Raw genomic sequence first — 56,966 nt, 5'->3', positions numbered from 1 at the left:
TCCACCGCGCTAGGCCGCTTTACAAAACGGGAGCCCCAGCGGCTCCCATTTTTTTTCCTCACCACCCCCACCTGTGGGAGCGAGCCTGCTCGCGAAGACGGCGTGTCAGCCACATCCATGTTGAATGACACAGCGCATTCGCGAGCAGGCGAAGGCCTGCAGGGTTTTGTGCAGCACCAAATGGCGCGTTGCCATTAGCGCCGTCTACACTCAAATCCACCATCGGAGGTAGCGCTCGGCAACGCGCCGGCAAAGGAGTGCGCCATGTCGCCTCGTACGCAGTTCAACGACCCGGCCCGGCAACGCGGGGCGATCGGCTTGATGGCGGCTGCCACCCTCAGTCTGGCGCTGGTGTTGATGCTGTTGGTGGTCGACACCGGTCGGCTATACATGGAGCACCGCAAGTTGCAGCGAGTAGTCGACAGTGCGGCGCTGGAAGCGGTCAGTCGCGGCGGCAATTGTCAGTCCGGTCTGAGCGCTGCCACGTATGCCGGGCAAAGCGCGGTGCGCAATGGCTACATCGTCGATAGCAACAACACCCTCGCGACTACCTGCGGCAGTGTGCAGACCGCGGCCAGCGGCCTGCGTGCGTTCACCGTCGATGCAACCCGCTCGAGCGCAATCAAAGTGGACGCCAGTCGTACGGTGACCACCAGTTTTGCCGGTGGCGTGCAGGCCTTGTTCAGCGGTTCGGCGGTCAGCCTGAACACCACGCTCAACGCCTCGGCCGTCGCTGCGCAACCGACCCCGACGGTTGCGCAACTGAACATCCGCAGTACGCTGGCGAGCATCAACACTGCGCAGTCGAACATTCTCAATCCGCTGTTTTCCGGGCTGCTCGGCGGCAACGTCAACCTCACGGCACTGGGTTGGGATGGTCTGCTCAACACCGACATCAACCTGCTCAGCTACCTCAATCAACTGGCGATCAACCTCAACGTCGCTGCTGGCAACTACACGCAACTGCTCAACACCCAGGCCACGGTCACCCAGCTGATTCAGGCGGCCGCGACGGTGGTGCAGCTCAATGGCGCGACCGCCACGGTGATTACTGCGTTGGGTCAGCTGCAGGTTGCGGCGATCAATGCTGCGCCGGTCAAACTCGGCGACATCCTGCAGTTACAGACCGGCACCACCGCCGCCGGGCTGGATGCAAACCTGCAACTGCTGCAACTGATTCAGGGCGTGGTGCAACTGGCCAACAGCAAAAGCGCGGTGGCCGCGACACTGCCGATCAGCGTGCTGGGGCTGGCGAACGTCACGGTGCGGGTCAAGGTGATTGAGCCGCCGCAGTTCTCGGCGATTGGTGATCCGGCGCGGGCCAAGGCCAACCCATTGGGGCCGGACCGGATTTATGTGCGCACGGCGCAGATCCGCACGATGCTCTCGGTGAATTTGCCGGTGTTGTCTGGAGGGGCTGCGCTGGTCAATGCGGTGTTGGGGCTGGTCGGCACATTGACTCCGACCCTCAACGCGCTGCTGAGTCTGAATCTGGTGGCGACGCTCAATTCAGTCGGTTGTCTGCTCGGTGCCGGTTGCCAACAGCTTGATCCGCAATTGCTGCCGTCGCCGGAAATCGACATTGCCCTGGATGCCGGTGGCGCTATCAGCTACGTCACCGATTACAGCTGTCCGATCGGCCCGGGAACCTCGGGCACCAAAAGCCTGACCGCCCACACCATCACCTCGATCGCTGATCTCAAGGTCGGCGAGATTGACCCGACCAATGCTTTTTCCTCGCTCGCCGAACCGACGGTCACACCGTTGCCACTGGTCGATCTTGGCACGGTGACTTGTCACAAGATCCTCGGCATCGGCAGTTGCGACGAGAGCACCCACGTCCAGTACGGGGCGGGCGGGATCGCGATCATGGTCAATACCAGCGTCGCGCAAAACTCTCAGGATTTGCTGTATTCCAGCAGTACGCCATTCGCCACACCGGCCAACCTCAAACTGCCGCCGAGCGTGATTTCAGCGGCGCCGTCGAGCAACATCGTCAGCAGCCTGGCGAACACTTTGGCAGGGATCAATCTGATCGTGTACAAGCCCCAGGGCAGCAACCCGCTAGGGGCCATTGTCACTGGCGTGGCCAGTCTGATCAGCGATGTCACGGCCATTCTGCAACCGCTGATCACCAACCTGCTCAGCCCATTGCTCGACCCGCTGCTGAACAACTTGCTCAAAGCTCTGGGCATCAACCTGATGGACGTCGACGTCGGCGCCAACATGACCTGCGGCCAGACCGGCAAGGCCTATCTGGTGATCTAGGCGTCCGGGGCAATCGGCAATTCGATGCAGAAACGTGCGCCCTCCACCGAGTTGCGCACGCTCAAATGACCACCCATGTTTTCGATGATGCCGTAGCTCACCGACAGCCCCAGCCCGGTGCCGACGCCCACCGGTTTGGTAGTGAAGAACGGTTCGAAAATCCGCTCCAGCAAGCGCGGGTCGATGCCGCCGCCGTTGTCCTCGACCCACAGTCGCACCTTGTGCTCATCGCGCTCGGCATAAATCGAGATCCATGGCTTGAACGATGAGTCTTTCTCGCGTTTGCCGAGCAGCGCATCGCGGGCGTTGACCATCAGGTTGATCAGCACCTGTTCCAGCTGATCGACATAACCGCGCACCTGCACGCTGAAAACGGTTTCGCTGATCCGCAGGTCGACGCCTTTGCCGCGCATGCCTTCGGCCAGCAACGACAGCGTGCCTTCAATGGCCGAGGCCGGGTTGAACAGTTGTTGCTCGATCTCCGAGCGGCGGCCGAACACGCGCATGTGATCGACCACTTTCGCGGCGCGCTGCACCTGGGCGTCGATGCGATTGAGTTTGTCGGTCAGATAGTCGATCTGCACATCACCGTTGCCCAGACGCTTGAGCACGTTGACGATGGCCATGCGCATCACGTTCAGCGGCTGGTTGATTTCATGGGCCAGACCGGTGGCCATTTCGCCGAGGGTGGCCATTTTTGCGCTTTGCGTGAGTTGCTGCTGCGAGCGCCGCACCTCGGTGTTGTCGCGGCCCACGGCCTGCACTTCAAGCAAGCGCCCGTGTTCATCGAACACCCCGCGATCGGACCATACCCACCACGCATGTTCGCGCCCGGGTAATTGCAGACTGATTTCGGCGGTGCTCACCGGCAACTCCGGGGTCAGCAGTGCCAGACGCTGGACGAAGGCGGCGCGCTGTTCGTCGGACATCCAGCTGCCCAGATCGACCCCCGGCAATTGCTCCGGCGTGCATTCCAGATAAGTCGCCAGCGGCCGGTTGCCGAAGGTCAGGGTCAGGTCGGGGCGATAACGGCAGATCATCGCCGGCGAATCTTCCACCAGAATCCGGTAGCGCTCTTCGCTGTGTCTGACTTGTTCGGCGGCGAGGGTCGCTTCGGTGACGTCCAGCCACAGGCCGACGGCTTCGACCGGCAGGCCAAGGTCGTTGCGCAGCAGCTTGGCTTCGTCGAGCAGCCAGTGGTATTCGCCATGCGCGTCGCGCAAGCGAAAACGCGCGCGCACCGAGCCTTCGCGCAACAGTTGCCGGGTGCGGGCGAAATACAGCTCGCGGTCTTCGGGGTGAATCAGTTGCACCCAGTCGGCGGCGCAGCCCTCGGCCGGCGTCCAGCCCAGCAGTGGCTGCAGGCTGGCGCTGAAAAAGTCCGCAAGCAGCGCACCCTCGACGTAGCGCTGCACATAAATCACTGCCGGCGAACTGGCGATCAGATTATCCAGCCGCGCATGGGCGGCTTCGGCGCGTTGCTGCTGGTTGCGCGTGTCGCTGATGTCGAGCATGAACCCCACCAGCCGCCGCTGTTCACCGGTGCCGGCGACCTGGCCCTGAACGCGATACCACTGGGGCGTTTGTCCGGGGCCGCTGCGGTGCAGGCGAACGCACAGGGTCAGCGCATCACCGTGCGATTGCAGGGCGTGCAGACCGCTGCGCAGTTCTTCGCGATCGGCCGGATGAATCAGTGCCAGCCAGTCTTGCACCGGCATGCGCGCACTGTCCGCCGACAATACGTCGAGCAACGACGGGGACACCAACATCTCGTTGCCGAGCATTTCCCACCAGCCGGTGCCAAGCAGGGTCTGCAGCGATTCGAGGCGTTCGGTGTAGTGATGATGTTGCTGTTCTCGCAGGCGGCTGAGCAGGGGCGCGGCCAGTGCGCTGGTCAGGGCCATCCAGTCGCGGTCGTTCAGGTGCGGTGCGGCAACGTCCACGGAGTAGAAGCCGCAGAGCAGCCACGCGACCACCCCACGATCATCGCTGTAGGGCACGGCGAACCCGTCGGCGTTGCCGAACGTGGCCTCCACCCGCGCGTGTTCGTACAAGCGATGATGGGCGCCAAGGCGCTGCGGCGCGCTGCCGTTGAGGCTGTCGAGCGGCGTGCCCAGACGCTGGCCGTCCTGCCACAGCAGCGGCGCGTCGTGGGCGCGATACTGCTCGTAGATTTGCCAGCCCTGTGCCTGTTCATCGAGCAGCGCGATGGCCAGGCACGGGATATGCCAGCGCTGGGCGATGGCCTGCAATTGTTCGCTGACCACCCTCGGTAAACGCATCAGGCTGCAGAAGCGCAGGTGTTCGCTGATCTGCCCGGCGAGGGTCTGGCAGGCTTCGCGGTGGCGCGATTGCTGGCGCTCCAGCAGCAGGTCGGCGATGTCCATCAGTTGCAGCACCCAGCCCTCGGCCGAAGGCTGCACCCAACCGCGCAGGTGCAGGGTCTGATCGCTGAGGCCGGGGAAATCCAGGTCGAGCATTTGCCTTTGCCAGTCTTGCGGGGGGCCTTCAATCGCCAGCGTACTGTGCGCGAGTAAATAAGCCGACAACGGCAGCGGTGAGTCGTGGGGCGGCTGTTGCGCCAACAGATGACGCAACGGCCCGGCGATCTGCAGCACGCAGCCGTCATGGTCCAGTTGCAGGTGCAGGCCCAGCGGCGGCGAGCCGAGATGATCGGGCAGTTCGTTGGCCGGCGGTGGCGCGCGCTTGAGCAGGCGCCCGAACAGATTGTCGCCGGCGGTCAAAATTTCAGGCTCGAGGAGGCGGTGAGGTTGGCGGGCAGGCTGGGCACGGCGCCCACCCCCGGCAGCACCAGAAACGGCATGATCTGATTGAGCTTGCTGGTGGGGTAATTGACGCTGACCGTCAACGTGCCCTGAGCGGCGTCATACACGGCCGAGGTATCGACACCGACCACCAGGTTCAGTGTGGAGGTCCACTGCAACTGATCGGCCAACACGGCGTTGGCGGTACTCACCACCACCGAGGCATAACCGGGGGTATTCGGATCCACCGCGACGCTGCGGCGCACGGCTTCCGACGTCGCCTCGTTGAAGCTCTGCATCAATAAAAAAGGCAGGCTGTAACTGACCAATGCGTAGAACACGGCGAAAAAAATCACGAATACCAAGGCGAATTCGATCGCCACTGCGCCTGCCTGTGATTTTGCGAAGCCGGTTTTCATGACTGCGTCTACCCTGACGTTCACTGCGTAGTATCAGCATAGAATCAATCAGCAAAATCGGACGGATTTAACCGGATGCAGAGTTTAGTTCTCCTGATCTGGCTGGCCCTGTGCGCCGCCCAGGATGCCCGGCAACGACGTATCGCCAATGTGCTGACGTTCGGTGCGGGAGCGCTAGCGCTGATCCACTTGTTGGCGACCGGCACGACCTGGTTCGGGGCCGATGCGCAGCAGGGATGGTGGGCCGCCGCGATCGCTCTGGGGTTGACCGTTCCGGGGTATTTCATGGGTCGGATGGGCGCAGGCGATGTGAAATTAATGACAGCCATGGGCCTTGCGACGAACGGTTTATTCATTCTTTGCGCGTTTATCGGCGCTGGCGTCGCCAGTCTGCTCTGGCTGCTGATCGCGCCAAGAGTCTGGCTTCATATGAGTCAACGACTTAGAGAACATCTTCGATATATGGAGCCGGGAACGTCAAAGAAGCTGCCATTTGCACCGTTCGTGCTGGTGGGGGTACTGGCTTCGATTCATTGGATCCATTAGTCGCCAGATGCCACTAGTTCTATGTACATAGTCGGAAAGTGCGTCTACTTTCAAATGAAGTCGTTACATCGCCAAAGTGCAGAAAAAGTCAGCTTTGGCCCGAGCAATGGAGTGGTTCGTGAACAAGCTTACGTCGGCGGTAAAAGTGCTCGTGGTCGATGATCAACCGTTGATTGTCGAAGAGTTGTGCGAGTTTCTCGAAAGCAGCGGTTACCGCTGTGTGCCGTGTGAATCCAGCACGCAGGCGATCGAGCGTTTCAGCGAAGACGCGGAAATCGGCCTGGTGCTGAGCGATCTGCACATGCCGGACATGGATGGCATTCAGTTGGTGCAGGAGCTGCAACGCATCAGCGGCAAACACCGGGTGTTCGAAGCGATCATGCTCACCGGTCGCGCTGACAAACAGGATGTGATCAAGGCGCTGCGCGCGGGGATTGCCGACTATTACCAGAAGCCGATTCAGCTGGATGAACTGCTCGAAGGCGTGAAGCGTCAGGAAGCGGCGCTGCAAGAGCGGCACAAGAATGTCCAGTTGGGACACCTGAACCAGAAGCTGCAGTTTCTCTCGGAATCCATCGACGATCTCTATCAGGACCTGGATAAGGTCCGGCGCAATCCGGCGGCGGTCGTCAAAGACATGATCGGCGGCGACAGCGCCGAGGCAGAGCAGGAGATTCCGGCGATCTTCAATCAGCTGTCGCCGCGGCAACTGGATGTGGCGCGGCTGGTGGGCAAAGGGCAAACCAACTATCAGATCGCCTGCGAGTTGGGCATCACCGAAAACACCGTGAAACTGTATGTCTCGCAGGTGTTGCGCCTTACCCACATGCACAACCGTACCCAGTTGGCATTGGCGCTGTCGCCCAGTGCGTCGGCCGCCCGTCAGCGTGTGACCGCACACTGATCGCGATTGCCTGTTCGTCGCGGACAGGCAGTCAATTCTGCCAAAAAATCCTCGCCTGAATTACCCGCCCTGCATTTACGGTTTGGGGAACAGATTGTCCAGGGTTTCCAGCAGGCGCACGTGGTAGATCGGCTTGCGAAACAGATCCAGCACCTGCAGGCGCAGCATGTCGCTGACGTCTTCCATGTCGGCATGTCCGGAGGTCACGATCACTGGAAGATGCTGGCGTGAAGTGTGCTCGCGCAGGCGTTTGATCAGCGACATGCCGGACTCCTCCGGCATGCGCAGATCGGTGATCACCAGGGCGATATCCGGATGGCGGGTAAGGTGATGCAGGGCGAGTTTCACCGAGGTGGCGGTGTGGCAGACAAAACCCTCGCCCTCCAGTAACTCGGCCAGCTCAAGCAGCGCGTCCTCTTCGTCGTCAACCAGAAGCAACTGTTGGCGGGGGAGCGAGGAGGCAGTCATGGGCAGTCCCTGAAAAGCTGGAAGTGAGATCGAGTGTAGCGCGACATTCGCCGGACGCGACTCACATCAGGGGGTTTGTACCGGAGCGGTTTGTGCAGTGCCGCCGAGGGATACCAGCACGCTGTTGAAAATCGCCAGCACCTGGGCGCCTACCGGCGTCACGAATACCACGACCACTACCGCCACCATGGCCACCACAATCGCATACTCGATGGCCGAAGCGCCTTCCGTGTTTGCCAGAAACGCCCGCGCACGCATCAACAGATATTCAAGCACCATGAGTATTCTCCTCTGCGTCAGCCCTTGGCCGCACGCTGGAAATTCACTGGCCTCGTCAACGCCCGGGCGCACGATTGCTCACCCGCGCGCGGGCATTGAAAGGGGACGAGCGGGGGGATCAAGGCGTAGGTCGGACCTGTGCCGTTCCGCCGAGACTGGTCAGGACTGTGTTGAAAATCGACAGCACCTTGTTGCCGACAGGTGTCACGAACACCACGACAACCACGGCCACCATGGCCACCACGATTGCGTACTCGATTGCCGACGCCCCTTCCTCGCTTTTGAGAAACAGGCGGGCCCTGGCCAGCAGATATTCGAGAATCATACGTCTACTCCTTCGCGCCTCTGGCGCCGATCCAACGCTACAGCGGCATGCTTTCACCGTGCTATCAGAGCATTGTCAACAAACTCCCGGTCAACAACTGTAAGAACGGATTAATCACAAAGGATTAACCAGAACGTTAGTTGAGCCAAACCCTACAGTTAATTGGCCAGGGCTCATACTTTAGTGAGTTATTTTGCTGTCATTAATGGCGTTTTGTGTCGGATCAGCTAGCTTGGAAATAGCGAAATCGTTACATGTTCATAGCTGCCTGATCGCGAAAAATTCTCTCGGCAGGAAGTACAGGCTGTCGGTGCAGCAGGAAAGGGAGAGCCGTCATGAACAGTCGCGTCACCATGGGTCTTGCAGCGGTTCTGCTGCTGGGGGCAATCGTCGTCGGTTACTGGGGCCTGATGCTCAGTCGGCACCCGGTTCCCGTCGCCCAGGTGCCTGCCGCCCCGGCAGTCGCCCTGGAAAAAACCGTTGCCGCCGCCGAAGATCAGACGCGCCAGCCAGTGGTCGTGCTGTTGCACGATGTCCCGCCGTTCACGCCGCTCACGGCTGCCGATGTGGCGGTGGAGAAACTGCGCAGTGCGCCAGCCGGCAGCCTTTCCAGTGTCGAGCAAGCGGTGGGTCGCACACCCTGGCGGCACCTGAGCGCAGGCACCTGGCTCAACGATGAAAGCTTTCAGGCCGGTGGCTCACTGGCGCGGATGATCCGCAGTGATGAACGTGCGCTCACCGTGGCCGTGGACGAAGTGATCGGTGCCGCCGGGCAACTGATTCCCGGCGATTACGTTGATGTGCTGCTCTACCTGCGTCAGGACGCGAGCAATCTGCAGCAGTCGGCGCAGATCGTGGTGCCGGCGATGCGCGTGCTCGGTGTCGGTGAGCAATACGGCCTGACCAATGACGGCCAACCCGCCAACCCGGCCTTGAGCGCCGACGACAAACTCAAACAGGATCAACGCCGGATTGCCGCGCGCACCGTAGTGCTGGCGGTGCCCGAACAATTGCTCAGCCGGATGATGCTCGCCACTCAGGTCGGCACGTTGCGCCTGGCCGTGCGCAGCAGCGAAGAACAGCGTCTGGCCAAGTACTGGGCCGGTGAATCCCAGTCACTGGCGCACGTGGACAACGCCAACAGCCAACTCTTCCAGTTCACGCAACTGGCGCTCGGTGCCGCCCCGAAAGCGCCGGCCGCTGGCGGTCATGGCGCTGCGCGGCCGATGGAAGTGATCCGCGGCAATCAGCTTTCCCAACAAGCCCCATGACTGAGCAAGGATCCACGTGCATGCAGAGTCGATTCAGGCCGCTATTAAAACCTGTAGTCCGGGCCTTGATACTGATGGGACTGTCGATGAACGCCGCCGTCGCGGCCACCGGCAATTGCTCGGCACTCGGTCGTATGCCACCGGTGATCGAGATCGGCGAGGGCTTCCAGCAGGACATCCAGTCGCCGGTGGCGATCACCCGCGTGGCCATCGGCGACCCGAAGATCGCCGACGTGCATGATACCGGCAGCGCCTCGTTTTTACTCACCGGCGTGGCCCCCGGCGCCACCAGCCTGATGGTCTGGACTTCGTGCTCCAGTGAACCGCGCCAGAGCATGGTGTTCGTCAAGGGCAGTGCCACCGCCGCACTGACCAGCGCCAGCAGACTGCCTTCCGATGATCCGACGCTGCCCTCGCAAGTGCAGACCGACATTCGTTTCGTCGAAGTCAGCCGCACCAAACTCAAGGAAGCCACCGCTTCGTTGATCGGCACTCGGGGTAATTTCCTCTTCGGTTCGCCCGGTACGTTGCCACCCATCGACGGCGTGCCGACACCGAGACTGCCGGTGGATAACGGCCTGTTCAATTTCTCGTGGGTCGGCGGCAAGACCATGGCGATCATCAACGCGCTGGAAACCAGCGGTTTCGCCTACACCCTTGCGCGCCCCAGCCTGGTGGCGCTGAGCGGGCAGAGCGCAAGCTTTCTGGCCGGCGGTGAAATCCCGATTCCGGTGCCCAGCGCCGGCAGCGACACGGTGACTATCGAGTACAAGGAGTTCGGTATCCGCCTGACCCTGACTCCGACCGTGATCGACCGCAATCGCGTGGCACTGAAGGTCGCGCCGGAAGTCAGTGAACTGGATTACGCCAACGCCATCAGTATCGCCGGCACCCCGGTGCCGGCCCTTACCGTGCGCCGTACCGACACCAGCATCTCGCTGGCCGACGGCGAAAGCTTCGTCATCAGCGGCTTGATCAGCACCAGCAACACCTCGCAAGTGAACAAGTTTCCGGGGCTGGGTGATATCCCGGTACTCGGCGCCTTTTTCAAAGGCTCGCAGATCAGACGCGAAGAGCGCGAACTGCTGATGATTGTCACCCCGCACCTGGTGCAGCCACTGGCGGCGGACGCGCAACTGCCGTCGCTGCCGGGGGAAAAACTGCGCAACTACGACCCGAATTTCTACCGCATGTTCTTCCTCGAAAACGGCAATTTCGACAAGCGCAGTGGGTTGTCCCAATGAACCAGAACCTGAGTCAGACCTTTCTTGCGATCACCCGTAACAGCACCGACCTGGAGTGGCTGCAAGGCGCACTCGCGCCGCTGGGCCAGGTGGTGAGCGCCGGGGCCGGGAGCCTGGACGAGTTGCTGGCGCTGGTCGACGTCACCTTCGCCAGCCTGGTGTTCGTCGGCCTCGATCGCGACCATGTGGTCGCGCAAAGTGCGTTGATCGAAGGCGCGCTGGAAGCCAAACCGATGCTCGCCATCGTCGCGCTCGGCGATGGTATGGACAATCAACTGGTGCTCAATGCCATGCGTGCCGGCGCCCGGGATTTCGTCGCCTACGGTTCGCGCGCCAGTGAAGTCGCCGGGCTGGTGAGGCGCCTGAACAAGCGCCTGCCACCGGTGGCGGCCAACACGCAGCTTGGCGGCCTTACGGTGTTGTACGGCACGCAGAGCTATAGCGATGGCGCGCTGCTGGCCAACCATATGGCGCAGGTGGTGCAAAAGAGCGGACAGCAGACGTTGCTGCTGGATCTGGGCCTACCGCGCGGCGACAGCCTGGCGTTGCTCGGACTCGAAAGTTCGTTTCACTTCGGCGATGCCTTGCGTCACTTGCGCAGACTCGACGCGACCCTGATCGACAGTGCCTTCACCAGCGCTGAAGCGGGGCTGCGGATTCTGGCGTATGCCAGCAGCGACGAGCCACTGGAAAACACCAGTGCCGCCGAGCTGTACATGTTGCTCAGCGCCTTGCGCCAACACTTCCAGCACATCGTCGTGAATCTCACCGGGCAGTCCGACAGTGAAGCCTTGCGCACCTTTGTCAGCCACTGCGACAAGCTGATCTGGTACACCGATCAGAACGTGCTCAACTGCCGCCGCAACCTGGCCGTGCTCAATCTGTGGCGCGAGAAAGGCATGAAACTCGACCACGCGCGGTTGCTGGTGGACGGCTATCTGGGCAGCGTTGCCCCGGATGCTGAAACCCTGGGCAAAACCTTCAACCTCGAAGTGATCGCGGTATTGGCCGCCAATGCCGAAGTGCGCCTCAACGCCAAGAACCAGGGTGTCAGCCTGTTCGAGCTGGCCCCGCGGGAAAAACTCACGCAAAGCCTGCGGGCTCTCGGCGAGCGTCTGGCCAAACGCTCCGAAGGTCTGGTCAAACCCAAGGCCATCAGCTGGTTCGACCGCTTGCGAGGCACCTCATGAGCGCGGAAAAACTGTTCGGCGCGGTGCAGCATGGCGCGGTCGGCAATACCGATCACGAAGGCCTGAAGCTGGTGCTGCATCGCTACATCATCGACGCCATCGAAGAGTCGGGGAAAAACCTGCTGGAGGGCTCGCGCCAGTTGCTGGCGCAGTTTGTCACCGACAAGGTTGCCGAATATATCGCCCGCCTGCACCTGGCGATTTCCCGTTACGAGATGGAGCGGCTGGCCGAGGAAATCGTCGACGAACTCACTGGGTTCGGCCCGCTGGAAGTGCTGCTGCGCGATCCGTCGGTGACCGAGATTCTGGTCAATGGCCCGCACCGGGTGTTCATCGAACGCGATGGCGTGCTGCACCAGAGTGACCTGCGCTTTATCGATTCGCACCACGTCGAACGGGTCATGCAACGGATTCTCGCACCACTCGGGCGACGCCTCGACGAGTCCTCGCCGATGGTCGATGCGCGTCTGCCGGACGGTAGCCGGGTCAACGCGATCATCCCGCCGATCGCTCTCGACGGCCCCTGCCTGTCGATTCGAAAGTTTCGCAAGGACATGCTCAAGAGCAGCGACCTGATGGCGATGCAGACCATCGATCTGGCGATTTTCGAGTTCCTCCAGGAGGCGGTCGGCAAGCGTTGCAACGTGTTGATCAGCGGCGGTACCGGCACTGGCAAGACCACGCTGCTGAACATCCTCAGCCAATTGATCAACCCCCACGAACGTCTGGTGACCATCGAAGACGTCGCCGAATTGCAGCTCGGCCACCCGCACGTCGTGCGCTTGGAAACCCGCCCGCCGAACGCCGAGGGCCACGGCGAAGTCAAGGCCAGCGACCTGATCCGCAACGCCCTGCGCATGCGTCCCGACCGGATCATCCTCGGCGAGATTCGTGGGGTCGAAGTGGTCGATGTGCTGACCGCGATGAACACCGGCCACGACGGCTCGATGAGCACCGTGCACGCCAACAATGCGCAGGATGCGTTGCTGCGTCTGGAGACGCTGGTGGGGCTGACCGGTCGCTCGATCGCCGAGCGCACCTTGCGCCAGATGATCTGCGCTGCCCTCGATGTGATCATCCAGCTGACCCGCATGCCCGACGGCCGCCGCTGTGTCAGCGAGGTGGTGGAAGTGGTCGGCATCCGCGAAGACGTCTACGTCACCAACACCTTGTTTCGCCTTGATCGACGTACCGGTTTCGGCTTCCTGCGCGAAGCGGTCAATCCGGCGGGCGACAAGTTGCGCCACGAGGCCCACCTGGGCTGACCGCATGGAACTGGCATCATGATCGGACCGGCCATTCTCATCTTCCTGTGTCTGATCCTGCTCGGTCTGTCGATCTGGTTGTTCGTGCATGGCATCCACAAGACCAGCAACGAACGGGTGCTCAATCGCCTCGCGGCGGGGCAGCCGCAACTGGCCGCGCAGAAGCCGACCTGGGTTGGACTTGAACGGATGTTTTTGCGCGCCGGGCTTGGCCGTCCCAGCGAACGTTTCGGGCTGTGGATGAGCCTGTGGGGCGTGGCGATTGTCCTTGGTTATCTATTGGCGGACTGGATCGGTTTGCTGGCGATGCTGCTGGCGCCCCCCCTGATCTTGCGCCTGTACATTTCCTGGCTGTACCAACGGCGGATCAAACGCATGATCGAGCAGTTGCCGCAGTTGCTCGACTACACCGTACGCAGTCTCAAGTCCGGGCGCACTTTGAGCGACGCCGTCATGGGCGGTATCGAATCGAGCGAGGATCCCCTGAAAAAAGCCATGGGCCGGGTGCAGCGCAACGTGCAGCTGGGGGTCAATCTGCCGGATGCGGTCAGCGATTTCGCCGAACTCTACGAACAGGACGAACTGCGCATGTTTGCCCTCGGCCTCAAGGTCAACCATCGCTACGGCGGCAATGCCAGCGAGCTGCTGGAGAACCTGATCAAGCTGATCCGCGAGCGTGACCAGGGCGCCCGGCAACTGCGCGCACTCACTGGCGAAACACGCATGACCGCGTGGGTGCTGGGTTCGCTGCCGGTAATCCTGGTGAGCTACTTCATGCTGACCAACCCCGGCTACATGCTTGGCATGTGGCACGACTCCGGTGGTCGGACCATGTTGATTATCGCTGTGATGTTGCAAGTGACCGGTTGTCTGGCGCTGTGGCGCATGTTGCGGAGTATTTGAAATGGTTTATCTCGCCGCTCTGATGCTGCTGCTCGGCGCGCTGTTGCTGGTGGTCAATCACCTGCTGACCGAGCGCCGCCGGGTGCGCCAGGTCAACCAGCGGTTGCAGGGGCATCTGGTGCGCGAGAACCGTCTGGGTAACTGGCTGCGTGCTCTGGGCAACAGCAGGTTCGGCCAGCGCTCAGTGAGCATCGACAGCGAAACCCAGACTCTGCTCAGTCGCCTGGGCTGGCGCCGCGCCAGTGAGCGCTCGCTGTTCGCTGCCTGCCAGATCGGCACGCCGCTGCTGGCTTTGGGGTTGGCGATCTTTCTGCAGGAAGTTTTTTTTCCGCACGCCGCCAACCGCTGGATCGTGCCGATGCTCGCCACCGGTGCCGGTTACCTGCTGCCCAAGCGGCTGCTGGCCTACGCCGCCGGACGCCGGCAGAAAACCATCGCGGTGGAAATCTCCACGTTCATCCCGCTGCTGCGCATCCTCTTCGAGTCAGGCATGGCGGTCGAACAAGCCTTGCGTGTGCTCAGCACCGAAGGGCAGAAACTGCTGCCGGAACTGACCCGCGAACTGCGCCTGATTCTGGCCCGGGTCGACTCGGGACTGGAGTTGGGGCAGGAACTGAACAAGGCCTCGGTGATGCTCGCGGTCGATGAGTTCACCGACACCTGCGTGATCCTGCAGCAACTGATCCAGCAAGGCGGCGGGGCGATGAAATCACTGCTCGCGCTCAAGCAATTGCTCGATGACCGCCGCCTGACCCGACTGCAGGAATACATCTCGAAGATGTCGGCGAAGATGTCGGTGGTGATGATGCTCTTTCTGTTTCCTGCCTTGCTGATCGTACTGGCCGGCCCGGGGTTCACCGCGATTACCCGGGCGTTCGCAAACTGACGTTGGCTCATGGAGAGCGTTTGATGAAAGCACTGATTGTCTTGGCAAGTGTGTTGTTGCTCGGTGGTTGCGCCACCGACGGTCAGGCGCCGTGGTCGGCGATGCTCGCACCGACCAGTTGCAGCAAACTCGATTCCGAACAGGAACTGGCGCTGAACCTGGCGGACGATCTGGCCAACGACGGCAAGCTGCACGCCAGCCTGGCCAACCTGCAAAGCCTGCCCGACAAACTGGTCGAGGTACGCCTGCGCAAGGCCAGGGTTTACCGCTTGCTCGGGCGCAGTGAAGCCGAGCCGCTGTATCGCGGTTTGCTCGGCACCTGCCTGACGGCGGACGCCGAGCATGGCCTGGGCCAGATCTATGCCGCCCGTGGCGACAACGGTCAGGCTCAGGCGCACTTGCAGCGCGCGGTGCGCCTGGCGCCGACCAATGAAAAGATCCGCAATGACCTGGGCGTGGTTTACCTCAACCAGTTGCGTCTTGAGGACGCGCGATTCGAATTCCTGACCGCTATTGAACTCAAGCAGAACGATCAACTGGCCACGCTGAATCTGGTGAGCTTGCTGCTGTACCAGAACAACTGGCAGCAAGCCGCCGAAATCGTCAGCCACGCGCACCTGACGCCGGAGCAGTTCGCCGATGCCCAGGCCCGCGCGGAAAAACTCAAAGTGCCGGCCAAGGCTTCGACCGCGGCCGGTAATCAAGTGGCGGTGGTGGCTGACCCACAACCGTTGACGCTCAAGTGACACTCCGGGAGATGACCATGAACACCTTGCACAGTGTTTGCTGTCTGGCCCTGCTCAGCCTGCCGTTCGCCGCCCAGGCGATCGACGCCGGCCCTGCCTCGGCGCAGCAACAGGAAACCGAAGGCTGGCTGGTGCTGCAAAGTCGCAACCACGCCGCTTCGCCCAAACCGCAAACCGCCACCGCGACAGAGCGGGAGCTGGCGCTGCAGCGCTGGTTGAAGAAATACAGCTACGAGATTCCGGACTTATACGATCCGGATGCGGGCGGCAAGATCGAGACCAAGAACTAGGTTGATGGCGTGGCTCGAGCCAGTCCGCCAGCGCCGACACGCCGGCGATGACGGACTGGCTGAAGGCCTACAATTGATAGCTGAAACTGATGCTGTAACGCGCCCGACGATTGAACGTATCCAGCGCTTCATCGGACATAGGCTTGGCGGCTTCCAGCGCAATGTTGTAGTACTTGGCATCGCCAAAACGCAGGCCTACTGCTGCCGATGACAGGTCGTTGCTCTGTACAGCGAGTTTGTTGAACCAGGTTTTCGAACGGTCCAGCACCACGTACGGTTGCAGGATGCGCACCCAGTTGCCGTCGCGGTTGAAGCTGTAGTTGACCTCGTAAGCCGCGCCCCAGCCCTTGTCGCCCGATGCCTGATCGTCAGGGTAACCACGGCCGAAATTCTGCCCGCCGAACACCGTACGCTCGCTGTCGGGCAGGGTGTCATCACTCCAGTACAGCGCGGCCGACAGCACGCCTTGCCAGTTGTCGAAAAACTTGTCGCTCTGCACGCCGGAGAGACGCAGGCGCAGGAAGTTCAGGTCCAGCGCCGGGTTGTTGGAATGCGCGCCCATGCTGTCCAGACCTTGATACACGCCGCCGCTGAGAATCCGCAATTGCCGCGCATCGCTCTTGCGCCAGTCACCTTCGAATGCAAGGGCACGCACGTTGGTGCGCTCTTCGATGCTGATCGGGTAGCCGACCACGTCGTAGCGGTTCTTGTTATCCACTGCATATAGCCGCGCTCCCGCGTTAAGCAGCTCGTTGGACGCGGCAATGAACGGGTGGCTGATGCCGATGGAGTAACGATCGTCTTCCTTGTGTGGCTTGAGTTCGAAGCCGTCGCTGGTGAGCACATTGGTGCCCGGGTCAGCCCGGTAGCGTGAGGCGAACAGACTCAGTTGCGTGCCTTCACTGTTGAGAAACTGGTTGTAGTCCACACGGTAGTAGCGCTCATGATCGTCGCCCGGTGGAAACAGACCGCTCAGGGTCAGTTGCTCGCCCATCGCCGTCTGCGAATTACTGCTGACCCCCAGCAAAGCCTGTGTACCGTTGCGGTTGTCTTCAGTGGTGCTCATGGTGCTGGTGAACGATTTGCGGCTGGCCTGGGCCACCAGCGTTGTTGCACCGTCGGTGGTGCCGGGCGGCGGCACTTGCGCCTGGATGGTCACCCCGGGGATGCGGGTCATCAGGGTGGTGTAGCGTTCGAAGGTCTTGCGCGTCAGCGGGCGTTCGGCCTGGATTTTTGCCGCCAGTTCGTCGAGCAGGCCTTTGACCCGGCCGACATCGCCTTGCACCTGCACATCGCGCACATAACCTTCCACCAGTACCACCCGGGCCACGCCATCGTCGAAACGCTGCTGCGGCAGGAACGCATAGGACAGCAGATAGCCGTCCTTCTGGTAGCGCCGGGTGATGTCGCGCGTGGCTTCGATCAGGTCGGCCAGGCTGCTCTGGTGGCCGATCAGGGGTTTGTAGACTTCGGCCAGTTCGTTGAGCGGGTAGAGCGTGCCGCCTTCGATCTGCACGGTTTTCAGGTTGATCTTGGTGTCCATCAACAGTGGCTGCGCCGTGGCCGCGCCGGGGTCGGGTACTTGCAGGGGCGTGGCGGCGGGGCGATAGGCATCAGCCGGCAGGTTCGGTACGGGCAGGTTACGTGTGGTTTCGTTGCTGTTGAGAAAGCTTGGCAGGGTGTCGGCGAGGGCGGCGGAACTGATACTGAGGAACAACAGGGATGCCATTACGCGCATAGGACACTCCATGGTCAGATCACAGCGCAGGGTTGAATTTTTCCTAAGAAAAAAGCGGAAGACTCGTGGGAATCTTCCGCCCTCAACCAAGCGTAGGCGCTGTAGGTGAGGCCGTCGAATCGGCCAGGTGCAATTTAGCGTTGGTTGCCTCCAAGAGCGCCGGTCAGGCCACCGAGCACGCCGCCCAGACCTCCGGTTGCGGTGCCGCCGGTACTGGTGCCGCCGTTGAGCAGGCCGCCGACCGCACCCACGGTAGCGCCGACGTTGCTGACCACACCACCGACGGCGGTAGTGACCGGGTTGTTGGTGGATGCGATGGTGGCGCCAACCGTGCTGACGGCGCCGCCAACCTGGCCGGTGAGACCGGCGACCGGCGCGCCCAGACCTGTCGCGGCGCCGACTTGTTGAGTGACGCTGGTGACCGCACTGGTGACCGGGTTAAGCCCGGCACCGACGGTGGCGCCGACGGTGGCCAGTGGCGAGGTGGTGGCGGTGATCGGCGTGCCCGAGCCACCGAGTACGGTGTTGAGCGAGGCGATGGTATTGCCCAGTCCGCCAGCCGTGACGCCGCCGGCACTGACCACGCCGTTGGTGCTGCCGGCATTCAGGCCGGAACCGACATTGACCACGGCACCGCCAACGGTTTGCAGCAGACCGGTACCGCCCAGGCCGCCGCCGAGACCACCACCCAATCCGCCACCGGTACTGCTGCCGTTATCCACCAGCCCGCCGGCTTTGCCGACGGTGGTGCCGACGTTGGTCAAGGCGCCGCCAAGCGTGTTAGTCACAGCATTGCCGCTGCCGGCACCCGTGACTTGGCCGCCCAGATTTTTGACGGCGCCGCCAACCTGGCCGATCACGCCATTGAGCGGAGCGCCGAGGCCGGTCGCATCGCCTACTTTGTCGGTCGTGCTTTCAACCATCGCAATCACTGGCACCAGACCGTTGCCGACACTCTTGGTCACTGAGCCGAGTGGGCCGGTGGTAGTGGCAAGGCTCAGTGTGTCGCCGAGCATGGTGACTTTTTCACCGACGCCGTCGAGTACCGGGGCGACTTTGGTGACCACGCCGCCGACAACCGGAACGCTGCCGGTGGCGGTCGCCAGTTTGCCGCTCAGATCCGAGACGCCAGTACCGACATCTGAAACCACGCCGCCGACCGAGGCGGCGGTGACGCCCAGACCATTGTCGACCGTGCCCAGTTTGCCGATGCCGTTGGCCACGCCATCACCGAGGGTGCTGACCACATTGCCAGCGGTGTTGGCCGCGCTTTGCACGACGCCACCGACGACCGGTACGGTGCTCAGCGAATCGCCGATCTGGCCGACCCCATCACCGACGCCTGCGACGGTGTTGCCGACATCCTGCACCAAGGTGGTGGTCACCAGCGGAGTGGTGGTCGGGTTGGTCGGGTTGGTTGGATCCGTAGGGTCGGTCGGATTGGTTGGGTTGGTCGGATCGGTCGGGTTGGTTGTACCGGTACCGCCAGTACCGCCGGTGCCTCCGGTACCACCTGTGCCTGCGGTATCGGTGCCGCCAGTGCCACTGCTGCCTCCAGTGCCACTAGTGCCGCCAGTGCCCGATGTCGCACTGTCTGGCGAAGAGCTGCCGGAGCTGCTGTGATGGCCGCCACCGCCGCTGCTGCAGCCAGCGAGGCCAAGGGAGAGGATCAATGCCAGAGCTGTTGCCGATTTGCACCACACTTGAGTTTTCATGATTGAGATTCCTTGCACCTGTAACAACATTCGTCGTTTTCGATGGCTCACCGATCTGTTGCCGGTGATGCCTCGTCCGTGGTGTCAATCTCAATCGCGCCGCAGGTTTCGACCATTCTCAAGTTGGTATTAACGCCTTTATATATAAGGCGCCGCGCCGTGCCTAAGGACTAATACCCAGGATATAGGCGCGCAAAAAAAGGCCTTGAAAATCAAGGCCAGGAGTTCTTCAGAGTGTTGCGTCGAGCGCGGAATAACTTAAGTGATATATACACAATTTACAGGCTTGCCCGGGGGGGAGGGTCAGGCAACCGGTTGCCACAGCCCGACCATGTGCTCCAGATCGCCGGCGCCGATCAGGCGCAACTCGCCGCTGGACCCCGGCGCACTCGCCAGCAATGAAACCTCACTGGGCAAGCGCACCGGTTTGCGAAAGTGCACGGCGATTTCAAGGTTGGCCTTGGGTAGATGATCAGCCAGTGCCGCGAGGGTTCGTGCCTTGTTCCACAAGCCGTGAGCAATCGCCGTGGGAAAACCGAACAGCTTGGCACTGGTGGCGCTCAGGTGAATCGGGTTGTAGTCGCCCGAGACTTTGGCGTATTGCCGACCGATATCGGCCGGCGCTTTCCATTGCGCAATTTGCATCAACACCTGAGACGGTTCCCAGTGTTGCTCTACGGGTTCGCCATCGAGTTTCACTCCGCGACAGAGCATCTGGCTTTCGGCTTCCCACAGCGGCCCGAGTTGATCATCGAGGGTGGTCAACACATCGAAGGTCGCGCCTTTGGGATGCGGCTGCAGGTTGTGCACGCGAACACTGACTTGCGCGCGACTGATCCCGCCCATTGGCCGCAACACGCGTATGCGGTTGCTCAGATGAATCAGTCCCAGCAGCGGGAACGGAAATTCCTTGGCCGTGAGCAATTGCATCTGCAGGGCGAACGCGAGGATATGTGGATAAGTCGGCGGCAGCAGGCCGTCATCGGCAAAGCCGCAGACCTTGCGATAGGCCGCCAGCTTCTGGCCGTCGACATCGACCCAGCAGCGCAAACCGCTGTCGGGCAATCGGGTGCCAGTAATCTTGCGCCGGGTCGCGGCCCGGGCATACAGGCCGGGCAGACTCGGTTCGCGGTCGAAGGTGTGCCATTCAATGCTCATGCCTATGCCCCCAGAACACTTTGGCCACAAACCCGCAGCGCCTGGCCGGTGAACGCGCCAGTGCCCGGTTGCGCCAGCCACGCGACGGCTTCGGCGACGTCTTGCGGCAAACCGCCCTGGCCCAGCGAACTCATGCGCCGCCCGGCTTCACGCAGGCCGAACGGGATGTGCGCGGTCATTTGGGTTTCGATGAAGCCCGGGGCCACGGCGTTGATGCTGATGCCGCGTTCGTGCAGTGTCGGCGCCCAGGCCTGGGCCAGGCCGATCAGCCCGGCCTTGCTTGCGGCGTAGTTGGTCTGTCCGCGATTGCCGGCGATGCCGCTGATCGAGGCCAGCAGAATCACCCGCGCATTGTCGTGCAGGGTGCCGCTGTCGAGCAGCGCCTTGGTCAGCACTTGCGGGGCATTGAGGTTGACCGCCAGCACCGCGTCCCAGAATTCCGGGGTCATGTTGGCGAGGGTTTTGTCGCGAGTGATCCCGGCGTTGTGCACCAGAATGTCGAGGCCGTCCGGCAGCTGTTCGATCAGTTGCGCAGCGGCGTCTTCGGCGCAGATGTCGAGGGTGATGGCCCGGCCGCCGAGCCGCGCGGCGAGGGCTTCCAGATCAGTCTTGGCCGGTGCTACGTCGAGCAGAATCACTTCCGCTCCGTCGCGGGCCAGGGTCTCGGCAATCGAGGCGCCGATCCCGCGTGCCGCGCCGGTAACCAGCGCCTTGCGTCCGGCCAATGGCCGGGTCCAGTCGGTGACGGGTGTAGCGCACGCGGTCAGGCGAATCACCTGCCCGGAGACAAAGGCACTTTTTGGTGAGAGGAAAAACCGCAGCGGCCCCTCAAGCTGATCTTCAGCGCCCTCACCGACATAGATCAGTTGCAGCGTGCCGCCGCTGCGCAACTCCTTGGCCAGCGAACGCGAAAAGCCTTCGAGCGCCCGCTGTGCACTGGATGCGATGGGCTCGCGCAGGGTTTCCGGGGCACGGCCGAGAATCACCAGGTGCGCGCTGCTGTCGAGGTTTTTCATCAACGGCTGGAAGAACTCGCGCAGCTGTTTGAGCTGGTCGGTGTGCTGCAGGTCGCTGGCGTCGAACACCACGGCCTTGAGTTTCGGCCCGTGCCCGGGAATCCATGCAGTGGCCAGCGACGGTTCACTGCCGTAGCTATAAATCGCGTCGGTCAGGCGGTTGGCGAACGCAGTGACCCGCTCGGCCAGCGGCCCGCCGCCGATCAGCAGCGCACCGTCCACCGGCCGCAGGCGTCCGGCCTGCCAGCGTTCCAGCCGCACCGGCGACGGCAGGCCCAAAGCCCCGACCAGACGGTGTCCGATGGATGAGTTGGCGAAGTCGATATAGCGGTCTGACATGGAACGCTCTCCAAAAGTTGGGGTTCAAAGTGTGGACTACCAACGGCAATCAATCGTTCGATCCACGCAATAAGGCCTACGCTAGAACAGCAGAGTAGTTGGCCGCAGAGGGTTGTGTGGCCAAACACAAATTCAGAAACAACGTTGAACCTTGTAGGAGTGAGCCTGCTCGCGATAGGGATTTGTCAGATACAGACGTTTCGACTGACACGATGCCATCGCGAGCAGGCTCACTCCTACAAAGGATTCAGGTGAATTCGACCATTTGGGAAAGGAGCTTTTCATGAGTCAGCTGCGCCGCGTCGCCATCATCGGTGGTAACCGTATTCCCTTCGCCCGCTCCAACGGGCCGTACGCCACTGCCAGCAATCAGGTGATGCTCACCGCCGCGCTTGAAGGCCTGATCGAACGCTACAACCTGCACGGCCTGCGCATCGGCGAAGTGGTGGCGGGGGCGGTGCTTAAATTGTCACGGGATATGAGTCTGACTCGGGAATGTGTGCTCGGCTCACGGCTGTCACCGGCCACCCCGGCCTATGACATCCAGCAAGCCTGCGGCACCGGGCTGGAAGCGGCGCTGCTGGTGGCGAACAAAATCGCCCTCGGCCAGATCGATTGCGGTATTGCCGGTGGCGTCGACACCACCTCGGACGCGCCGATCAGCGTCAGCGAAGGGCTGCGCAAAATCCTTCTGCAGGCCAACCGCGCCAAGACCACCGGCGACAAGTTGAAAACTTTTCTGCAACTGCGCCCGCGGCACTTGATCCCGGAATTTCCTGGCATCGGCGAGCCGCGCACCGGTCTGTCGATGGGGCAGCACTGTGAGTTGATGGCACAGACCTGGAATATCCCTCGCGAAGAGCAGGATCAACTGGCCCTCGAAAGTCATCACAAACTCGCCGCGTCCTACAGCGAAGGCTGGCACAACGACCTGATGACGCCGTTCCTCGGCCTGACCCGCGACAACAATCTGCGCCCGGACCTGACCCTGGAAAAACTCGCCACGCTCAAACCCGCTTTCGAAAAAAGCGCCAAGGGCACGCTGACGGCGGGCAACTCCACGCCACTCACCGACGGCGCCTCGGTGGTGCTGCTGGGCAGCGAGGAATGGGCGAAAGAACGTGGGCTGCCGATCCTCGCCTATCTGCGCGATGGCGAGGCGGCGGCGGTGGATTTCGTCAATGGCGCCGAAGGTCTGTTGATGGCGCCGGTGTATGCAGTGCCGCGCCTGCTGGCGCGTAATGGGCTGACCCTGCAAGACTTCGATTACTACGAAATTCACGAAGCGTTCGCCGCGCAGGTGCTGTGCACGCTCAAGGCCTGGGAAGACCCCGAATACTGCAAGACGCGTTTGGGGCTGGACGCACCGCTGGGCTCGATCGACCGCAGCCGGTTGAACGTGAAAGGCAGCTCGCTGGCGGCGGGACATCCGTTTGCCGCAACCGGTGGGCGGATTGTCGCCAACCTGGCGAAACTGCTGGATGCGGCGGGCAAGGGCAGGGGGCTGATCTCGATCTGCGCCGCTGGGGGGCAGGGTGTCACCGCAATCATCGAACGCTGAAATATCGCAGCTTTCGGCGCCAGTCTCTTGTAGGTGCTGCCGCAGGCTGCGATCTTTTGACCTTGAATCCTTTCATCACCGCCGCATGTCAGATTCTGTCGCAAATGCCCTCGACGGCCGATAACTACAAGCAAGGTCGGCTCGGCTATGATCGGCAAAGCTCGATTATTTCGGCACAGTGTGTGCATCCATAGGGTTCACAGGTCGGCAACCCCTCCCCGTAGCGCGAGGATTGCCGTATAACGAGTGACATTCGCGTGTTTGGTAATAAAGGACCCACAATAAAAGCTGATGAAGACTCCAAAACGCATTGAACCCCTGATCGAAGACGGTCTGGTCGACGAAGTGCTGCGCCCACTCATGAGTGGTAAAGAAGCAGCTGTTTATGTGGTGCGCTGCGGTAACCAGTTACGTTGCGCGAAGGTCTACAAGGAGGCGAACAAACGCAGTTTCCGCCAGGCAGCCGAGTATCAGGAAGGCCGCAAGGTGCGTAACAGCCGGCAGGCCCGGGCGATGGCCAAGGGTTCGAAATTCGGTCGCAAAGAGACCGAAGACGCCTGGCAGAACGCCGAAGTCGCGGCGCTGTTCCGTCTGGCCGGTGCCGGTGTGCGAGTGCCCAAGCCGTACGACTTTCTGGATGGCGTGCTGCTGATGGAGTTGGTGGCCGATGAGTATGGCGATGCCGCACCGCGTCTGAACGACGTGGTGCTGGAGCCGGATCAGGCCCGCGAATATCACGCGTTCCTGATCTCGCAGATCGTGCTGATGTTGTGTACTGGTCTGGTGCACGGTGACCTCTCGGAGTTCAACGTGCTGCTGACCCCGACCGGCCCGGTGATCATCGACCTGCCGCAGGCGGTGGATGCCGCCGGCAACAACCACGCGTTCAGCATGCTCGAGCGCGATGTGGGCAACATGGCTTCGTACTTCGGGCGTTTCGCCCCGGAGCTGAAGCAGACCCGCTACGCCAAAGAAATGTGGGCGTTGTACGAAGCCGGCACCTTGCACCCCAACAGCGTGCTGACCGGTGAGTTCGACGATCCGCAAGATCTGGCCGACGTTGGTGGTGTATTGCGTGAGATCGAAGCGGCGCGGCTCGACGAAGAGCGCAAGCAGGCGATCCGTGCGGCGGATGATGAGCCCAAAGGCAAGTCCGACGAACCGCCCCCGCCACCGTGGATGCAGTAAGCGCTTGAACAGAAACCCGGCCTCGGCCGGGTTTTTTGTACACGGTACGCATGGACACCTTGTAGGAGTTGCCGAAGGCTGCGATCTTTTGCCCTGGATTTTGAACGGCCAGATCAACAGATCGCAGCCTTCGGCAGCTCCTACAAGGAATGTATGTGAACGCCTCGCACAATGCCCGCCTCATCATCACCGCCCGGCTGATCTCCGATTTCGGCGCTTTCCTCAACATGGTCGCGCTGGCGACTTACGTCTACCTGCTGAGCAACAGCGCCACGAGTGTCGGGATCTTCCTCGCCAGTCGGGTTGGCGGGGGGATTTTCGCCAGTTTGATCGGTACACGCTTCTACCGGCGCTGGAATGGTCGGGTGCCGCTGATTGCCTTCGATCTGCTGCGCGCGGCGCTGCTCGGTCTGCTGTTGATCCTGCCGGTGAGCCAGCAGGCGTTGCTGTTGCCGGTGATCGCTTTCGGCCTGGGCTTTGGCAACTCAATGTTCGCCATCGGTCTCAATAGCCAGTTGCCGAGGTTGATCGAGCCGGTGCAGCTACTGAAAACCAATGCCTGGATCACCTCGGCGTCATCGGCAGCGATGGTTGGCGGCAGCCTGGTGTCCGGTTTGCTGGTGGCGGCATTCGGTTTCGAAACGGTATTCGCGCTCAACGCACTGACCTATGTGCTGGCGGCGCTGTTGATTGCACCGTTGCGCTTCGCCGCTGCAGAAGTCAGCGAACAATCGACCAACGAACGCGGCGAATGGTCAGCCCTGAAACAAGGCCTGCGCAGCGCTCCGGTGATTGCGGCGATGCTCGCCGTGACCATGGCCGACACCTTGGGCAGTGCCGCGCACAACGTCGGGTTTCCGATCATCTCCAAACTGCTGACACCCGATTCGGCCAGCACCACGCTGGGCCTGATGCTGGCGGTGTGGGCCAGCGGCAAACTGCTCGGGGCACGGATTGCCAGTCGCCTCAAAGGCACGGATAACATTGATTTGGAACGACGGTATTTCTTCGGCGTGGCGTTGATGTCCTGCGGTTTCATCCTGATGTTCCAGCAGCACAGCCTTTTCGGTCTGCTGCTGTTTTCCCTGCCGGCGGGGCTGGGTGACGGTATTTCTGAAGTCGGCCTGATGTCGCGCCTGCAACGTGAACCGGAGCATTTGCGGCTGCCGATTTTCAGTTTTCTGACCTTGCTGCAAATGACCGGGTTTGGCGTCGGTATGCTGATCGCCGCGCCGTTCTATGGCTGGTGGGCGCCGGGTGCCGTGGTGCTGCTGTTCCACGGCATTCCGCTCGGCACCTTGTTGACCGTAAAGCTGCTGGCGCTCAGGCGCGGGCGGGTTGCGCGCAGCAGCCCGACGCCAGTTCCTTGAGGATCGGGCAGTCGGGGCGATGGTCGCCATTACAGTGCTCGACCAGGTCCTGCAGGGTGTCGCGCAACTCGCCGAGTTCGCGGATCTTCTGATTCAGCTCGTCGATGTGCTGACGCGCCAGGGCCTTCACATCGGCGCTGGCGCGCTGGCGATCCTGCCACAGGGTCAACAGCTTGCCGACTTCTTCCAGAGAAAACCCCAGGTCCCGCGAGCGCTTGATGAACGCCAGGGTGTGCAGGTCATCGTCGCTGTAGATCCGGTAGCCGCTGTCAGTGCGATGGGCAGCCTTGAGCAGGCCGATCGACTCGTAATAGCGGATCATCTTTGCGCTCAGGCCACTGTGCCGGGCCGCTTGGCCGATGTTCATCGGTGCTCCTCCAGATCCTTCGGTTTCCAGGTTTTCAACAGTAGCGCATTGCTCACCACGCTGACGCTCGACAGCGCCATCGCCGCACCTGCCAGCACCGGATTGAGGAAGCCGAACGCCGCCAGCGGAATGCCGATCAGGTTGTAGACGAAGGCCCAAAACAGGTTCTGACGGATCTTCGCGTACGTCTTGCGGCTGATCTCCAGTGCCGCCGGTACCAGCCGTGGATCGCCGCGCATCAGGGTAATGCCGGCAGCATGCATCGCCACATCGGTGCCACCGCCCATGGCGATACCGATGTCCGCTGCGGCCAAGGCCGGGGCGTCGTTGATGCCGTCGCCGACCATTGCCACCACGCCGGTTTTCTTCAGTTCGGCGACGGTCGCGGCTTTTTCGGCGGGGAGTACTTCGGCGTGAACGCTTTCAATGCCCAGCGCCTCGGCCACCACGCGCGCACTGCCACGGTTGTCGCCGGTCAGCAGATGGCTGTGGATACCTCGTGCGGCCAGTTGCCGTACGGCTTGCAGTGCGCCGGGCTTGAGCGTGTCGCCGAAGGCAAACAAACCGAGCACTTGCGGTTCGGGGCTCTGCTCGATCAGCCACGACAAGGTCCGGCCCTGGCTTTCCCAGGTTCTGGCGGACTCGGCGAGGTGACCGGCGCTCAAGCCGCTCTCTTCCAGCAAGCGCCGATTGCCCAGCGCCAGGCGCCGACCGTCAAGCGTGCCGGCGATGCCGCGGCCGGTCAGGGACTGGCTGTCGCTGACATCCGGCACCGGCAGACCGCGCTCGGCGGCAGCGTCCAGCACGGCTTTGGCCAGCGGGTGTTCACTGCCGCGTTGCAGGGCACCGGCCAGGGTCAGCAGAGTATTTTCATCGCCATCCACTGCACTGAAATGGGCGATGCGCGGAGTACCGGAAGTCAGCGTGCCGGTCTTGTCGAAGACCACGTTGTCGACTTCATGGGCACGTTCCAGCGCCTCGGCATCCTTGATCAGAATCCCGTGGCGCGCGGCCACGCCGGTGCCGGCCATGATCGCCGTCGGCGTGGCGAGGCCGAGGGCACACGGACAGGCAATCACCAGCACGGCGACCGCGTTGATCAACGCGGTTTCCATGGGCGCGCCGTACAGCCACCAGCCAATCAGGGTGGCGAGGGCGATCAGCAACACGGTGGGCACGAACACCTGGCTGACTTTATCCACCAGTTTCTGGATCGGCGCCTTCGCCGCCTGAGCGTCTTCCACCAGCCGGATGATCCGCGCCAGCACGCTTTCCGCACCGAGGGCGGTAGTGCGTACCAGCAGGCGACCTTCGCCGTTGATCGCGCCGCCGGTGACCTTGTCGCCCGGTTGTTTTGGCACTGGCAGGCTTTCGCCACTGATCAGCGCTTCGTCGGCGTGGCTCTGGCCTTCAAGCACTTCGCCGTCTACCGGGAAACGTTCACCGGGTTTGACCAAGACCTGATCGTTCAGACGCAAGGCGCTGATCGCCACGTCTTGCTCGCGACCGTCGATGATTTGAATCGCCCGTTCCGGGCGCAAGGCTTCGAGGGCGCGGATGGCGCTGGCGGTCTGACGCTTGGCGCGGCTTTCCAGATATTTGCCGAGCAGCACCAGGGCGATCACCACGGCTGAGGCTTCGAAATACAGATGCGGCATGCGCCCGGCGGCGGTGGCCCATTCGTACAGGCTCAGGCCATAACCGGCGCTGGTACCGAGGGCGACCAGCAAATCCATGTTGCCGGCGCCGGCGCGCACGGCTTTCCACGCGGCGACATAGAAGCGTGCACCGAAAATGAATTGTACTGGCGTGGCGAGGGCGAATTGCGCCCAGGCCGGAAGCATCCAGTGAATGCCGAACGGTTGCAGCAGCATCGGCAGCACCAGCGGCAAGGCCAGGGCGATGGCGCAGATCAGCGCCCCGCGCTCATGTTGCAGGCGCTGTTGCTGGTTATCGGTGACGGGGTGTTCGGCTTGCCAGACGCTGGCCGAGTAACCGGCCTTGCTCACAGCGTCGAGCAGCGACTGAATATCGACCTGACCGAGCCATTCGAGGTGCGCGCGTTCGTTGGCGAGGTTGACGCTGACGCTCTTCACCCCTGGGACTTTGTTCAGGGCGCGCTCGACGCGACCGACGCACGAGGCGCAGGTCATGCCGTCGATGCTCAACTCCACAGTCTGCTGCGGCACGCTGTAACCGGCGCGTTCAACCGCTTCCATCAACGCCGGCAAGCTGTCGCCGGGCGCCTGGACGCGGGCCTGTTCGGTGGCGAGATTGACGCTGACGCCACTGGCGCCGCTGACTTTGCTCAACGCCCGCTCGACACGCCCGGCGCAACTGGCGCAGGTCATGCCGGCAATCGGCAGATCGAAGGTGATGGAATCGGACATCGGTCTTACTCCCTGTAGAAGATGTCTACAAGGATCAACCTTGCCATGCGGGCAAGGTCAAGCGCCAATCTCAAAAGCAAAAGATCGCAGCCTTCGGCAGCTCCTACACTGGAATGCAATCCAACTGTAGGAGCTGCCGAAGGCTGCGATCTTTTTCTGTTGGCTTAGTATTCGAGGGCAGCAGGTCGCAGGTACAAGCCTTTGGGATTTGCCGCGATCCGGTACTTGAGCACATCCCCGGCCTTGAGCGAAATCTCCTGCGCCGGCGGTGCGAGCATGCCTGCCTGGCAACCCGGCACTTGGCCAGGCAACTGTTTCAGACGAATGGAAAGCGTGCCGTGGGGCAGGTTGAAGGAAGTAGTCTGTTCCTGCAGCAGGCGCCCAGCGAGTTGATCATTGACGTACACGCCGATCTCGCAGGAAGTCGGCACTTCCAGACGCTCGCGCGAGATGATCAGAACCGCATAATCCTCGCCGGTCGCGTGGGCCTGTGGCAGGGCGGCAAAGAGGCTGAGCAAGCCAAACAGGCTGAAAGCTGACCAGCGCATGGCTGAATCTCCTGAATTTGAGTCATTGACACACGCAGCTTGGCTGAGCGCGACGCCGATTGCCAGCCCGGCAGGTTTCTGCAGAACTTGACCTTGCCATGGTGGCAAGCTCGACACTGCCGGCAACCTCACTCAAAGGAGTTCATCCATGCAAGTGTTCAACGTTCAAGGCATGTCCTGCGGTCACTGCGTCAAAGCCATCACCAACGCGGTGCAGGCAAAGGATCCGGCGGCCAGCGTGCGGGTCGATCTGGGGGCCAAAGAAGTCGGCGTCGAGAGTTCGCTGAGTGCCGAGCAGGTGATCGAGGTGATCAGCGAAGAAGGTTACCCGGTAAAACTCGCCGGATGATCAAAAGCCAAAAGATCGCAGCCTTCGGCAGCTCCTACAGGGGGCCACACCAATCCCCTTTAGGAGCTGCCGAAGGCTGCGATCTTTTGATCTTTGCTGTGCAGTTCGTCTGACTTTCTAATAGTTAGCGAGCTATCGGAATGTTCAAGGTGTCCCAGCGCGGCTAGACTGTCGGGCTGCCGACTTCTATCCCACCTGGATGCCTGATGAACTTCCGTACCATTCTGATTCTCGGTGCCTTGAGCGCCTTCGGTCCGCTGGCGATCGACTTCTATTTGCCGGCGTTTCCGTCGATGGCGCTGGCCTTTGGCACTGATGAAAAGCATGTGCAGCTGACCCTGGCGGCCTATTTCGCTGGTCTGTCGATCGGGCAATTGCTGTATGGCCCGGTGGCCGACCGGTTTGGTCGGCGCCTGCCGTTGCTCGGCGGTGTTGGCCTGTTCACCCTGGCCTCGCTGGCCTGTGCCTATGCACCGAATCTGGAATGGCTGATCGGCGCGCGTTTCGTTCAGGCGCTGGGCGGCTGCGCGGGGATGGTGATTTCCCGGGCAGTGGTCAGCGACAAGTGCGATGCGGTCGGTTCGGCGAAAGTCTTTTCGCAACTGATGCTGGTGATGGGGTTGGCGCCGATCCTCGCGCCGCTGCTCGGCGGTCTGCTGGTCAACACTACTGGCTGGCAGTCGATCTTCCTCGTGCTGACCGTCTTCAGTGCGCTGGCCGGCCTCGCTGTGGCGCTGGGTCTGCCGGAAAGTCTGCCGAACTACGTACCGCGCCAGCCATTGTCCGGTGCGTTGCGCCAATACGGTCGGTTGTTCGGCGACCGGGTGTTTCTCGGTCACGCCCTGACTGGCGGCATCGCGGTCGCCGGGATGTTTTCTTATATCGCTGGTTCGCCGTTCGTCTTCATCAAACTCTACGGCGTACCGGCCGAGCATTTCGGCTGGCTGTTCGGCACCAATGCGGCGGGGTTCATTCTGGTCGCCCAGGTCAACGCGCGGCTGTTGGCCAAGCGCGGTCCGGCGTTCCTGCTGGCGCGGGCGGTGTGGGTGTATCTGCTGGCCGGAGTGACTTTGCTCGCGGTCAGTGCCATGCACACCGAAGCCTTGTGGCCGCTGTTGATTCCGTTGTTCGTATGCATCGCCAGCCTCGGCTGCATCCTGCCCAACGCAGCGGCGTGTGCGATGAACGGTCAGGGCGCACGCGCCGGCAGTGCCTCGGCACTGATGGGTTGTCTGCAGTTCAGCGTGGCTTCCGGCGCGGCCTCGCTGGTAGGTGTTCTGCATGACGGCAGCGCCATGCCGATGGCCATGGTCATCAGCCTGTGCGGATTACTGGTGGTGAGCGTTGCGATGTACACCCGGCATTTGCAGAATGCCCGGGCGTTGGCGCAAGCACAGGCCGAAGCCTGATTGCCTCAACCGGCGGCGCGTTGCTGTCCGGAGTCGGGAATCTGATGGGGCGCGTGCAGGCGCGCTTCAAGGGTGCGGGTGAAGGCGAGGGCCTCGGCTTCACTGCGAAATGTCACGGCGTGCTGGTCCAGACGAACCTGCCATTGAGACTTTGCCACTTCTTTTATCAGGATCTTCATTACTGACCTCCCTTGTGTAAAAGATGCATCGCAGAGGTTTCGATTGTAGACCTGAATACGATCGCATTTGTGACAACGGAGAAGCATCTGACTGACGGCAAAAAACAGCGCCAGCCCTTAAATGGTCTGGCGCTGATTGCGGCCTTCGGACTCTCAGAAACTTTCTAAAACAATTTTGCCCTTGGCTTTGCCACTTTCCAGCAACTCGTGCGCACGACGCAGGTTCGCCGCATTGATCGTGCCGAAATGTTCGCCCACCGTAGTCTTCAAGGTTCCCGCATCAATCAGCTCGGCCACGCGGTTGAGCAGTTTGTGCTGTTCGATCATGTCCGGGGTTTCGAACAGCGAGCGGGTATACATGAACTCCCAGTGCAGCGACAGGCTCTTGCGCTTGAGCTGGCTCACGTCCAGCGACTTCGGATCGTCGATCAGTGCCAGTTTGCCTTGCGGCGCCAGGGCCTCAACCAGTTGATCGAGGTGCAGATCGGTCTGGGTCAGGCTGGCGACGTGGGTTACGTGATTGATGCCGGCGCGCTGCAGTTCTTCGCTTAACGGTTGGCTGTGGTCGATCACCAGATCGGCGCCCAGCTCCTTCACCCAGTCGCGAGTCTGTGCACGGGACGCGGTGCCGATGACCTTGAGCCCGGTCAACTGCCTGGCCAGTTGGGTGAGAATCGAACCAACGCCGCCAGCGGCACCGACGATCAGCAGACTCTGCCCTTCATCCGCTTTGCCCTCACGAATCTGCAGGCGTTCGAACAGCAGTTCCCACGCGGTGATCGCGGTCAGCGGCAGTGCAGCGGCTTCGGCAAAACCGAGGGATTTCGGCATGTGGCCAACAATGCGCTCATCGACCACGTGCAGCTCGCTGTTGCCGCCGGCACGGGCGATCGAGCCGGCGTAGAACACCTTGTCGCCCGCCTTGAACAGCGTCACTTCGCTACCGACGGCCTTGACCACGCCGGCGACGTCCCAGCCCAGCACCTTTGCCGCGCCGTTTTCCGGCGCCACGTTCTGCCGCACCTTGGTGTCGACCGGGTTGACCGAGATGGCTTTGACTTCCACCAGCAGGTCGCGCGGGCCGGCGACCGGCTCCGGCAGTTCAATGTCTTGCAGGGATTGTTCGTCGCTGATCGGCAGGGAGGCGTAATAGGCGATGGCTTTCATGACTTGCTCCGTAACGGTAATAGAAGAAGGGCTCAGGCGATGGTGCCCAGGCGTTTCAATTGGAAGTGTTCGATGCAGTGACCGGCGGTGGCCTGGAAACTCTGGAAATGCTCGCTGGCGTTGTGCGCCTGAAGGATTTCCTCGCTGGCCCAGTGTTCGATCACATAAAAAGTCAGCGGGTCAGCCAGGTCGTGGTGCAGGTCGTACTGGCTGCAGCCCTCCTCGGCGCGGCTTGGTTCAACCAGTGCGCGCAGGGCGTTTTCGAGGAGGTCCTGCTGGCCGGGTTTGGCGATCAGGGTGGCGATGGCGGTGAATGCTTGGGACATGTTTGGCTCCGGTCGCGGGATAAATTCGCTTGAACAGATCATTGGCTATTTCTCGACGCGATAAAACCGGCTAAAAGAGCAGTCTCTTTCAATATTTTTTTGATAATCGAGGCTGAGAATGCTGCGTTTCGATGATTTGCAGTTGTTCGTTCGCGCTGCGGATCTGGGCAGCCTGTCCGCAGCGGCGCGGGTGATGGACATGTCTGCCGCTGTGGCCAGCGCCGCGCTCAAACGGATCGAACAGCAATTGGGCGTGCGTTTGCTGGCGCGTTCGACCCGCAGCCTGCGCCTGACTGCCGAGGGCGAGGGTTTTCTCGAATACGCCCGGGCCGCGCTGAGTTCGCTGGATGAAGGCCGACGTTTTCTCTCCAGTGCACAGGATCAGGTCAGCGGCATCCTGCAGTTGTCCGCGCCTTCGGATTTCGGGCGCAACCTGTTGTTGCCATGGCTCGACGCGTTTCAACGCGAGCATCCGAAGCTGACCGTGCGCCTGTTGCTCGGTGATCGCATCGCCGACCTGTTCCGCCAGCCGGTGGACATCGCCCTGCGCTATGGCGAGCCGGAGGATTCGAGTCTGGTGGCGCTGCCCATCGCCCCGGACAATCGTCGCGTGCTTTGCGCCTCACCGGCGTACCTGGCGCGCCACGGCGAACCGCGTCAGCTCGAACAATTGGCGCAGCACAATTGCCTGCTGTACATGCTCGGCAGTCGCGTGCACGACCATTGGAGTTTTCATGACGGCAAACGTGAGGTCGGCCTGACGGTCAGTGGCGATCGCTTCAGCGATGACGCCGACGTCGTGCGGTTGTGGGCGGTGGCGGGGGCGGGCATCGCCTACAAATCGTGGCTAGACGTTGGCGCGGATGTGCTTGCCGGACGCCTCAAGGTGTTGCTGCCGGAATTGCTCTGTGAGCGTGCTCCGCTGAATCTGTTGTGCGCCCATCGCGCACAATTGAGTAAGCCGGTGAACCTTTTGAGGGAAATGCTCGCCAGCCGATGCGCCGAATTGAGTAGTCAATTTCCCCATTTCCCGAAAGTTGATCATTAGTCGCAGGCAATTAGCGAAATTTCTCTCAGGAACTATCACCATTCGAGTCAGCCACGGCGCAGGAAGCGGCGTGCATCCCGCTTATACTAGCGACCGCCTCAAACCTGCACCGATAACCGGCCAGGACAGAATCCGCGCGGTTTTTCCAGGGCCTGGCGAGTGCTGCACAAACGCCGCGGACACGTCATTGACGGGTGCAGCAGCACCGGCCTGGCGTGCTCCGGTTCATGGCGTTTTACCCGTCTTGGCCGACGACACATTACTGGTCAAGATGTCTTCGAGCAGTAGACGATACGATTCAACAGGGAGTGAACACATGGAACATGCACCTTGCATCAGCCAGATCGCCACGCTGCTGGCCGACCCCAAGCGCAGTGCGATGATGTGGGCGTTGATGGATGGCTCGGCACGCCAGACCGAAGAGCTGGCGCTGCTGGCAGGGTTGTCGCCATCTTCGGCCAGTGCGCATCTGGGGCGTTTGTCCGCCGGGGGCCTGTTGAAAGTCGAGGTTCGCGGACGCAAGCGCTTTTTCCGCCTGGCAGCCCCGGAGATCGCGGCGGCCATCGAAGCCCTGGCCAGTGCCACGATCGCCATCGCACCGCGAGAAATTCCTCACGTATTCAAGCGCTCGACGCCGAGCGCCAATCCCCAGACTGCGCCGTCTTCACTGCTGCGTGCGCGCTTTTGCGATGACCATCTGGGAGGCACGCTGGCCGCCGATCTGTATCAGCGTCTGCTCGATGCCGGCTGGCTCGAACAGATCGAGCAGCGGGTCGTGGTGACGCTCAAAGGTTCGACACAACTGGCCAACCGAGGGGTGTTCATCCAGGCTCTCGCTCATCGCAAGGCTCAGGTGGCGTGCGCCTGTCCGGACTGGAGCGAGCGTCGCCCGCACCTGGGCGGTTCACTCGGCGCGGCGGTGCTGCAACTGTTCATGCAGTCCGGCTGGCTGGTGCTGCCCAAGGATTCACGCGCCTTGCAAGTGACCCCGGCCGGGCAGCGGGAAATCCAGCGTTTCGCCAAGGAAACCGAGCTGGAGTTGGCGTAGTAGAGCGTTCGCCAGACAACACTTCGACGCTGGCGTCGCCTGTGACTGCGAACAGGTCGTATCCAGAAAAAGCGCCGAGGCGTAATCGCGCACACTCGATCCGCACACATTGTGGATGGGGGATGGGGCATGGATACGCGAAACTTCAGTGCGGCAGAACGCCTGGAACGGCTGCCGCTCAGCGGTTATCACCGGGTCATTTTCATCATCATCGCCCTGGCGTTCTTTTTCGATTCCATGGACCTGGCCATGATGACGTTCCTGCTCGGCTCGATCAAAACCGAGTTCGGCTTGAGCAGTGCACAAGCCGGCCTGCTCGCCAGTTCGAGTTTTTTCGGCATGGTGCTGGGGGCGTCGCTGTCGGGCATGCTCGCCGACCGCTTCGGGCGTAAACCGGTGTTTCAGTGGAGCATCGTGCTGTGGGGCGTGACCAGTTACCTGTGTTCGACCGCGCAAACGGTCGAGAGCCTGACGCTGTTCCGCATCCTGCTGGGAATCGGCATGGGCATGGAGTTTCCGATTGCACAGTCGATGCTTTCGGAGTTGATCCCGGCGCAGCGGCGCGGGCGCTACATTGCATTGATGGACGGTTTCTGGCCGCTGGGTTTTGTCGCCGCCGGGGTGCTGTCGTACTTTCTGCTGCCGTTGATTGGCTGGCGCGACATCTTCCTGGTGTTGGCGGTGCCGGCGGTGTTTGTGCTGGCGATCCGTTTCTTTATCCCCGAATCACCGCGCTGGCTGGAGCAGGCCGGACGCCACGAAGCAGCGGACAAGGTCCTGGGCGCTATCGAGGCGCGCGTGCGCACGTCGCTCGGGGTCGCGACGCTGCCTGAGCCGGTGCGCCTGCCAAGGACAGTGACGCCGCCGGGCAACTTCTTCTCGGCGCTCAAGCAGATCTGGTCGCCGCAATATCGCCAGCGCACGACGATGATCTGGAGCCTGTGGTTTTTCGCCTTGCTCGGTTTCTACGGGCTGACGTCGTGGCTCAGTGCGTTGTTGCAACAGTCGGGTTTTGCCGTGACCCAGTCGGTGTATTACACCGTGCTGATTTCTTTGGGCGGAATTCCCGGGTTCCTGATGGCGGCGTGGCTGGTGGAGCGCTGGGGGCGCAAGCCGGTGTGCATCGTGACGTTGCTTGGCGGCGGGGTGATGGCGTTTCTCTACGGGCAAAGCGCGGTATTCGGCGGCAACGTCGCGTTGCTGATCAGTTCGGGATTGCTGATGCAGTTTTTCCTGTTCGGCATGTGGGCGGTGCTCTACACCTATACGCCGGAGTTGTACCCGACTTCGGCGCGCGCCACAGGCTCGGGCTTTGCCTCGGCGATTGGCCGCGTCGGCTCGTTGCTCGGGCCACTGGTGACCGGGCTGGTGTTCCCGATTACCGGGCAGGGCGGGGTGTTTGCGCTGGGCGCGCTGTGCTTTGCGATTGCGGCGGGGGTGGTGTGGTTGTTCGGGATGGAGACGCGGGGCAAGACGCTGGAAGAGCTGACAGAGTCTACACCGGTATAAATGTGGGAGCGAGCCTGCTCGCGAAAGCGGTGTGTCAGACAACTCAAACTGTGACTGACACGAAGCCTTCGCGAGCAGGCTCGCTCCCACATTGAAACTTCAGTGTTTTTATGGTTTTACCAGACGCGCATCCAGGCTGTTCTGCGCCAGGCGCTTGGCCTGATCCTGGGTCATGCCCAGGTGTTCATGCAGCGCATGGAAGTTCTCGGTGACGTAACCGCCGAAGTACGCCGGGTCATCGGAGTTGACGGTGACCTTCACTCCACGCTCGAGCATGTCGAGGATGTTGTGCTGCGACATGTGATCGAACACACAGAGCTTGGTGTTCGACAGCGGGCACACAGTTAGCGGGATCTGCTCGTCGATGATCCGCTGCATCAGGCGCTCGTCTTCGATGGCGCGTACGCCATGGTCGATGCGCTGGATTTTCAGCAGGTCGATGGCTTCCCAGATGTACTCCGGCGGGCCTTCTTCACCGGCGTGGGCGACGGTCAGGAAGCCTTCGTGGCGGGCGCGGTCGAACACACGCTGGAACTTGCTTGGCGGGTGACCCATCTCCGAGCTGTCGAGGCCGACGGCGACGAACGCATCACGGAACGGCAGAGCCTGATCGAGAGTTTTCTGTGCTTCGTCTTCGCTGAGGTGGCGCAGGAAGCTCAGGATCAAACCGCTGGTGATGCCCAGTTGCTGCTCGCCATCCTTGAGTGCAGCGGCGATGCCGTTGAGCACCACTTCGAACGGGATGCCCCGGTCGGTGTGGGTCTGCGGGTCGAAGAACGGTTCGGTGTGAATCACGTTCTGCGCTTTGCAGCGCAGCAGGTAGGCCCAAGTCAAGTCGTAGAAGTCCTGCGAGGTGCGCAGCACGTCGGCACCCTGGTAATACAGGTCGAGGAATTCCTGCAGGTTGTTGAAGGCGTAAGCCTTGCGCAGGGTTTCGACATCGCTCCACGGCAGGGCGATCTTGTTGCGTTCGGCCAGGGCGAACAGCAACTCAGGCTCCAGCGAGCCTTCCAGATGCAGGTGCAGTTCGGCCTTGGGCAGGGCGTTGAGCCAATCGTACATATTCTTTTCTCATCAGGTGCAGATGGCCGCCATTCTACAGATGCGCGCCGAAACAATTGGCAAAACCTGACCAAGCGATCCATCACACCGCTTGCGGCTCGCGACGATAGGCGTAGGTATCGGCGAAGCGCGACAGGAGGAATTCGGCGCAGGTGGTGGTCGGATATTTCGCCGGATGCTGTGCGTCCTGGCAACCGGGCAGGCATTCGATGCGGGTATCCGGGTGCGGCTCGGCGAAGAACGGCATCGAATAGCGATCCACCCCCAGCGGGCTGATCACCCGGTGCGGGGTCGAGCGATAACGATCGTTGCTCCAGCGCGCCATCATGTCGCCGAGGTTGACCACGAAAGTGCCGTCAATCGGCGGCGCGTCGATCCATTCCCCTTTGACGTTCTTCACTTGCAGGCCGCCGGCGCTGTCCTGATAGAGCAGGGTGATGCAGCCGTAATCGGTGTGCGCCCCGGCGCCTTGCTGCTCGGCGCTGCTGGCGGTGTGGCGTGGCGGGTAGTGGATCATCCGCAGCACACTCACCGGCTGATTGAAGCGGGTGTCGAAGAAATCGCGCTCGATGTCCAGCGCAATCGTCATCGCCCGCAACAGGGTTTGCGCGAGTGCCTGCATGTCGAGGTAGTGCTGCTCCATCAGCGTTTCCCAGCCTGCTTGTGCCGGATGGCGATTCGGCCCGCGCAGGGGTTTTTCCGCGAGCACGTCGGGATGATCCGCCGGCAAGTGCAGGCCCATGTCGAAGGTTTCTTTGAGGTCGCTGGGTTTGTCCGGGTCGAGCTGTTCGGTGGCGATGGCGCCGTAACCGCGGTGGTGACGGGTCTGGGTAATGTCGATCCTGAGTTTTTCTTCTGCCGGTTGCGCAAAAAAGCGCTGGGCGTGATCGAGCAGCGAATCGATGCGCTGCGCGGAAATCGGGTGACCCTTGATGTAGAAGAAGCCCCATTCGCGGCAGGCCTGGTCGATCTTTTCTGCCACGGCAGGCCAGGCGTTTTCGTCGTCGCTATAGAGCGGGCTGATGTCGATGATCGGAAGCTGATCCATACACAATCCTTGAATACGCTGAAGAACCATTGTAAGAGTGAGCCTGCTCGCGATTGCGGTCTGTCATCCAACATCATCGGTGACTGGCACACCGCTTTCGCGAGCAGGCTCGCTCCCACAGGGTTTTGTGTGGTGAATCGGAGATTTACTTCGGCATCTCGGCCTTCATCCCTTCCACGTAATAGTTCATCGACGCCAGTTCCGCATTCGTCGCACTCACGCCCGCCGGGATTTTTTCCACGCCGGCCTGATCCTTGATCGGTCCGGTGAACGGTTGCAGCGCACCGCTCTTGATGTCGGCAATGATCTGTTCGGCCTCGGCTTTCACCGGTGCCGGTACCAGGTCGCTGATCGGCAGCTCAACCGTGCCTTCCTTCAGTCCGCCCCAGTAGTCCTGGGATTTCCAGCTGTGGTCGATCACGCTCTGGGTCGCTTGAATGTAGTGCGGCGCCCAGTCGTTGACGATCGAGGTCAGCACCGCCTTCGGGCCGAAGTGCGCCATGTCCGAGGCGTAACCCACGGCGTACACGCCACGCCGTTCGGCGGCCTGGATCGGCGCCGGGCTGTCGGTGTGCTGGAACACCACGTCCACACCCTGATCGATCAGCGCGTTGGCGGCGTCGGCTTCCTTGCCCGGGTCGAACCACGAATTGACCCACACCACTTTGATCTCGGTACCGGGGTTGTACTTGTTCAGGGCCAGCTGGATGGCGTTGATGTCGCGGATCACTTCCGGAATCGGGAAGGAGGCGACGTAACCGATCTTCTTGCTCTTGGTCATCTTCGCCGCGAGGAAGCCGCCGACGTAACGACCCTCATAAGTGCGGGCCAGGTAGGTGCCGAGGTTTTTGTCCTGCTTGTAGCCGGTGGCGTGTTCGAAGGTCACCTTCGGAAACTGTTTGGCGACTTTCAGCGTCGGGTTCATGTAGCCGAAGGAGGTGGTGAAGATCAGGTCGTAGTTGTCCTTGGCCATGTTGCGGATCACCCGCTCGGCGTCGGCGCCCTCGGCCACGTTCTCGACGTAATTGGTGCTGATCTGCGCGCCGAATTTCTCCGCCAGCGCCTTGCGTCCCTGTTCATGCTGATACGTCCAGCCGTGGTCGCCGATCGGGCCGATGTAGACGAAACCGACCTTCAGCGGATCGGCAGCGCTGGCGCTCAGGCTGATCCCCAGACCGATGGCGGCGCACAGCAGTTTGTGCAGCGGACGTATTTGCATGAATTGGAGCTCCATTTTGTTGTGTGTGGTCAGGGGCAATGCAAATTGCTGACCAACAGGACAACAAAGCAAAAGATCGCAGCCTGCGGCAGCTCCTGCAGAGGAATGCGAAACCTGTAGGAGCTGCCGCAGGCTGCGATCTTTTCAGCGTCGGAACCAACGCAGTGCAAGCCAGCGGATTCACGCTATCGGCTGGTGCGCTAAGGTGTAACGAAACGTTAGCGGCGCGCCGCAGTCAGTAGCTCATTCAACCCCCTCGGCAAAAAGGTCCGCCATGTTCACGATCTTCAAGCAAGAAAGCTTTCTGCTGCTGGCGGTGATTGCTGCGTGCGTCGCCTATCCGCTGGAACACTGGATGCTCCACAGCGGCCAGATCGTCGCGTTGATCTGCGGTCTGGTGCTGATCGCTTTCATCGTCGCCGCCTCCATGCGCGTTGCCCATCATGCCGAACTGCTCGCAGAAAAAGTCGGCGACCCCTACGGCACGATGATCCTGACTCTCGCTGCGGTGCTGGTGGAAGTGGTGATCCTGGCGATCATGATGAGCAACGAGGCGTCCGCCACGCTGGTGCGTGACACGATCTATTCGGCGGTGATGCTCGACATCAACGGTATCCTCGGTCTCGCCGCGTTGATGGGCGGCCTCAAGCACGGCGAGCAGTCGTACAACGATGATTCGGCGCGTAGCTACAGCGTGATGATCCTCACCGCCATGGGCGTGTCGATGGTGGTGCCGGAGTTTATTCCGGCGGCCAACTGGAAGATTTATTCAGCGTTCACCATCGGCGCGATGGTGGTGCTTTATGCGTTGTTCCTGCGAATGCAGGTCGGCCCGCACAGTTATTTTTTCAGCTACAGCTACCCGGATAAACGCCGCAAGAAAGAGCCGGTGGAGGATGAACCGAAACCGCTGAGCCTGGCGTGGTCGATCGGCATTCTGGTGTTCGGCGTGGTGGTGATCGGCGCACTGGCCGAAGTGATGTCCAAGACCCTCGATCTGGGCCTGGAAGGTACGGGCGCACCGCCGGTGATCACGGCGATTCTGGTGGCGGCAATTTCCGCGGCGCCGGAGATTCTGACGGCGTTGCGTGCCGCGTTGGCCAACCGCATGCAATCGGTGGTGAACATTGCGATGGGCGCGTCACTGTCGACGGTAATTCTGACGGTGCCGGTGATGGAGGCGATGGCGCTGTACACCGGTCAGCCGTTTCAGATGGCGATGACCCCGGTGCAGACGGTGATGATCTTCATCACGCTGATCGTCAGTGCGATCAACCTGAATGACGGCGAGACCAATGCCATCGAGGGTATGACCCACTTTGTGTTGTTTGCGACGTTTATCATGCTGTCGCTACTCGGCCTCTAAGAACACCACAAATCCCCTGTAGGAGCTGCCGAAGGCTGCGATCTTTTGATCTTGTTTTTAAAATCAAAATCAAAATCAAAAGATCGCAGCCTTCGGCAGCTCCTACAGGGTTCTTTATTGAATCAGGTGCCGGCGATCAACTGGCGAGCCGCCTGGCTGTGATCAGCGATCAGGCCTTTCAGATCAAGACCCTCAACCTGGCCATCAATCACCCGCCACTTGCCGCCAATCATCACCCGATCCGCACGATCCGCGCCACACAACAGCAGTGCCGAAATCGGATCATGACTGCCCGAAAAGCGCAGCTCATCGAGCTTGAACAACGCCAGATCCGCCTGCTTGCCCACCGCCAGCTCACCGATGTCGGTACGCCCCAACAGGCTCGCCGAGCCTTTGGTTGCCCAGCCGAGCACGCGTTCCGGGGTGATCTTCTCGGCGCCGTAACGCAGACGCTGGATGTACAACGCCTGCCGCGCTTCGAGAATCATGTTCGACGCGTCGTTGGAGGCCGAACCGTCCACGCCCAGACCGAACAGTGCACCGGCATCGGTCAGATCAATACTCGGGCAAATGCCGGAGGCCAGGCGCATGTTCGAACTCGGGCAATGGCAGATACCGGTGCCGGCCTGACCGAGGCGAGTGATTTCGTCCGGGTTGAAGTGGATGCCGTGGGCCAGCCAGGTGCGCGGGCCGAGCCAGCCGACGCTGTCCAGATAATCCACGGTGCGCAGGCCGAAACGCTGCAGGCAGAAATCTTCTTCGTCGAGGGTTTCGGCCAGATGAGTATGCAGGCGCACGTCGAGTTTATTCGCCAGTTCGGCGCTGGCCGACATGATTTCCGGGGTCACCGAGAACGGCGAGCACGGTGCCAGGGCGATCTGGATTTGCGCACCGTCGCCGCGCTCGTGGTACTCGTGAATCAGGCGCTGGCTGTCGTCGAGAATCACCTGACCTTCCTGCACGGTCTGCTGCGGCGGCAGGCCGCCGTCCTTCTCGCCGAGGCTCATCGAACCGCGGGTGAGCATGGCGCGCATGCCCAGTTCCCGAACGGTGTCGACTTGTACGTCGATGGCGTTTTCCAGACCGTCCGGGAACAGGTAGTGGTGGTCGGCGGCGGTGGTGCAACCCGACAGCAGCAATTCAGCCAAAGCCACTTTCGTCGCGAGGGCGAGCTTTTCCGGGGTCAGGCGCGCCCACACCGGGTACAGGGTTTTCAGCCACGGGAACAGCGGCTGATTGACCACCGGCGCCCAGGCGCGAGTGAGGGTTTGATAGAAATGGTGATGGGTGTTGATCAGGCCCGGCAGGATCACATGCTCGCGGGCATCGAACACTTCATTGCACGGCGCCGACGGTTGCTGACCGGCTGCCAGCACTTCGACGATCACACCGTCTTGCAGCACCAGACCGCCACGGGCATCGAGCGCGTTGGCCGTGAAAATGGCGAGGGGATTTTTTAACCAGGTACGGGTCGCAGGCATTGTGGCCGGCTCCTCTGAAAGTGGGGTTCAGGGTTGCCAGCTCAGTGTTGCCCTGTCTGCTGATCCAGGGTCGCCGCGATGGACGAGGTGCGGAGTGTCAAACAAATCGCGGCAGCGGGCAAGCCCAACCCGACAGCCAACACAATCCCCTGTAGGCGCTGCCGCAGGCTGCGATCTTTTGATTTGGTTTTTCAAGATCAAAAGATCGCAGCCTGCGGCAGCTCCTACAGGTGTAGGGGGGCAGATATTTTTCGGTTTACCAGGGAATGGTTTCACCCTTGTAGTTGATGAAGTGATGCCCGCCCTTGCCGGTGTACGCATTCACCTGATCAATCAGCCCGCGGGTGCTGGTTTCTACATCCAGGTCAGCACCTTCACCGCCCATATCCGTCTTCACCCAACCCGGATGCAACGACAGCACGGTGAGTTTCTGCTCGCCCAGTTGCGTGACAAAACTGTTGGTCATCGAGTTCAGCGCGGCCTTGCTGGCCTTGTACAGCGCCAGCTCCGGGGCGTCGGGGACGGTGACGCTGCCCAGCCCGGAACTCATGAACGCCAGCACGCCGCTGCCGTCGCGGATCTGCCCGACGAAGCGCTGCGCGAGGTTGATCGGCGCCACGGCGTTGGTGAAAAACAGCTGGCCGACTTCGGCCAGTGTTGCGCTGCCCGGGGTCTGCACCTCCGGACCTTTGACCCCGGCGTTGACGAACAGCAGGTCGAAGGTCTCGCCCTTGAGCTGCTGGCTCAGGGCGATCACCGCTTGCTGGTCGTCCATGTCGAGTTTCTCGATCCGCACCTTGCCCAGCGCTTGCAGCGCCTCAGCCTTTTGCGGATTACGCACGGTGGCGGTCACTTGCCAGCCATCGGCCAACAGGGTTTTCACCAACCCGAGGCCCAAGCCACGGGAGGCGCCGATGATCAGTGCGTTTTTTGCCTGGGACATGACGGGGTTCCTTGAAAGTTACGGTTCACGGATTCAATGGACACGCCTGACCGAGCCGTAGTTGCAACGCTCGTCGCAACACATCAAGCGGGGTCTCAAAAGAGCGGTTGACCCCGGAGCATACTCCAGGCTTTAGCGTGGTTGCTTGTCAAATTCGCAGGCCGCTCAGCGGTGTTCGCAAATCAATCTAGACAACACGAATACTCTGGGAGCGGGCTTGCTCGCGAAGAGGCCGGCAGTGTCACCGCTTTAATGCCCGGCCTGCCACGGCTGCCCCAACGACACCGGCGCATACAACCGAGTCCGAACCGCATCGCGCGACAACAGCACCAACACCACAATCGTCGCCACGTATGGCAGCATCGCCAGCAGACTCGACGGAATCGCCAGCCCCAAGCCTTGCGCCACCAGGTGCAGGATGCTGGCGAGGCCAAACAGATACGCCCCGAGCAACAAACGCCACACTCGCCAACTGGCAAACACCACCAGTGCCAGGGCAATCCAGCCGCGTCCGGCGGTCATGTTCTCGGCCCACATTGGCGTGTACGCCAGCGACAGATACGCCCCGGCCAACCCGGCCATCGCCCCGCCAAACAGCACCGCCAGCGTGCGCACGGTCAGTACCGGCAGGCCCATCGCACTGGCCGCGTCCGGGTTCTCGCCAACGGCCTGAATGATCAAGCCGACACGACTCTTGATGATCACCCACGCCACCAGTGCAAACAGGGCGAACGACAGGTACACCAGTAAGTCCTGAGCAAACAGCATGCGCCCGATCAGCGGGATCTCACTCAAGTACGGAATCGCCAACGGCTCGAATCCGGACAGTGGCTTGCCGACCCACGCCGCGCCGACAAAGGTTGAAAGCCCCACGCCGAAGATCGTCAGCGCCAGCCCGGTCGCCACCTGATTGGCATTGAAGACCAACGCCACCAAGGCAAACAGCGATGACAACAGCATCCCCGCGAGCATCGCCAACAACACGCCGAGCCACAGGTTGCCGCTGTTGAGGGCGACGATGAAACCGATCACCGCGCCAAACAGCATCATCCCTTCCTGCCCGAGGTTGAGCACGCCGCTCTTCTCGCAGATCAACTCACCCAGCGCCACCAACAACAGCGGCGTGCCGCAACGCACCATGGCGTAGAAAATATTGCTCAGCAGATCGATATCCATCACAGCGCTCCGGCGGTTACGGCGGTGGTCGACGCGCGCCGTGCCCAGCGCAGTTTCAGGCGTGGCCGATAGAGAATCAGCACGTCGCAGGCCAGCAGGAAAAACAGCATCATTCCCTGAAAAAGTTGGGTGATGGCTTGCGGCAGGTTGAGGGTCATTTGCGCGCTTTCGCCGCCGATGTACAGCAGCGCCATCAGTAAGCTTGAGAACAGAATGCCAATCGGGTTCAACCGCCCGAGAAACGCCACGGTGATTGCTGCATAGCCATACCCCGGCGAGACTTGCGGCACCAATTGGCCGATCGGCCCGGTGACTTCGCAGACCCCGGCCAGCCCGGCCAGGCCGCCGCTGATCAACAGCGCGAGCCAGATCAGACGCTTCTCTCGAAAGCCCACGAACCCCGCCGCACGTTTATCCAGGCCGAGCACCTTGATCTGGAAACCGACAAAGCTTTTCTGCAGCAACACCCACACCGCAACCAGCGCGAGCAGGGCGAAATACACCCCGGCGTGCACCCGGCCATCCTCCATCAGCAGTGGCAGGCGACTGGCGTCGCCGAACATCGCCGACTCGGGAAAGTTGTAGCCGGCCGGATCCTTCAGCGGCCCGTGTACGCAGAACAGCAACAGGTTCAGCGCGATGTAATTGAGCATGATGCTGGTGAGGATTTCGTTGGCGTTGAAGCGCGTGCGCAGCCATGCCGTCAGCCCGGCCCAAGCGGCACCGGCGACAGTGCCGGTAAGCAGAATCAGCACCAGCGCCCAACGGCTTTGCAGGTCGATGATGTTCACCGCCAGGGCACTCCCGACGAGTGCGCCGAGGAGCAACTGGCCTTCGGCGCCGATGTTCCAGATTCGCGCTTGATAAGCCACGGCCAGACCGAGTGCGCAAAGCAGAATCGGCAGCGCCTTGACCAGCAGTTCGGAGACGCCATACAGATCGCTGACCGGTGCGATCAACAGCGTGTGCAAGGTTTGCAGCGGCTCATGCCCCAGGGCGATGAACAACAGCGAGCCGCAACCGAGTGTCAGCAGCGCCGCCAGCAACGGCGAGCACCACAACATCAGGCGCGATTGCTGGCCACGGGGTTCGAGGGAAAGCAGCATGTTGGGAAACTCCGTCAGGCCGTGGCCGATGAATGCGTGTGGTTGATGTGCCCGGCCATCCAGCCACCGACATCGCTCAGCAGGGTGTTGGTGGTGTTCTGCAGCGGCGACAGACGCCCCGCGCACAGGGCACCGAGGCGGTCGCTGATCTGGAACAGTTCGTCGAGGTCTTCGGAGATCACCAGGATCGCCGCGCCGGCATCGCGCAGGGCAATCAGCGCGCGGTGAATGGTCGCCGCTGCGCCAACGTCGACGCCCCAGGTCGGGTGCGCGGCGATCAGCAGTTTCGGCTGCTGGAGAATCTCCCGGCCAAGAATGAATTTCTGCAGATTGCCGCCGGACAGGCTGCGCGCGGCAGCGTGAGTGCCCGGGGTTTTCACCCCGAAGCGCTGAATGATGGTTTGTGCGAGGGTTTCGACTTTGCTGCGCTGGATCAAACCGTTGCTCACCAGCCCCTGTTGAAAGGCCGTGAGCAAGGCGTTGTCGGCAAGGCTCAGTTCCGGCACCGCGCCATGGCCCAGGCGTTCTGCCGGGACAAACGCCAGACCGAGTTGGCGCCGCGCATCCGGGCGTAAATCGGCGACCGCTTGCCCGGCGAAACGAATCGTTGTCGCGCCGTCGCGGGGCAGGGTTTGTTCACCGCTGAGCAACGCCAACAACTCATCCTGTCCATTGCCCGCGACCCCGGCGATACCGACGATTTCGCCACTGCGTACTTGCAGGTTGATGTCGCTCAACGAGCAGCCGAAGGGATCGGGGTTGTGCCAGCTCAAGCCGTTGACTTGTAAGTACGCCGCGCCCCCGCTGACTTTCGGGTATTCGCCGATCAGTGCCGCCGCTTCGCCGACCATCATCTGCGCCAACTGCTGATCCGAGCATTCGGCCGGCACGCAATGCCCGGCGACCCGCCCGCCGCGCAAGACCGTGGCGCTATGGCACAGGGCGCGTACTTCCGCGAGCTTGTGGCTGATAAACAGAATGCTGCAGCCCTCGGCGGCGAGACGACGCAGGGTGATGAACAATTCGTCGGCCTCTTGCGGCGTCAGCACCGACGTCGGTTCGTCGAGAATCAGCAGGCGAATGTCCTGCATCAGGCAACGAATGATTTCCACCCGTTGCCGCTCGCCGATCGACAGGCTGTGGACAAGTCGCTCCGGCTCCAGCGCCATGCCATAGCGGCGCGACACTTGGCGAATTTTCGGCTCCAGTTGTTTCGGCGTGCCGGCTTTGGCGCCCATGGCCAGAGCGATGTTCTGCGCGACGCTGAGGGTTTCGAACAGCGAGAAATGCTGGAATACCATGCCGATCCCCAACTGCCGGGCCTGCGCCGGGTTGCGAATATTTACTCGCTGGCCCTGCCAGAGCATCTCCCCCGTATCGGCGTGGGTGACGCCGTAGATGATCTTCATCAGCGTGCTTTTGCCCGCGCCGTTCTCACCGAGCAGGGCGTGGATTTCTCCCGGCGCGATGCTCAGGTCGATGGCGTCATTGGCCAGACAACCGGGGTAGCGTTTGCTGATCTGGCGCAGTTGCAGGCGCGGCGTTGAATCTGGGCTTGGCATGACAGGCTCGACTGACTTGGAGTTGTGCCTGTGGATAAAGCAATTTCCTGGCCATTGAGTCAGGAACGCCCGCCGTAACTGTTGCCACGCGCCGGCGGCAGAGCTTCGCGATGAAAAACGCAGGGGGAGCGGGCACCAATTCAGCGCAAAGCTGTTGATCCGGCTCCACTTTTGCACCGTGACGAACTGGTTAAAAAACGAGCAACCGGGTCGAAGCTATGCAGAACCTGCGACTGCGCCAGTCATAAACGGGTTATCCACAGGTTGCTCCACAGTATTTGTGCGCAATTGGAGATCCTCGGCATAAGCGCTGCGGTGCTATCTCCCAATGGTGATAAACAGCGCTAACTGTTTGTTTTTACGTGGGATTAATCTATTTTCAGGTGTGATGTACGAAAAGTGAGCAAATCGCGCAAAGCCACGTGACAGAAGGGTTACAGCGGAATGTGCTCAGGTTATCCACAGCCGGGTGCACAGCAGATGTGGGCAAGTTGTTGGAATAACGGAATTCGTCGATGCCCTAAAAGATCGCAGCCTTCGGCAGCTCGAACAGAGAGAACACATTTCCAATGTAGGAGCTGCCGAAGGCCGCGATCTTTTGATCTTGCTTCTAACGTCGCAGCACAATCCGCCCACGACTCAAATCCGCCAACTGCGTTTGCAGCAACTCGATCTGCGCCTCACCCACGGCCAACTGCAATTCAACGCCATTGGCGGTGAAGTTTTCTTCCACCACCAAGCCACCCAGATCCGCCACCCGCAGCTTCACCAGTGCCAACTCGGCAAAGCCGCAGGCACAACCGAGCGGCACACGGCTGATCAACTCGACTTTCGCCGCTGCTTGCAGGCACTTGTTCGCGCCGCCGCCATAGGCCCGGGCCAACCCGCCAGTGCCCAGTTGAATACCGCCATACCAGCGGATCACCAGCACCGCGACCTGATCGCAATCCTGCGCTTCGATGGCCGCCAGAATCGGGCGTCCGGCGGTGCCGCCGGGTTCGCCATCGTCGTTGCTGCGGTACTGCGCACCAAGTTTCCACGCCCAGCAGTTATGCGAGGCATTCAAGTCGCTGTGTTGTTCGAAGAACGCCTGCGCGTCGGCGGGGCTGCCGATCGGCGCCGCGACGGTGATGAAGCGGCTCTTGCGAATCTCTTCGCGGTACTCGCAAAAACCGCTGAGGGTGAAAGGCATAAACGTCTTAAATAGTCGGGGTGAGGCCGCAGCCTTTGAGAATGATGCGGATCAGGTTGTTGCCGGCGTCTTCCATGTCCTGCTTGGTCAGCTTGGTGCGACCGCTGACGCGACAGATCTGCGTGGCAAAATCGGCGTAATGCTGGGTGCTGCCCCACAGCAGGAAAATCAGGTGCACCGGATCCACCGGGTCCATCTTGCCGGCATCGATCCATGCCTGGAACACTGCCGCGCGGCCCTGAAACCAGGCGCGGTAATCCTGGTTGAAATACTCGGTCAGGCATTCGCCACCGCTGATCACTTCCATCGCAAAGATCCGCGAGGCTTGCGGTTGGCGGCGGGAGAATTCCATCTTGGCGCGAATGTAGCGGGTCAGCGCTTCGGCCGGATCGTCCTCGGCTGTCAGGGTGTTGAAGGTGCTGTCCCACAGCTCGATGATGTTGCTCAGCACCGCCACGTACAGCCCCAACTTGTTGGTGAAGTAGTAATGCAGGTTCGCCTTGGGCAACCCGGCATTCTGCGCAATGGTGTTCATGCTGGTGCCTTTGTAACCGTGACGGGCGAACTCGTCTTCGGCGGCTTTGAGGATGGTCTCTTCGTTCTTCTGACGAATGCGGCTGGCGGGTTTGCCGCCGTGAGCGGGGACTTCAAAGGTCATAGGCACTTCCGGTTTGTCTGTGGGTGCAACCAGTTGCGTTGATAACGCACCCACAGGCATCCGACAAGTCCTGAAGCAATAAAACCGTTACGCCTGTTCGATCTTGTTCAGCGCTGTGGCGGACTCGACGCTGACGGTTTTCGCCTCCGGCAGCAACAGGCACAGGATAATCGCGGTCAGGCCACCGCTGGTGATCGCCGAGTCGAACAGGTTTTGCACCAGTTTCGGCAACAGGTGCAACAGGTTCGGTTGCGCGGCAATGCCCAGGCCGACGCCGAGCGAGGTGGCGATGATCAGCATGCTGCGCCGGTCCAGCGGCGACTGCGCAAGGATCCGCACCCCGGCCGCCGCCACGCTGCCGAACATCACCAGCGTGGCGCCGCCAAGCACCGGTTTGGGGATCTGTTGCAGCACCGCACCGATCATTGGAAACAGGCCGAGACAAAACAGAATCGCGCCGATGTACAGCCCGACATAGCGGCTGGCCACGCCGGTCAACTGGATCACGCCGTTGTTCTGCGCAAACGTGGTGTTGGGGAAGGCGCTGAAGGTGGCGGCGATCATGCAGCTCACGCCGTCACCGAGTACGCCACCGCGCAATCGGCTTATATAGGAGGGGCCGCTGATGGGTTGGCGGGCCAGCATGCAGTTGGCGGTGAGGTCGCCGACGGTTTCGATGGTGCTGATCAGATAAATCAGCGCGACCGGCAGGAACGCCGTCCAGTCGAAGTTGAATCCGAACTTGAACGGTGCAGGAAGACTTACTAGCGGCAAGTCAGGCAATGCCTGCGGAACCAGTTTTCCGCTAAACCACGCGGCCAGACTGCCGAGCAGCAGTCCGATAATGATTGCCGACAGACGCACCCACGGCGTGTTCGAGCGATTGAGCAGGATGATCGTCAGCAACACGAACACCCCCAGCGCCAGATTGCCCGGCGCGCCGAAGTCCGGCGCATTGAATCCACCGCCCAGATCGGTGATGCCGACCTTGATCAGACTGATGCCGATCAGAGTAATCACGATCCCGGTCACCAGTGGCGTAACGACCCGGCGCAATTGACCGATGAAACGGCTGAGGACGATCTGCACCACGGCGCCGAAAAAACATACGCCGAAGATCATCGCCAGAATGTCTTCCGGGCTGCCGCCACGCTGCTTGACCAGAAACCCGGCCGATAGCACCGCGCCGAGAAAGGCGAAACTGGTGCCTTGCAGGCAGATCATCCCGGCGCCGATGCCGAACGGCCGCCGCGCCTGAATAAACGTGCCGACCCCGGAAACCATCAGCGCCATGCTGATCAAGTAAGGCAGATGCGCGGTCAGGCCGAGGGCCGAGCCGATCACCAGCGGCGGGGTGATGATGCCGACGAAACTGGCGAGCACGTGTTGCAGGGCGGCGAGAATTGCGGCGGGTGGTTTCGGGCGGTCGTCGAGGCCGTAGATCAGGTCGTTGTAGGGTTCAGATTCTGGCTGCATGGGTTTGGCTTCTTGTTCAGGGATCGAGTTCACCCTTCACTGCAAAAACCTGTCCACTTGCTCAGCTTTCTGCTTGTACACCTCCAATGTAGGAGCTGCCGAAGGTTCGGGCCGCGTTCGGACGATCCTTTGATCTTGCTGTTCGAGGCCGGAGCGATTGATCCTGGATTTATTTTTTCAACGCGTCGCAGCGAGGCTTTCGAGAAAGCTCTCCAGCACCAAATGAGGGCGCCGCCCCTTGCGCGTGACCGATGCCAGACTCAAATCATAAAACCGCGTCGTCGATTTCAGCGCACGCAAGCGACCTTGCTGCACCCAGAGGCTGGCGTAATGATCCGGCAGATAACCGATATAACGTCCCGTCAGAATCAGAAACGCCATGCCCTCACGGTCAGACGCACTGGCGGTGCAGTTGAGGGCCTGGTAATGCGCCTGAATCTCCGCCGGCAAACGGAATGTCGGCGCAATCGCATCCTGACTGTTCAGGCGTTCGTCATCCAGTTGCTTGTCATCGACATAAAACAGCGGATGACCCACCGCGCAATAAAGCAGCGAGCGTTCGCTGTACAACGGCTGATACTCCAGCCCCGACAGTGCACTGGCCTGCGGCACCACGCCGACATGCAGGCGACCGTCGAGCACGCCTTGTTCGACTTCATTGGGGGCGATCATGCGGATCTGGATCTGCACGTCAGGCCCGCGTTCCTTCAACTGGGCGAGGGCATGGGTGATGCGCATGTGGGGCAGGGTGACGAGGTTGTCGGTCAGGCCGATGATCAACTCGCCACGCAGGTGCTGGTGCAGTCCGTTGACCTCGGTGCGGAAACTTTCCAGCGCACTTAACAGTTGCAGCGCTGACTGATAAACCTCGCGGCCTTCTTCGGTCAGCGAGAATCCGGCGCGACCGCGTTGGCACAAACGCAGGCCGAGGCGCTGTTCCAGATCGCTCATCTGCTGGCTGATCGCCGAGCGCCCGATGCCGAGCACAGTTTCCGCCGCCGAGAAGCCGCCGCACTCCACCACACTACGAAAAATCCGCAGCAGGCGAATATCAAAATCACTGACCTGGGCCAGCGGATCGGGGCGACGACTGCTCATGCTGTTGTACTCATTGTTTAGCAGTGTTCTAACTGAAGGTTAGAAAAGTTGGATTTCACCGACTTTATCCGCGTGGCAATTTAGCTGCAACAACGCTTTTTATCTCCCTGATGCTTATGCCCTGCGAGGTTTTGCCCGATGAACATGCCTGAAAACGCGCCGTCGCCACTGGCCAGCCAACTGAAGCTGGACGCGCACTGGATGCCGTACACCGCCAACCGCAACTTCCAGCGCGACCCGCGTCTGATCGTCGGTGCCGAAGGCAGCTGGCTGTTCGATGACAAGGGCCGCAAGATCTACGATTCGCTGTCCGGTCTGTGGACCTGCGGCGCCGGGCACACCCGCAAGGAAATTCAGGAAGCGGTATCCAGACAACTGGGCACCCTCGATTACTCGCCAGGCTTCCAGTACGGCCATCCGCTGTCGTTCCAGCTGGCCGAGAAAATCACTGACCTGACCCCGGGCAACCTGAACCACGTGTTCTTCACCGACTCCGGCTCCGAGTGTGCCGACACCGCGGTGAAGATGGTTCGTGCCTACTGGCGTCTGAAAGGCCAGTCGACCAAGACCAAAATGATCGGCCGTGCCCGTGGCTACCACGGCGTGAACATCGCCGGCACCAGCCTCGGCGGTGTCAACGGCAACCGCAAGCTGTTCGGTCAGGCGATGATGGACGTCGATCACCTGCCGCACACCCTGCTGGCCAGCAATGCATTCTCCCGTGGCATGCCGGAGCAGGGCGGCATCGCCCTCGCCGATGAGCTGCTGAAGTTGATCGAACTGCACGACGCTTCGAACATCGCGGCAGTCTTCGTTGAACCAATGGCCGGTTCCGCTGGCGTGCTGGTTCCGCCGCAGGGTTACCTGAAGCGTCTGCGCGAGATCTGCGATCAGCACAACATCCTGCTGGTGTTCGACGAAGTGATCACCGGCTTCGGTCGCACCGGTTCGATGTTCGGCGCCGAGAGCTTTGGCGTGACCCCGGACCTGATGTGCATCGCCAAGCAAGTCACCAACGGCGCGATTCCGATGGGCGCGGTGATTGCCAGCTCCGAGATCTACCAGACCTTCATGAATCAGCCGACCCCGGAATATGCGGTGGAATTCCCCCACGGCTACACCTACTCGGCGCACCCGGTGGCGTGCGCCGCTGGCCTGGCGGCACTCGACCTGCTGCAAAAGGAAAATCTGGTGCAGAGCGTGGCCGAGGTTGCCCCGCATTTCGAAAATGCGCTGCACGGCCTGAAAGGTTCGAAGAACGTCATCGACATCCGTAACTACGGCCTGGCCGGTGCGATCCAGATCGCGGCCCGTGACGGCGACGCCATCGTGCGTCCGTTCGAAGCCGGCATGGCCCTGTGGAAAGCCGGGTTCTACGTGCGCTTCGGCGGCGACACCCTGCAGTTCGGCCCAACGTTCAACAGCAAGCCGCAAGACCTCGATCGCCTGTTCGACGCGGTTGGCGAAGTGCTGAACAAGCTCGACTGATTTGCGCAGGACCTGTAGGAGCCGAGCTTGCTCGCGAAGGCGTACTGAAGAGCGCCAGTGCAGTTCGGTTCTTACCCAAAGCTACTTATATATAGACGGCGCTCCTTGGCGGGCGCCCAGCTTTCAAAATTCAGGAGTTCCCCGATGAGCGTTATCCCGCATTTGATCAATGGCGAACTGGTGACCGAGAACGGTCGCGCGGTTGATGTGTTCAATCCGTCCACCGGTCAGGCGATCCACAAGCTGCCGCTGGCCACCCGCGAAACCATCCAGCACGCGATCGACGCCGCCAAGGCTGCGTTCCCGGCATGGCGCAACACCCCGCCGGCCAAACGTGCCCAGGTGATGTTCCGCTTCAAGCAATTGCTCGAGCAGAACGAAGCGCGCATCTCGCAATTGATCAGCGAAGAACACGGCAAGACGCTCGAAGACGCCGCCGGTGAACTCAAGCGCGGTATCGAGAACGTCGAGTTTGCCTGCGCCGCCCCGGAAATCCTCAAGGGCGAGTACAGCCGCAACGTCGGCCCGAACATTGACGCCTGGTCTGACTTCCAGCCACTGGGCGTGGTTGCCGGTATCACACCGTTCAACTTCCCGGCGATGGTGCCGTTGTGGATGTACCCACTGGCGATCGTCTGCGGCAACTGCTTCATTTTGAAACCGTCCGAGCGTGACCCAAGCTCGACGCTGCTGATCGCTCAATTGCTGATCGAAGCCGGTCTGCCGAAAGGTGTGTTGAGCGTGGTGCATGGCGACAAGACTGCAGTGGACGCGCTGATCGAAGCGCCGGAAGTCAAAGCACTGAGCTTCGTTGGCTCGACGCCAATTGCCGAGTACATCTATGCCGAAGGCACCAAGCGCGGCAAACGCGTTCAGGCGCTGGGCGGGGCGAAAAACCATGCGGTGCTGATGCCGGATGCGGATCTGGACAACGCGGTCAGCGCGCTGATGGGGGCTGCCTATGGTTCTTGCGGTGAGCGCTGCATGGCGATTTCGGTCGCAGTGTGTGTCGGCGATCAGGTAGCGGATGCGCTGGTGGCGAAACTGGTTCCACAGATCAAGGCGCTGAAAATCGGTGCTGGCACTTCGTGCGGTCTGGACATGGGGCCACTGGTAACCGGTCAGGCGCGGGACAAGGTCAGTGGTTATGTCGATGACGGCGTGGCAGCGGGCGCGACCCTGGTGGTCGATGGTCGCGGCTTGAGCATTCCAGGTAACGAAGACGGTTTCTTCCTCGGCGGCTGCCTGTTCGACAACGTCACCCCCGAAATGCGCATCTATAAGGAAGAGATCTTCGGACCGGTGTTGTGCGTGGTTCGGGTCAACAGCCTGGAAGAGGCGATGAAGCTGATCAACGATCACGAATACGGTAACGGTACCTGCATCTTTACCCGTGACGGTGAGGCGGCGCGCCTGTTCTGCGACGAGATCGAAGTCGGCATGGTCGGCGTCAACGTACCGCTGCCGGTTCCGGTGGCTTACCACAGCTTCGGCGGCTGGAAGCGTTCGCTGTTCGGCGACCTGCATGCCTATGGCCCGGATGGTGTGCGCTTCTATACCCGTCGCAAGGCCATCACCCAGCGCTGGCCGCAGCGTGCGAGCCATGAAGCGTCGCAATTCGCCTTCCCTAGCTTGTAAGTAGAAGGGAATGACGAAGGCCGACCCTTAAGGTCGGCCTTCGTGTTTTCGGGTGTTTTTGACCGATATGACAGAAATGTGAAAAAAACGGTTGACGGCAGATTCAGGACGTCTATAATTCGCCCCACTTCCGGCGCAGTCGAAACGTAAAACTCCTTGAGATTCAATGAGTTATGTAGTTTTCGGTAGTGGCCTGCTTCAGTTCATCGAAGCCTGGAAGGAGTTGAAGGAGCGGTGATGTTTGGCTCTTTTGACGGTTCGATCTTCTCGGTCGAAAGCGGAGAAAAAGAGGTGTTGACAGCAGCGTGTAACGCTGTAGAATTCGCCTCCCGCTAACGAGAGATCGGAAGCGCAAGTGGTTGAAGTTGTTGAAGAAATCTTCGAAAACTTCTGAAAATAATCACTTGACAGTAAATGAGGCTGCTGTAGAATGCGCGCCTCGGTTGAGACGAAAGATCTTAACCAACCGCTCTTTAACAACTGAATCAAGCAATTCGTGTGGGTGCTTGTGGAGTCAGACTGATAGTCAACAAGATTATCAGCATCACAAGTTACTCCGCGAGAAATCAAAGATGTAACCAACGATTGCTGAGCCAAGTTTAGGGTTTCTTAAAAACCCAAAGATGTTTGAACTGAAGAGTTTGATCATGGCTCAGATTGAACGCTGGCGGCAGGCCTAACACATGCAAGTCGAGCGGATGAAGGGAGCTTGCTCCTGGATTCAGCGGCGGACGGGTGAGTAATGCCTAGGAATCTGCCTGGTAGTGGGGGACAACGTTTCGAAAGGAACGCTAATACCGCATACGTCCTACGGGAGAAAGCAGGGGACCTTCGGGCCTTGCGCTATCAGATGAGCCTAGGTCGGATTAGCTAGTTGGTGAGGTAATGGCTCACCAAGGCGACGATCCGTAACTGGTCTGAGAGGATGATCAGTCACACTGGAACTGAGACACGGTCCAGACTCCTACGGGAGGCAGCAGTGGGGAATATTGGACAATGGGCGAAAGCCTGATCCAGCCATGCCGCGTGTGTGAAGAAGGTCTTCGGATTGTAAAGCACTTTAAGTTGGGAGGAAGGGTTGTAGATTAATACTCTGCAATTTTGACGTTACCGACAGAATAAGCACCGGCTAACTCTGTGCCAGCAGCCGCGGTAATACAGAGGGTGCAAGCGTTAATCGGAATTACTGGGCGTAAAGCGCGCGTAGGTGGTTTGTTAAGTTGGATGTGAAATCCCCGGGCTCAACCTGGGAACTGCATCCAAAACTGGCAAGCTAGAGTATGGTAGAGGGTGGTGGAATTTCCTGTGTAGCGGTGAAATGCGTAGATATAGGAAGGAACACCAGTGGCGAAGGCGACCACCTGGACTGATACTGACACTGAGGTGCGAAAGCGTGGGGAGCAAACAGGATTAGATACCCTGGTAGTCCACGCCGTAAACGATGTCAACTAGCCGTTGGGAGCCTTGAGCTCTTAGTGGCGCAGCTAACGCATTAAGTTGACCGCCTGGGGAGTACGGCCGCAAGGTTAAAACTCAAATGAATTGACGGGGGCCCGCACAAGCGGTGGAGCATGTGGTTTAATTCGAAGCAACGCGAAGAACCTTACCAGGCCTTGACATCCAATGAACTTTCCAGAGATGGATTGGTGCCTTCGGGAACATTGAGACAGGTGCTGCATGGCTGTCGTCAGCTCGTGTCGTGAGATGTTGGGTTAAGTCCCGTAACGAGCGCAACCCTTGTCCTTAGTTACCAGCACGTTATGGTGGGCACTCTAAGGAGACTGCCGGTGACAAACCGGAGGAAGGTGGGGATGACGTCAAGTCATCATGGCCCTTACGGCCTGGGCTACACACGTGCTACAATGGTCGGTACAGAGGGTTGCCAAGCCGCGAGGTGGAGCTAATCCCACAAAACCGATCGTAGTCCGGATCGCAGTCTGCAACTCGACTGCGTGAAGTCGGAATCGCTAGTAATCGCGAATCAGAATGTCGCGGTGAATACGTTCCCGGGCCTTGTACACACCGCCCGTCACACCATGGGAGTGGGTTGCACCAGAAGTAGCTAGTCTAACCTTCGGGAGGACGGTTACCACGGTGTGATTCATGACTGGGGTGAAGTCGTAACAAGGTAGCCGTAGGGGAACCTGCGGCTGGATCACCTCCTTAATCGACGACATCAGCTGCTCCATAAGTTCCCACACGAATTGCTTGATTCATTGAAGAAGACGATAGAAGCAGCCCGAAATTGGGTCTGTAGCT

The 56,966-nt window shown here is 61.0% G+C and carries 50 protein-coding genes and 1 rRNA gene (1 of these 51 running past the window's edge); 24 read left to right on the top strand and 27 right to left on the bottom strand.

Annotated elements, in window-relative coordinates:
- Nucleotides 1-13, top strand: the final stretch of a protein-coding gene (locus BW33_RS19090; RefSeq protein ID WP_047600516.1) for a DUF4136 domain-containing protein. It extends 545 nt beyond the left edge of the window; the window shows 13 of its 558 coding nt (coding positions 546-558); its start codon lies beyond the left edge, outside the window; it ends in the stop codon at nt 11-13.
- A gap of 251 nt (nt 14-264) precedes the next feature.
- Complete coding sequence (locus BW33_RS19085; protein WP_047600514.1) at nt 265-2,268, top strand: pilus assembly protein TadG-related protein; 2,004 nt, start codon at nt 265-267, stop codon at nt 2,266-2,268.
- On the opposite strand, the gene BW33_RS19080 is transcribed toward BW33_RS19085, so the two are convergent.
- Nucleotides 2,265-5,012 (bottom strand): PAS domain-containing sensor histidine kinase, encoded by a 2,748-nt coding sequence (locus tag BW33_RS19080; RefSeq protein WP_047600512.1) that lies wholly within the window; start codon nt 5,010-5,012, stop codon nt 2,265-2,267. The genes BW33_RS19085 and BW33_RS19080 overlap by 4 nt on opposite strands.
- Nucleotides 5,009-5,452: a TadE/TadG family type IV pilus assembly protein gene (locus tag BW33_RS19075; protein WP_047600510.1), complete on the bottom strand. Its 444-nt coding sequence runs from the start codon at nt 5,450-5,452 to the stop codon at nt 5,009-5,011. Before BW33_RS19075 ends, BW33_RS19080 begins: the two co-directional genes overlap by 4 nt.
- 75 nt (nt 5,453-5,527) lie before the next feature.
- On the opposite strand from BW33_RS19075, the gene BW33_RS19070 reads away from it, so the two are divergent.
- A complete protein-coding gene (locus BW33_RS19070) occupies nt 5,528-5,998 on the top strand; it encodes an A24 family peptidase (RefSeq protein ID WP_047600507.1) in 471 nt (156 codons plus the stop codon).
- A 118-nt stretch (nt 5,999-6,116) separates the two neighbouring features.
- Entirely contained in the window at nt 6,117-6,902 is a 786-nt protein-coding gene (locus tag BW33_RS19065; RefSeq protein WP_047600504.1) for a response regulator transcription factor, read from the top strand.
- Between the two features lie 75 nt (nt 6,903-6,977).
- Here the strand turns inward: BW33_RS19065 and BW33_RS19060 are convergent, their stop codons facing one another.
- From BW33_RS19060 to BW33_RS19050, 3 genes are all read right to left on the bottom strand, one after another.
- Complete coding sequence (locus BW33_RS19060; protein ID WP_047600503.1) at nt 6,978-7,370, bottom strand: response regulator; 393 nt, start codon at nt 7,368-7,370, stop codon at nt 6,978-6,980.
- A 66-nt stretch (nt 7,371-7,436) separates the two neighbouring features.
- A complete protein-coding gene (locus tag BW33_RS19055) occupies nt 7,437-7,649 on the bottom strand; it encodes a Flp family type IVb pilin (protein ID WP_047600501.1) in 213 nt (70 codons plus the stop codon).
- Nucleotides 7,650-7,767: 118 nt separating this feature from the next.
- Nucleotides 7,768-7,974 carry a Flp family type IVb pilin gene (locus BW33_RS19050; protein ID WP_047600497.1) on the bottom strand — a complete coding sequence of 69 codons (207 nt, stop codon included), beginning with the start codon at nt 7,972-7,974 and terminating at the stop codon, nt 7,768-7,770.
- A 335-nt stretch (nt 7,975-8,309) separates the two neighbouring features.
- Between BW33_RS19050 and cpaB the strand changes: the two genes are divergently transcribed.
- Genes cpaB through BW33_RS19010 form a run of 8 tightly spaced genes read left to right on the top strand, consistent with a single transcriptional unit; the run spans nt 8,310 to nt 15,769 of the window.
- Entirely contained in the window at nt 8,310-9,245 is a 936-nt protein-coding gene (gene cpaB, locus BW33_RS19045; RefSeq protein WP_047600495.1) for a Flp pilus assembly protein CpaB, read from the top strand.
- A 20-nt stretch (nt 9,246-9,265) separates the two neighbouring features.
- Nucleotides 9,266-10,489, top strand: a complete 1,224-nt coding sequence (locus BW33_RS19040; protein ID WP_047600494.1) for a type II and III secretion system protein family protein — start codon at nt 9,266-9,268, stop codon at nt 10,487-10,489.
- The gene (locus BW33_RS19035) at nt 10,486-11,679 is read left to right on the top strand and encodes an AAA family ATPase (protein ID WP_047600493.1); all 1,194 of its coding nucleotides are present in this window, start codon (nt 10,486-10,488) and stop codon (nt 11,677-11,679) included. The genes BW33_RS19040 and BW33_RS19035 overlap by 4 nt, the downstream gene beginning before the upstream one ends.
- Nucleotides 11,676-12,944: a CpaF family protein gene (locus BW33_RS19030; protein ID WP_047600491.1), complete on the top strand. Its 1,269-nt coding sequence runs from the start codon at nt 11,676-11,678 to the stop codon at nt 12,942-12,944. Before BW33_RS19035 ends, BW33_RS19030 begins: the two co-directional genes overlap by 4 nt.
- A gap of 18 nt (nt 12,945-12,962) precedes the next feature.
- Nucleotides 12,963-13,847 (top strand): type II secretion system F family protein, encoded by an 885-nt coding sequence (locus BW33_RS19025; protein ID WP_047600489.1) that lies wholly within the window; start codon nt 12,963-12,965, stop codon nt 13,845-13,847.
- A 1-nt stretch (nt 13,848) separates the two neighbouring features.
- Complete coding sequence (locus tag BW33_RS19020) at nt 13,849-14,733, top strand: type II secretion system F family protein (RefSeq protein WP_047600487.1); 885 nt, start codon at nt 13,849-13,851, stop codon at nt 14,731-14,733.
- Between the two features lie 23 nt (nt 14,734-14,756).
- A complete protein-coding gene (locus BW33_RS19015) occupies nt 14,757-15,479 on the top strand; it encodes a tetratricopeptide repeat protein (RefSeq protein ID WP_047600485.1) in 723 nt (240 codons plus the stop codon).
- A gap of 17 nt (nt 15,480-15,496) precedes the next feature.
- Nucleotides 15,497-15,769, top strand: a complete 273-nt coding sequence (locus tag BW33_RS19010; protein ID WP_047600483.1) for a DUF3613 domain-containing protein — start codon at nt 15,497-15,499, stop codon at nt 15,767-15,769.
- Between the two features lie 67 nt (nt 15,770-15,836).
- On the opposite strand, the gene BW33_RS19005 is transcribed toward BW33_RS19010, so the two are convergent.
- The 4 genes from BW33_RS19005 to BW33_RS18990 all read right to left on the bottom strand — a co-directional run bounded on the left by BW33_RS19005 (nt 15,837) and on the right by BW33_RS18990 (nt 21,735).
- Nucleotides 15,837-17,507, bottom strand: a complete 1,671-nt coding sequence (locus BW33_RS19005) for a ShlB/FhaC/HecB family hemolysin secretion/activation protein (RefSeq protein WP_047600481.1) — start codon at nt 17,505-17,507, stop codon at nt 15,837-15,839.
- Nucleotides 17,508-17,641: 134 nt separating this feature from the next.
- Entirely contained in the window at nt 17,642-19,222 is a 1,581-nt protein-coding gene (locus BW33_RS19000) for a collagen-like triple helix repeat-containing protein (RefSeq protein ID WP_047600479.1), read from the bottom strand.
- A 303-nt stretch (nt 19,223-19,525) separates the two neighbouring features.
- Nucleotides 19,526-20,380, bottom strand: coding sequence for a MaoC family dehydratase (locus BW33_RS18995; protein WP_047600477.1), 855 nt, complete (start codon nt 20,378-20,380; stop codon nt 19,526-19,528).
- Nucleotides 20,381-20,382: 2 nt separating this feature from the next.
- On the bottom strand, nt 20,383-21,735 hold the full coding sequence (locus tag BW33_RS18990; protein WP_047600476.1) for a 3-oxoacyl-ACP reductase: 1,353 nt from the start codon (nt 21,733-21,735) through the stop codon (nt 20,383-20,385).
- Between the two features lie 283 nt (nt 21,736-22,018).
- On the opposite strand from BW33_RS18990, the gene BW33_RS18985 reads away from it, so the two are divergent.
- The 3 genes from BW33_RS18985 (at nt 22,019) to BW33_RS18975 (ending at nt 25,854) form a co-directional block, all read left to right on the top strand.
- Nucleotides 22,019-23,296: an acetyl-CoA C-acetyltransferase gene (locus BW33_RS18985; protein ID WP_047600474.1), complete on the top strand. Its 1,278-nt coding sequence runs from the start codon at nt 22,019-22,021 to the stop codon at nt 23,294-23,296.
- Between the two features lie 291 nt (nt 23,297-23,587).
- Nucleotides 23,588-24,484 carry a PA4780 family RIO1-like protein kinase gene (locus BW33_RS18980; RefSeq protein WP_025111724.1) on the top strand — a complete coding sequence of 299 codons (897 nt, stop codon included), beginning with the start codon at nt 23,588-23,590 and terminating at the stop codon, nt 24,482-24,484.
- A gap of 149 nt (nt 24,485-24,633) precedes the next feature.
- Nucleotides 24,634-25,854 carry an MFS transporter gene (locus BW33_RS18975; RefSeq protein WP_047600472.1) on the top strand — a complete coding sequence of 407 codons (1,221 nt, stop codon included), beginning with the start codon at nt 24,634-24,636 and terminating at the stop codon, nt 25,852-25,854.
- On the opposite strand, the gene cueR is transcribed toward BW33_RS18975, so the two are convergent.
- The 3 genes from cueR to BW33_RS18960 all read right to left on the bottom strand — a co-directional run bounded on the left by cueR (nt 25,808) and on the right by BW33_RS18960 (nt 29,159).
- On the bottom strand, nt 25,808-26,221 hold the full coding sequence (gene cueR, locus BW33_RS18970; protein WP_047600471.1) for a Cu(I)-responsive transcriptional regulator: 414 nt from the start codon (nt 26,219-26,221) through the stop codon (nt 25,808-25,810). The two genes, BW33_RS18975 and cueR, sit on opposite strands and share 47 nt — an antisense overlap.
- On the bottom strand, nt 26,218-28,611 hold the full coding sequence (locus tag BW33_RS18965) for a heavy metal translocating P-type ATPase (RefSeq protein ID WP_047600469.1): 2,394 nt from the start codon (nt 28,609-28,611) through the stop codon (nt 26,218-26,220). Before BW33_RS18965 ends, cueR begins: the two co-directional genes overlap by 4 nt.
- Nucleotides 28,612-28,775: 164 nt before the next feature.
- Nucleotides 28,776-29,159 carry a hypothetical protein gene (locus BW33_RS18960; protein WP_047600467.1) on the bottom strand — a complete coding sequence of 128 codons (384 nt, stop codon included), beginning with the start codon at nt 29,157-29,159 and terminating at the stop codon, nt 28,776-28,778.
- A gap of 148 nt (nt 29,160-29,307) precedes the next feature.
- On the opposite strand from BW33_RS18960, the gene BW33_RS18955 reads away from it, so the two are divergent.
- On the top strand, nt 29,308-29,508 hold the full coding sequence (locus BW33_RS18955) for a heavy-metal-associated domain-containing protein (RefSeq protein WP_007962964.1): 201 nt from the start codon (nt 29,308-29,310) through the stop codon (nt 29,506-29,508).
- Between the two features lie 206 nt (nt 29,509-29,714).
- Entirely contained in the window at nt 29,715-30,917 is a 1,203-nt protein-coding gene (locus BW33_RS18950; protein WP_047600464.1) for a multidrug effflux MFS transporter, read from the top strand.
- A gap of 5 nt (nt 30,918-30,922) precedes the next feature.
- Here the strand turns inward: BW33_RS18950 and BW33_RS30025 are convergent, their stop codons facing one another.
- The 3 genes from BW33_RS30025 to BW33_RS18940 form a co-directional block, all read right to left on the bottom strand.
- Entirely contained in the window at nt 30,923-31,096 is a 174-nt protein-coding gene (locus tag BW33_RS30025; RefSeq protein ID WP_003221361.1) for a hypothetical protein, read from the bottom strand.
- A gap of 153 nt (nt 31,097-31,249) precedes the next feature.
- A complete protein-coding gene (locus tag BW33_RS18945) occupies nt 31,250-32,263 on the bottom strand; it encodes a zinc-binding alcohol dehydrogenase family protein (protein ID WP_047600463.1) in 1,014 nt (337 codons plus the stop codon).
- 32 nt (nt 32,264-32,295) lie between these two features.
- Nucleotides 32,296-32,589: a putative quinol monooxygenase gene (locus BW33_RS18940; protein WP_047600461.1), complete on the bottom strand. Its 294-nt coding sequence runs from the start codon at nt 32,587-32,589 to the stop codon at nt 32,296-32,298.
- 118 nt (nt 32,590-32,707) lie between these two features.
- Here BW33_RS18940 and BW33_RS18935 point away from each other — a divergent pair, with 118 nt between their 5' ends.
- From BW33_RS18935 to BW33_RS18925, 3 genes are all read left to right on the top strand, one after another.
- Nucleotides 32,708-33,637, top strand: a complete 930-nt coding sequence (locus tag BW33_RS18935) for a LysR family transcriptional regulator (protein WP_047600459.1) — start codon at nt 32,708-32,710, stop codon at nt 33,635-33,637.
- A gap of 316 nt (nt 33,638-33,953) precedes the next feature.
- Nucleotides 33,954-34,685 carry an ArsR/SmtB family transcription factor gene (locus tag BW33_RS18930; protein WP_047600457.1) on the top strand — a complete coding sequence of 244 codons (732 nt, stop codon included), beginning with the start codon at nt 33,954-33,956 and terminating at the stop codon, nt 34,683-34,685.
- A 129-nt stretch (nt 34,686-34,814) separates the two neighbouring features.
- Nucleotides 34,815-36,194: an MFS transporter gene (locus BW33_RS18925; protein ID WP_047600454.1), complete on the top strand. Its 1,380-nt coding sequence runs from the start codon at nt 34,815-34,817 to the stop codon at nt 36,192-36,194.
- A 108-nt stretch (nt 36,195-36,302) separates the two neighbouring features.
- Here BW33_RS18925 and BW33_RS18920 read toward each other — a convergent pair whose 3' ends face one another.
- The 3 genes from BW33_RS18920 to BW33_RS18910 form a co-directional block, all read right to left on the bottom strand.
- Nucleotides 36,303-37,256, bottom strand: a complete 954-nt coding sequence (locus BW33_RS18920; RefSeq protein WP_003221371.1) for an adenosine deaminase — start codon at nt 37,254-37,256, stop codon at nt 36,303-36,305.
- 82 nt (nt 37,257-37,338) lie between these two features.
- The gene (locus tag BW33_RS18915; RefSeq protein WP_047600452.1) at nt 37,339-38,304 is read right to left on the bottom strand and encodes a 2-oxoglutarate and iron-dependent oxygenase domain-containing protein; all 966 of its coding nucleotides are present in this window, start codon (nt 38,302-38,304) and stop codon (nt 37,339-37,341) included.
- Nucleotides 38,305-38,449: 145 nt separating this feature from the next.
- On the bottom strand, nt 38,450-39,523 hold the full coding sequence (locus BW33_RS18910; protein ID WP_047600450.1) for a BMP family ABC transporter substrate-binding protein: 1,074 nt from the start codon (nt 39,521-39,523) through the stop codon (nt 38,450-38,452).
- Between the two features lie 274 nt (nt 39,524-39,797).
- Here BW33_RS18910 and BW33_RS18905 point away from each other — a divergent pair, with 274 nt between their 5' ends.
- The gene (locus tag BW33_RS18905; protein ID WP_047600448.1) at nt 39,798-40,889 is read left to right on the top strand and encodes a calcium:proton antiporter; all 1,092 of its coding nucleotides are present in this window, start codon (nt 39,798-39,800) and stop codon (nt 40,887-40,889) included.
- Between the two features lie 122 nt (nt 40,890-41,011).
- Here BW33_RS18905 and BW33_RS18900 read toward each other — a convergent pair whose 3' ends face one another.
- The 9 genes from BW33_RS18900 to BW33_RS18860 form a co-directional block, all read right to left on the bottom strand.
- Complete coding sequence (locus BW33_RS18900; protein WP_047600446.1) at nt 41,012-42,370, bottom strand: 8-oxoguanine deaminase; 1,359 nt, start codon at nt 42,368-42,370, stop codon at nt 41,012-41,014.
- Between the two features lie 256 nt (nt 42,371-42,626).
- On the bottom strand, nt 42,627-43,313 hold the full coding sequence (locus BW33_RS18895) for an SDR family oxidoreductase (protein ID WP_047600445.1): 687 nt from the start codon (nt 43,311-43,313) through the stop codon (nt 42,627-42,629).
- Nucleotides 43,314-43,562: 249 nt separating this feature from the next.
- Nucleotides 43,563-44,489 carry an ABC transporter permease gene (locus BW33_RS18890; protein ID WP_047600443.1) on the bottom strand — a complete coding sequence of 309 codons (927 nt, stop codon included), beginning with the start codon at nt 44,487-44,489 and terminating at the stop codon, nt 43,563-43,565.
- Complete coding sequence (locus BW33_RS18885; RefSeq protein ID WP_047600441.1) at nt 44,489-45,595, bottom strand: ABC transporter permease; 1,107 nt, start codon at nt 45,593-45,595, stop codon at nt 44,489-44,491. The genes BW33_RS18890 and BW33_RS18885 overlap by 1 nt, the downstream gene beginning before the upstream one ends.
- A 14-nt stretch (nt 45,596-45,609) precedes the next feature.
- Nucleotides 45,610-47,157: an ABC transporter ATP-binding protein gene (locus tag BW33_RS18880; RefSeq protein WP_047600439.1), complete on the bottom strand. Its 1,548-nt coding sequence runs from the start codon at nt 47,155-47,157 to the stop codon at nt 45,610-45,612.
- A gap of 610 nt (nt 47,158-47,767) precedes the next feature.
- Nucleotides 47,768-48,349: an IMPACT family protein gene (locus tag BW33_RS18875; RefSeq protein ID WP_047600438.1), complete on the bottom strand. Its 582-nt coding sequence runs from the start codon at nt 48,347-48,349 to the stop codon at nt 47,768-47,770.
- A 7-nt stretch (nt 48,350-48,356) separates the two neighbouring features.
- Nucleotides 48,357-49,007 (bottom strand): TetR/AcrR family transcriptional regulator, encoded by a 651-nt coding sequence (locus BW33_RS18870; protein ID WP_047600437.1) that lies wholly within the window; start codon nt 49,005-49,007, stop codon nt 48,357-48,359.
- A gap of 87 nt (nt 49,008-49,094) precedes the next feature.
- Nucleotides 49,095-50,483 (bottom strand): uracil-xanthine permease family protein, encoded by a 1,389-nt coding sequence (locus BW33_RS18865; protein ID WP_047600435.1) that lies wholly within the window; start codon nt 50,481-50,483, stop codon nt 49,095-49,097.
- 177 nt (nt 50,484-50,660) lie between these two features.
- The gene (locus BW33_RS18860; protein WP_007968115.1) at nt 50,661-51,581 is read right to left on the bottom strand and encodes a LysR family transcriptional regulator; all 921 of its coding nucleotides are present in this window, start codon (nt 51,579-51,581) and stop codon (nt 50,661-50,663) included.
- Between the two features lie 138 nt (nt 51,582-51,719).
- Here BW33_RS18860 and BW33_RS18855 point away from each other — a divergent pair, with 138 nt between their 5' ends.
- From BW33_RS18855 to BW33_RS18845, 3 genes are all read left to right on the top strand, one after another.
- Complete coding sequence (locus tag BW33_RS18855; RefSeq protein ID WP_047600434.1) at nt 51,720-53,069, top strand: aspartate aminotransferase family protein; 1,350 nt, start codon at nt 51,720-51,722, stop codon at nt 53,067-53,069.
- A 144-nt stretch (nt 53,070-53,213) separates the two neighbouring features.
- A complete protein-coding gene (locus BW33_RS18850) occupies nt 53,214-54,707 on the top strand; it encodes a CoA-acylating methylmalonate-semialdehyde dehydrogenase (protein ID WP_047600432.1) in 1,494 nt (497 codons plus the stop codon).
- A 629-nt stretch (nt 54,708-55,336) separates the two neighbouring features.
- Nucleotides 55,337-56,873 (top strand): 16S ribosomal RNA (locus BW33_RS18845).
- Nucleotides 56,874-56,966: the final 93 nt, after the last annotated feature.

The sequence above is a fragment of the Pseudomonas sp. RIT288 genome (assembly GCF_000631985.1).
Lineage (GTDB): Bacteria > Pseudomonadota > Gammaproteobacteria > Pseudomonadales > Pseudomonadaceae > Aquipseudomonas.
The sequence above is the reverse complement of the archived record's forward strand: the minus strand, read 5'-3'. Positions and strand labels throughout refer to the sequence as shown.

Excerpts from the sequence above, each read along its gene's own strand:
- BW33_RS19085 (WP_047600514.1), top strand. The coding sequence starts at position 265 with ATGTCGCCTCGTACGCAGTTCAACGACCCGGCCCGGCAACGCGGGGCG.
- BW33_RS19075 (WP_047600510.1), bottom strand. The coding sequence starts at position 5,452 with ATGAAAACCGGCTTCGCAAAATCACAGGCAGGCGCAGTGGCGATCGAA.
- BW33_RS19070 (WP_047600507.1), top strand. The coding sequence starts at position 5,528 with ATGCAGAGTTTAGTTCTCCTGATCTGGCTGGCCCTGTGCGCCGCCCAG.
- BW33_RS19060 (WP_047600503.1), bottom strand. The coding sequence starts at position 7,370 with ATGACTGCCTCCTCGCTCCCCCGCCAACAGTTGCTTCTGGTTGACGAC.
- BW33_RS19055 (WP_047600501.1), bottom strand. The coding sequence starts at position 7,649 with ATGGTGCTTGAATATCTGTTGATGCGTGCGCGGGCGTTTCTGGCAAAC.
- BW33_RS19050 (WP_047600497.1), bottom strand. The coding sequence starts at position 7,974 with ATGATTCTCGAATATCTGCTGGCCAGGGCCCGCCTGTTTCTCAAAAGC.
- cpaB (WP_047600495.1), top strand. The coding sequence starts at position 8,310 with ATGAACAGTCGCGTCACCATGGGTCTTGCAGCGGTTCTGCTGCTGGGG.
- BW33_RS19040 (WP_047600494.1), top strand. The coding sequence starts at position 9,266 with ATGCAGAGTCGATTCAGGCCGCTATTAAAACCTGTAGTCCGGGCCTTG.
- BW33_RS19035 (WP_047600493.1), top strand. The coding sequence starts at position 10,486 with ATGAACCAGAACCTGAGTCAGACCTTTCTTGCGATCACCCGTAACAGC.
- BW33_RS19030 (WP_047600491.1), top strand. The coding sequence starts at position 11,676 with ATGAGCGCGGAAAAACTGTTCGGCGCGGTGCAGCATGGCGCGGTCGGC.
- BW33_RS19025 (WP_047600489.1), top strand. The coding sequence starts at position 12,963 with ATGATCGGACCGGCCATTCTCATCTTCCTGTGTCTGATCCTGCTCGGT.
- BW33_RS19020 (WP_047600487.1), top strand. The coding sequence starts at position 13,849 with ATGGTTTATCTCGCCGCTCTGATGCTGCTGCTCGGCGCGCTGTTGCTG.
- BW33_RS19015 (WP_047600485.1), top strand. The coding sequence starts at position 14,757 with ATGAAAGCACTGATTGTCTTGGCAAGTGTGTTGTTGCTCGGTGGTTGC.
- BW33_RS19010 (WP_047600483.1), top strand. The coding sequence starts at position 15,497 with ATGAACACCTTGCACAGTGTTTGCTGTCTGGCCCTGCTCAGCCTGCCG.
- BW33_RS19005 (WP_047600481.1), bottom strand. The coding sequence starts at position 17,507 with ATGCGCGTAATGGCATCCCTGTTGTTCCTCAGTATCAGTTCCGCCGCC.
- BW33_RS19000 (WP_047600479.1), bottom strand. The coding sequence starts at position 19,222 with ATGAAAACTCAAGTGTGGTGCAAATCGGCAACAGCTCTGGCATTGATC.
- BW33_RS18995 (WP_047600477.1), bottom strand. The coding sequence starts at position 20,380 with ATGAGCATTGAATGGCACACCTTCGACCGCGAACCGAGTCTGCCCGGC.
- BW33_RS18990 (WP_047600476.1), bottom strand. The coding sequence starts at position 21,735 with ATGTCAGACCGCTATATCGACTTCGCCAACTCATCCATCGGACACCGT.
- BW33_RS18985 (WP_047600474.1), top strand. The coding sequence starts at position 22,019 with ATGAGTCAGCTGCGCCGCGTCGCCATCATCGGTGGTAACCGTATTCCC.
- BW33_RS18980 (WP_025111724.1), top strand. The coding sequence starts at position 23,588 with ATGAAGACTCCAAAACGCATTGAACCCCTGATCGAAGACGGTCTGGTC.
- BW33_RS18975 (WP_047600472.1), top strand. The coding sequence starts at position 24,634 with ATGTATGTGAACGCCTCGCACAATGCCCGCCTCATCATCACCGCCCGG.
- cueR (WP_047600471.1), bottom strand. The coding sequence starts at position 26,221 with ATGAACATCGGCCAAGCGGCCCGGCACAGTGGCCTGAGCGCAAAGATG.
- BW33_RS18965 (WP_047600469.1), bottom strand. The coding sequence starts at position 28,611 with ATGTCCGATTCCATCACCTTCGATCTGCCGATTGCCGGCATGACCTGC.
- BW33_RS18960 (WP_047600467.1), bottom strand. The coding sequence starts at position 29,159 with ATGCGCTGGTCAGCTTTCAGCCTGTTTGGCTTGCTCAGCCTCTTTGCC.
- BW33_RS18955 (WP_007962964.1), top strand. The coding sequence starts at position 29,308 with ATGCAAGTGTTCAACGTTCAAGGCATGTCCTGCGGTCACTGCGTCAAA.
- BW33_RS18950 (WP_047600464.1), top strand. The coding sequence starts at position 29,715 with ATGAACTTCCGTACCATTCTGATTCTCGGTGCCTTGAGCGCCTTCGGT.
- BW33_RS30025 (WP_003221361.1), bottom strand. The coding sequence starts at position 31,096 with ATGAAGATCCTGATAAAAGAAGTGGCAAAGTCTCAATGGCAGGTTCGT.
- BW33_RS18945 (WP_047600463.1), bottom strand. The coding sequence starts at position 32,263 with ATGAAAGCCATCGCCTATTACGCCTCCCTGCCGATCAGCGACGAACAA.
- BW33_RS18940 (WP_047600461.1), bottom strand. The coding sequence starts at position 32,589 with ATGTCCCAAGCATTCACCGCCATCGCCACCCTGATCGCCAAACCCGGC.
- BW33_RS18935 (WP_047600459.1), top strand. The coding sequence starts at position 32,708 with ATGCTGCGTTTCGATGATTTGCAGTTGTTCGTTCGCGCTGCGGATCTG.
- BW33_RS18930 (WP_047600457.1), top strand. The coding sequence starts at position 33,954 with ATGGAACATGCACCTTGCATCAGCCAGATCGCCACGCTGCTGGCCGAC.
- BW33_RS18925 (WP_047600454.1), top strand. The coding sequence starts at position 34,815 with ATGGATACGCGAAACTTCAGTGCGGCAGAACGCCTGGAACGGCTGCCG.
- BW33_RS18920 (WP_003221371.1), bottom strand. The coding sequence starts at position 37,256 with ATGTACGATTGGCTCAACGCCCTGCCCAAGGCCGAACTGCACCTGCAT.
- BW33_RS18915 (WP_047600452.1), bottom strand. The coding sequence starts at position 38,304 with ATGGATCAGCTTCCGATCATCGACATCAGCCCGCTCTATAGCGACGAC.
- BW33_RS18910 (WP_047600450.1), bottom strand. The coding sequence starts at position 39,523 with ATGCAAATACGTCCGCTGCACAAACTGCTGTGCGCCGCCATCGGTCTG.
- BW33_RS18905 (WP_047600448.1), top strand. The coding sequence starts at position 39,798 with ATGTTCACGATCTTCAAGCAAGAAAGCTTTCTGCTGCTGGCGGTGATT.
- BW33_RS18900 (WP_047600446.1), bottom strand. The coding sequence starts at position 42,370 with ATGCCTGCGACCCGTACCTGGTTAAAAAATCCCCTCGCCATTTTCACG.
- BW33_RS18895 (WP_047600445.1), bottom strand. The coding sequence starts at position 43,313 with ATGTCCCAGGCAAAAAACGCACTGATCATCGGCGCCTCCCGTGGCTTG.
- BW33_RS18890 (WP_047600443.1), bottom strand. The coding sequence starts at position 44,489 with ATGGATATCGATCTGCTGAGCAATATTTTCTACGCCATGGTGCGTTGC.
- BW33_RS18885 (WP_047600441.1), bottom strand. The coding sequence starts at position 45,595 with ATGCTGCTTTCCCTCGAACCCCGTGGCCAGCAATCGCGCCTGATGTTG.
- BW33_RS18880 (WP_047600439.1), bottom strand. The coding sequence starts at position 47,157 with ATGCCAAGCCCAGATTCAACGCCGCGCCTGCAACTGCGCCAGATCAGC.
- BW33_RS18875 (WP_047600438.1), bottom strand. The coding sequence starts at position 48,349 with ATGCCTTTCACCCTCAGCGGTTTTTGCGAGTACCGCGAAGAGATTCGC.
- BW33_RS18870 (WP_047600437.1), bottom strand. The coding sequence starts at position 49,007 with ATGACCTTTGAAGTCCCCGCTCACGGCGGCAAACCCGCCAGCCGCATT.
- BW33_RS18865 (WP_047600435.1), bottom strand. The coding sequence starts at position 50,483 with ATGCAGCCAGAATCTGAACCCTACAACGACCTGATCTACGGCCTCGAC.
- BW33_RS18860 (WP_007968115.1), bottom strand. The coding sequence starts at position 51,581 with ATGAGCAGTCGTCGCCCCGATCCGCTGGCCCAGGTCAGTGATTTTGAT.
- BW33_RS18855 (WP_047600434.1), top strand. The coding sequence starts at position 51,720 with ATGAACATGCCTGAAAACGCGCCGTCGCCACTGGCCAGCCAACTGAAG.
- BW33_RS18850 (WP_047600432.1), top strand. The coding sequence starts at position 53,214 with ATGAGCGTTATCCCGCATTTGATCAATGGCGAACTGGTGACCGAGAAC.